Annotated in this window: 46 protein-coding genes (1 of these 46 cut by a window edge); 35 read left to right on the forward strand and 11 right to left on the reverse strand. The window is 45.0% G+C overall.

Annotated elements, in window-relative coordinates; all coding sequences use genetic code 11:
- The 5 genes from MSG38_RS09630 to MSG38_RS09650 all read left to right on the forward strand — a co-directional run.
- On the forward strand, positions 1-78 hold the 3' portion of the coding sequence (locus MSG38_RS09630) for a sodium:solute symporter family protein (RefSeq protein WP_048610233.1). It extends 1,437 nt beyond the left edge of the window; 78 of the gene's 1,515 nt are visible here — the last part of the coding sequence; its start codon lies beyond the left edge, outside the window; its stop codon occupies positions 76-78.
- Positions 79-170: 92 nt separating this feature from the next.
- A complete protein-coding gene (locus MSG38_RS09635) occupies positions 171-1,118 on the forward strand; it encodes a sugar kinase (RefSeq protein WP_248401700.1) in 948 nt (315 codons plus the stop codon).
- 20 nt (positions 1,119-1,138) lie between these two features.
- Positions 1,139-1,768, forward strand: coding sequence for a bifunctional 4-hydroxy-2-oxoglutarate aldolase/2-dehydro-3-deoxy-phosphogluconate aldolase (locus MSG38_RS09640; protein ID WP_248401701.1), 630 nt, complete (start codon positions 1,139-1,141; stop codon positions 1,766-1,768).
- A 174-nt stretch (positions 1,769-1,942) separates the two neighbouring features.
- Positions 1,943-2,638, forward strand: a complete 696-nt coding sequence (locus MSG38_RS09645) for an oligogalacturonate-specific porin KdgM family protein (protein WP_017111229.1) — start codon at positions 1,943-1,945, stop codon at positions 2,636-2,638.
- 77 nt (positions 2,639-2,715) lie between these two features.
- The gene (locus MSG38_RS09650; RefSeq protein WP_248401702.1) at positions 2,716-5,166 is read left to right on the forward strand and encodes a family 20 glycosylhydrolase; all 2,451 of its coding nucleotides are present in this window, start codon (positions 2,716-2,718) and stop codon (positions 5,164-5,166) included.
- Between the two features lie 119 nt (positions 5,167-5,285).
- Here MSG38_RS09650 and MSG38_RS09655 read toward each other — a convergent pair whose 3' ends face one another.
- On the reverse strand, positions 5,286-7,349 hold the full coding sequence (locus tag MSG38_RS09655; protein ID WP_248401703.1) for an ATP-binding protein: 2,064 nt from the start codon (positions 7,347-7,349) through the stop codon (positions 5,286-5,288).
- Positions 7,350-7,580: 231 nt separating this feature from the next.
- On the opposite strand from MSG38_RS09655, the gene MSG38_RS09660 reads away from it, so the two are divergent.
- From MSG38_RS09660 to lhgO, 4 genes are all read left to right on the forward strand, one after another.
- The gene (locus MSG38_RS09660) at positions 7,581-8,921 is read left to right on the forward strand and encodes a sigma-54 dependent transcriptional regulator (RefSeq protein WP_248401704.1); all 1,341 of its coding nucleotides are present in this window, start codon (positions 7,581-7,583) and stop codon (positions 8,919-8,921) included.
- 320 nt (positions 8,922-9,241) lie between these two features.
- The gene (locus MSG38_RS09665; RefSeq protein ID WP_050620281.1) at positions 9,242-10,255 is read left to right on the forward strand and encodes a TAXI family TRAP transporter solute-binding subunit; all 1,014 of its coding nucleotides are present in this window, start codon (positions 9,242-9,244) and stop codon (positions 10,253-10,255) included.
- Positions 10,256-10,383: 128 nt separating this feature from the next.
- Positions 10,384-12,561 (forward strand): TRAP transporter permease, encoded by a 2,178-nt coding sequence (locus MSG38_RS09670; RefSeq protein ID WP_050653067.1) that lies wholly within the window; start codon positions 10,384-10,386, stop codon positions 12,559-12,561.
- 26 nt (positions 12,562-12,587) lie between these two features.
- Entirely contained in the window at positions 12,588-13,802 is a 1,215-nt protein-coding gene (gene lhgO, locus MSG38_RS09675; protein WP_048614266.1) for an L-2-hydroxyglutarate oxidase, read from the forward strand.
- A 143-nt stretch (positions 13,803-13,945) separates the two neighbouring features.
- Here the strand turns inward: lhgO and MSG38_RS09680 are convergent, their stop codons facing one another.
- The 5 genes from MSG38_RS09680 to MSG38_RS09700 form a co-directional block, all read right to left on the reverse strand.
- Complete coding sequence (locus MSG38_RS09680) at positions 13,946-15,502, reverse strand: M28 family metallopeptidase (protein WP_248401705.1); 1,557 nt, start codon at positions 15,500-15,502, stop codon at positions 13,946-13,948.
- 160 nt (positions 15,503-15,662) lie between these two features.
- A complete protein-coding gene (locus MSG38_RS09685; protein ID WP_248401706.1) occupies positions 15,663-18,032 on the reverse strand; it encodes a M4 family metallopeptidase in 2,370 nt (789 codons plus the stop codon).
- 573 nt (positions 18,033-18,605) lie between these two features.
- On the reverse strand, positions 18,606-18,881 hold the full coding sequence (locus MSG38_RS09690; RefSeq protein ID WP_017065177.1) for a hypothetical protein: 276 nt from the start codon (positions 18,879-18,881) through the stop codon (positions 18,606-18,608).
- A gap of 99 nt (positions 18,882-18,980) precedes the next feature.
- Positions 18,981-20,300, reverse strand: coding sequence for an ATP-binding protein (locus tag MSG38_RS09695; RefSeq protein ID WP_248401707.1), 1,320 nt, complete (start codon positions 20,298-20,300; stop codon positions 18,981-18,983).
- 36 nt (positions 20,301-20,336) lie between these two features.
- Positions 20,337-21,041 (reverse strand): response regulator transcription factor, encoded by a 705-nt coding sequence (locus MSG38_RS09700; RefSeq protein ID WP_065677243.1) that lies wholly within the window; start codon positions 21,039-21,041, stop codon positions 20,337-20,339.
- A gap of 278 nt (positions 21,042-21,319) precedes the next feature.
- Between MSG38_RS09700 and MSG38_RS09705 the strand changes: the two genes are divergently transcribed.
- The 16 genes from MSG38_RS09705 (at position 21,320) to MSG38_RS09780 (ending at position 40,840) form a co-directional block, all read left to right on the forward strand.
- Positions 21,320-22,417 (forward strand): alpha/beta hydrolase, encoded by a 1,098-nt coding sequence (locus MSG38_RS09705; RefSeq protein ID WP_248401708.1) that lies wholly within the window; start codon positions 21,320-21,322, stop codon positions 22,415-22,417.
- Between the two features lie 255 nt (positions 22,418-22,672).
- Positions 22,673-24,355: an LruC domain-containing protein gene (locus MSG38_RS09710; RefSeq protein WP_248401709.1), complete on the forward strand. Its 1,683-nt coding sequence runs from the start codon at positions 22,673-22,675 to the stop codon at positions 24,353-24,355.
- A gap of 9 nt (positions 24,356-24,364) precedes the next feature.
- Positions 24,365-24,871, forward strand: coding sequence for a hypothetical protein (locus MSG38_RS09715; protein ID WP_048614283.1), 507 nt, complete (start codon positions 24,365-24,367; stop codon positions 24,869-24,871).
- 429 nt (positions 24,872-25,300) lie between these two features.
- Complete coding sequence (gene betI / locus MSG38_RS09720) at positions 25,301-25,903, forward strand: transcriptional regulator BetI (RefSeq protein WP_017078460.1); 603 nt, start codon at positions 25,301-25,303, stop codon at positions 25,901-25,903.
- A 113-nt stretch (positions 25,904-26,016) separates the two neighbouring features.
- A complete protein-coding gene (betB, locus tag MSG38_RS09725; RefSeq protein WP_248401710.1) occupies positions 26,017-27,477 on the forward strand; it encodes a betaine-aldehyde dehydrogenase in 1,461 nt (486 codons plus the stop codon).
- 72 nt (positions 27,478-27,549) lie between these two features.
- Positions 27,550-29,262, forward strand: a complete 1,713-nt coding sequence (gene betA / locus MSG38_RS09730; protein ID WP_248401711.1) for a choline dehydrogenase — start codon at positions 27,550-27,552, stop codon at positions 29,260-29,262.
- A 118-nt stretch (positions 29,263-29,380) separates the two neighbouring features.
- On the forward strand, positions 29,381-30,382 hold the full coding sequence (locus tag MSG38_RS09735) for a choline ABC transporter substrate-binding protein (protein ID WP_248401712.1): 1,002 nt from the start codon (positions 29,381-29,383) through the stop codon (positions 30,380-30,382).
- A 95-nt stretch (positions 30,383-30,477) separates the two neighbouring features.
- The gene (choW, locus tag MSG38_RS09740) at positions 30,478-31,320 is read left to right on the forward strand and encodes a choline ABC transporter permease subunit (protein WP_019824535.1); all 843 of its coding nucleotides are present in this window, start codon (positions 30,478-30,480) and stop codon (positions 31,318-31,320) included.
- A gap of 2 nt (positions 31,321-31,322) precedes the next feature.
- The gene (gene choV, locus MSG38_RS09745; RefSeq protein WP_050645956.1) at positions 31,323-32,534 is read left to right on the forward strand and encodes a choline ABC transporter ATP-binding protein; all 1,212 of its coding nucleotides are present in this window, start codon (positions 31,323-31,325) and stop codon (positions 32,532-32,534) included.
- Between the two features lie 362 nt (positions 32,535-32,896).
- Positions 32,897-33,379: a MarR family winged helix-turn-helix transcriptional regulator gene (locus tag MSG38_RS09750; protein WP_017061075.1), complete on the forward strand. Its 483-nt coding sequence runs from the start codon at positions 32,897-32,899 to the stop codon at positions 33,377-33,379.
- A gap of 275 nt (positions 33,380-33,654) precedes the next feature.
- Positions 33,655-35,070, forward strand: a complete 1,416-nt coding sequence (locus MSG38_RS09755) for a coniferyl aldehyde dehydrogenase (RefSeq protein ID WP_248401713.1) — start codon at positions 33,655-33,657, stop codon at positions 35,068-35,070.
- A gap of 72 nt (positions 35,071-35,142) precedes the next feature.
- The gene (locus MSG38_RS09760) at positions 35,143-35,586 is read left to right on the forward strand and encodes a hypothetical protein (RefSeq protein WP_017070129.1); all 444 of its coding nucleotides are present in this window, start codon (positions 35,143-35,145) and stop codon (positions 35,584-35,586) included.
- A gap of 216 nt (positions 35,587-35,802) precedes the next feature.
- Positions 35,803-37,008: an iron-containing alcohol dehydrogenase gene (locus MSG38_RS09765; RefSeq protein ID WP_248401714.1), complete on the forward strand. Its 1,206-nt coding sequence runs from the start codon at positions 35,803-35,805 to the stop codon at positions 37,006-37,008.
- 194 nt (positions 37,009-37,202) lie between these two features.
- Complete coding sequence (locus tag MSG38_RS09770; RefSeq protein WP_248401715.1) at positions 37,203-37,634, forward strand: tetratricopeptide repeat protein; 432 nt, start codon at positions 37,203-37,205, stop codon at positions 37,632-37,634.
- Positions 37,635-37,727: 93 nt separating this feature from the next.
- The gene (locus tag MSG38_RS09775; RefSeq protein WP_248401716.1) at positions 37,728-39,473 is read left to right on the forward strand and encodes an arylsulfatase; all 1,746 of its coding nucleotides are present in this window, start codon (positions 37,728-37,730) and stop codon (positions 39,471-39,473) included.
- Between the two features lie 119 nt (positions 39,474-39,592).
- The gene (locus MSG38_RS09780) at positions 39,593-40,840 is read left to right on the forward strand and encodes an anaerobic sulfatase maturase (RefSeq protein WP_248401717.1); all 1,248 of its coding nucleotides are present in this window, start codon (positions 39,593-39,595) and stop codon (positions 40,838-40,840) included.
- Positions 40,841-40,940: 100 nt separating this feature from the next.
- Here MSG38_RS09780 and MSG38_RS09785 read toward each other — a convergent pair whose 3' ends face one another.
- Complete coding sequence (locus MSG38_RS09785; protein WP_248401718.1) at positions 40,941-41,531, reverse strand: TetR/AcrR family transcriptional regulator; 591 nt, start codon at positions 41,529-41,531, stop codon at positions 40,941-40,943.
- A gap of 319 nt (positions 41,532-41,850) precedes the next feature.
- On the opposite strand from MSG38_RS09785, the gene MSG38_RS09790 reads away from it, so the two are divergent.
- From MSG38_RS09790 to MSG38_RS09825, 8 genes are all read left to right on the forward strand, one after another.
- Positions 41,851-42,507 (forward strand): QnrS family quinolone resistance pentapeptide repeat protein, encoded by a 657-nt coding sequence (locus MSG38_RS09790; RefSeq protein ID WP_017061081.1) that lies wholly within the window; start codon positions 41,851-41,853, stop codon positions 42,505-42,507.
- A gap of 119 nt (positions 42,508-42,626) precedes the next feature.
- Complete coding sequence (locus MSG38_RS09795; protein WP_248401719.1) at positions 42,627-43,058, forward strand: GNAT family N-acetyltransferase; 432 nt, start codon at positions 42,627-42,629, stop codon at positions 43,056-43,058.
- Positions 43,059-43,609: 551 nt separating this feature from the next.
- Positions 43,610-44,053 carry a PTS sugar transporter subunit IIA gene (locus tag MSG38_RS09800; RefSeq protein WP_019824525.1) on the forward strand — a complete coding sequence of 148 codons (444 nt, stop codon included), beginning with the start codon at positions 43,610-43,612 and terminating at the stop codon, positions 44,051-44,053.
- A 29-nt stretch (positions 44,054-44,082) separates the two neighbouring features.
- On the forward strand, positions 44,083-45,495 hold the full coding sequence (locus MSG38_RS09805; protein WP_348983503.1) for a PTS mannitol transporter subunit IICB: 1,413 nt from the start codon (positions 44,083-44,085) through the stop codon (positions 45,493-45,495).
- A 47-nt stretch (positions 45,496-45,542) separates the two neighbouring features.
- Entirely contained in the window at positions 45,543-46,814 is a 1,272-nt protein-coding gene (locus MSG38_RS09810) for a zinc-binding dehydrogenase (RefSeq protein ID WP_248401720.1), read from the forward strand.
- A gap of 56 nt (positions 46,815-46,870) precedes the next feature.
- A complete protein-coding gene (locus MSG38_RS09815) occupies positions 46,871-47,389 on the forward strand; it encodes an MltR family transcriptional regulator (RefSeq protein ID WP_164091097.1) in 519 nt (172 codons plus the stop codon).
- An 8-nt stretch (positions 47,390-47,397) separates the two neighbouring features.
- Positions 47,398-48,132 carry a nucleoside/nucleotide kinase family protein gene (locus MSG38_RS09820; protein ID WP_248401721.1) on the forward strand — a complete coding sequence of 245 codons (735 nt, stop codon included), beginning with the start codon at positions 47,398-47,400 and terminating at the stop codon, positions 48,130-48,132.
- 18 nt (positions 48,133-48,150) lie between these two features.
- Entirely contained in the window at positions 48,151-48,897 is a 747-nt protein-coding gene (locus MSG38_RS09825) for a phosphatase (protein WP_248365911.1), read from the forward strand.
- Between the two features lie 138 nt (positions 48,898-49,035).
- Here the strand turns inward: MSG38_RS09825 and MSG38_RS09830 are convergent, their stop codons facing one another.
- On the reverse strand, positions 49,036-49,251 hold the full coding sequence (locus tag MSG38_RS09830) for a hypothetical protein (RefSeq protein WP_017065847.1): 216 nt from the start codon (positions 49,249-49,251) through the stop codon (positions 49,036-49,038).
- A gap of 448 nt (positions 49,252-49,699) precedes the next feature.
- Here MSG38_RS09830 and MSG38_RS09835 point away from each other — a divergent pair, with 448 nt between their 5' ends.
- Complete coding sequence (locus MSG38_RS09835) at positions 49,700-49,960, forward strand: DUF5062 family protein (protein ID WP_017061084.1); 261 nt, start codon at positions 49,700-49,702, stop codon at positions 49,958-49,960.
- A gap of 126 nt (positions 49,961-50,086) precedes the next feature.
- Here MSG38_RS09835 and MSG38_RS09840 read toward each other — a convergent pair whose 3' ends face one another.
- The 3 genes from MSG38_RS09840 to MSG38_RS09850 all read right to left on the reverse strand — a co-directional run bounded on the left by MSG38_RS09840 (position 50,087) and on the right by MSG38_RS09850 (position 55,240).
- A complete protein-coding gene (locus tag MSG38_RS09840; RefSeq protein ID WP_248365910.1) occupies positions 50,087-52,297 on the reverse strand; it encodes a hypothetical protein in 2,211 nt (736 codons plus the stop codon).
- Between the two features lie 92 nt (positions 52,298-52,389).
- Positions 52,390-53,817 (reverse strand): melibiose:sodium transporter MelB, encoded by a 1,428-nt coding sequence (melB, locus tag MSG38_RS09845; protein WP_050620309.1) that lies wholly within the window; start codon positions 53,815-53,817, stop codon positions 52,390-52,392.
- Between the two features lie 70 nt (positions 53,818-53,887).
- Positions 53,888-55,240 (reverse strand): alpha-glucosidase/alpha-galactosidase, encoded by a 1,353-nt coding sequence (locus MSG38_RS09850; RefSeq protein ID WP_248401722.1) that lies wholly within the window; start codon positions 55,238-55,240, stop codon positions 53,888-53,890.
- 327 nt (positions 55,241-55,567) lie between these two features.
- On the opposite strand from MSG38_RS09850, the gene melR reads away from it, so the two are divergent.
- Positions 55,568-56,572 carry a transcriptional regulator MelR gene (gene melR, locus MSG38_RS09855; RefSeq protein ID WP_248401723.1) on the forward strand — a complete coding sequence of 335 codons (1,005 nt, stop codon included), beginning with the start codon at positions 55,568-55,570 and terminating at the stop codon, positions 56,570-56,572.
- The last annotated feature ends 117 nt before the right edge of the window (positions 56,573-56,689 follow it).

A 56,689-nucleotide genomic window follows, 5' to 3' on the forward strand; every position in this document is an offset into this window, starting at 1 on the left:
ATGGAGATGGAAATGTCTGATTCAGGTGTAATTGAAGAAGACGCGGCACCTCAACGCCCTGCTAATCAAACAAGCTAAATCTGGTCTCCACAACTGGTTTGCTTAATTCAGGCCCTGCTTAACGGTAGGGCCTTTTCTAAAGTCAATTATCTCTATTTTTAGGAGCGGCTATGTCAGCATCTTCTCTGTTCAATATTGCTTTCTTCGGCGAATGTATGGTCGAAATCAGCGGCTCTCCATTAACCAAAAAATTTGGCGGCGACACGCTCAATACCGCGCTTTACTTTTCTCGCTTAACTCAACATCAAAACTTGTCTGTTCATTACGCGACGGGTTTAGGTAGTGATGAACTGTCTCAGAACATGATTGATAGTTGGCAGCTAGAAGGTATTCAAACCAATTTCGTTGAACGTATCCCAAACAAGTTACCCGGTTTATACATGGTCGAAACCGACGAGACAGGTGAGCGACATTTCCACTACTGGCGCAACGACGCGGCAGTAAAATCTTACTTTCAAATCGATAACTTAAACAAGCTTGAAATCGCTCTGACAGAGAAGCAAGTCGACGCGATTTACATCAGCGGTATTAGTATCGCGATCTTGGATGATGCCTCTCGTGAGCGTTTATTCAAAGCCATTAGCGTGTTCTCAAACCAAGGCGGTAAGGTGATTTTCGATAACAACTATCGCCCACAGCTTTGGAGTACAGAGCAAGCTCAACACTGGTACGCCAAGTTACTGCCATTGGTAGACATCGCACTGATTACCGAAGACGACGACCTGCTGGTTTGGGGTAACTCTGAGAGCGTTCAACAACGCTGCCTTCGTTTAGGTTGCCACGAGATCGTTATTAAACGTGGTTGTGAGCCATGCAAGATTGTTCAAGTTGAACAAGACGATGTTGTTGAGAGCTATGTATCAGCGACTCGTGTTTCTAATGTGGTCGACACCTGCGCGGCGGGCGACTCATTCGCAGCGGGTTATTTGGCGGCGCGCCTTACTGGTGAGAGCGCCATCGACGCTGCTGAACTTGGCCACCAACTGGCTTCCACTGTTATCCAATACTCTGGCGCCATCATCCCCGTGAGCGCTATGAGCAAACTGATTAAAAAATAAAATTAAAAAGCGGAATTATTATGTCTCAAGAAATGATCAACAAACTTAAGCAATTCAAAGTTATCCCTGTTATCCAAATCAATAAGGTGGAACACGCGATTCCACTGGCAAAAGTGTTAGTAGAAAATGGCTTACCCGTTGCTGAAGTAACATTCCGTACTGAAGCGGCAGCAGACGCGATTCGTGCAATGCGCGATGCCTATCCAGAGATGTGTATCGGTGCCGGCACAGTATTAACGTCAGCGCAGATCGACCTTGCGAAAGAGTCGGGTAGCGAATTCATCGTGGCTCCGGGCCTGAATCCAAACACCGTAAAACGCTGCCAAGAAATCGGTATTCCAATCGTTCCGGGCATAAACAACCCAAGCCAAGTAGAGCAAGCGTCAGAGCTTGGCCTTAACTTCTTGAAGTTCTTCCCAGCAGAAGCGTCTGGTGGCATCAACATGGTGAAATCTCTGCTAGCGCCATACGTTGATGTGTCTTTGATGCCAACGGGCGGTATCGGGAAACACAACGTCAATGATTACCTAGACGTCGATCGCGTGGTGTGCTGTGGCGGTACTTGGATGGTATCTCCGAAGATGATCGAGAACGAACAGTGGGACGAGATCGCGGCATTGGTTCGTGAAGCAGTTGAAATGGTGAAATAGTTAAATTTAGCTTTTATTAAAATAAATAGTAGCTACTGAATATGAGCAGTAGCTATAAATAAACCTTGTACAATCTAAAAATTAATAAGAAATAAAACAGGTAGTCTCCGAATTTACATCTTTCTGCATGTATCAATGTGCGGTGGGTTTTTATAATCATAATATCGGTGAACTATGAAAAAATTACTTCCTTTAACACTACTAGCATTATTACCAATGACCTCAACTGCCGGAGGTTATGTCGATTTAAGGGCAGAGTATCGAAGTACGACAGATCAGTATCGAAGTCGTTTTATTGTTGGTCACCATTTTGATAATGGGTATGGTTTAGAAACACTGACGAATGTTCGACATGCAGCAGGAGCGTATGACGAAACGAAGGTGATTAATACTGAGTTTACCCATTATTACACCTATGCCATCAATGACAATTTTATGCTGAACCCTGGCGTAGTGATGAATTTTCAAGGCTCAAATACCTTCTTGATGCCTTATCTAAAGCTTAATTACAACTTTGACAATGGTCTCTTTGTCCATGGTCGTTATCGTTATGATTTTTCGACCGAAGCTTTAGTGAATGACTATGGCAATGAAGAGACAGCAAAGCGAAACCGTTATGATATTTGGACGGGATACAATACAGACAAATACATGATTTCGTATGCCTTTACGTATTTCGATCAGATTACGCATCATACGACAGAGCTTGCAACCGGCGATCTAAATGCCCGCGAGCATACCGTCAAAGCAGTCTACAAATGGAAACCAACAGTGAGGCCATACGCTGAAGTGGTTGATGCGGATACGGTGCAATCTGAAAATGATAAAACGGATTGGCGTTTCCGAGTTGGTGTTAATTTCTCATTCTAAAACAACATAGCCTAGTTATTTTTGTGAATAGGCTCTGATAAATAAAATACAATGAAAGTTATATAGGAAAATTAATAATGAAAAAAACTATATTGTCACTATTGATATCCGGTTCAGTAGTGTCCCCAATGGCGTTAGCAATGGCTCCAAATACCGATCTAAATTTAATGCCGTACCCACAAACGGTCGAGCTGCAAGCTGGGCAAGTTAAGGTCGACGGTAACTTCAAGGTTTACATCCAAGGCTTTAACTCTGACCGTGTTGAATACACGGCGAAACGCTTTATTGATCGCCTTGAGCGCCAGACGGGTGTTCCGATTCTAAACTGGCAGGTGGATAGTGCAGACCAAGCGAACCTGATCATAGATATCGACGCAGCACCAAAATCTGAAGTACAAAATATCGACTCTGTAGAGTCCTACAAAATTACCACTCAGGGTGAACAGATCACTTTGAGCTCTCCAAGCCCATACGGCACAATTCACGGCATTGAAACTCTTTTGCAGCTCGTTGAAACGACAGCGACTGGCTACCACATTCCTGCCGTAACCATTGTCGATGAGCCTCGCTTCCGCTGGCGTGGTGTTTCTTACGATACGTCACGTCACTTCATTGAATTTGATGTGCTGATTCGTCAGTTAGATGCGATGGCGTCGGCGAAGATGAACGTGTTCCATTGGCACTTCTGGGACGATCAAGGCATTCGTATTCAAACTGAATCATGGCCGCGTTTGTGGTCTGAAACCGCTGATGGTAATTACTACACCAAAGACCAAGTCCGTTACTTAGTGGAATACGCGCGTAACCTCGGTATTCGTGTGATTCCTGAAGTCTCTCTGCCGGGTCACTCTTCTGCGGTTGCTTATGCTTACCCGCGTTTGATGTCGGGCGGTGAAGGTCAAAGCTATGAGCAAGAGCGTGGTTGGGGCGTGTTTGAGCCATTGATGGATCCATTGAATCCAGAGCTCTATGAAATGCTGGGCGATGTGTTTGATGAAGTGACCGAGCTGTTCCCAGACGAGTATTTCCACATCGGTGGCGATGAGCCGAACTATGCGCAGTGGAAAAACAGCGAAAAGCACCAACAGTTCATTGAAGAGAATAATATCGATGGCGAACGCGGCTTGCAGTCTTACCTCAATGTAAAAGTTGAGAAGATGCTCGAAGAGCGCGGTAAGAAGATGACCGGTTGGGATGAGATTTGGCATAAAGATCTGCCGACTTCGATCGTGATTCAAAGCTGGCAAGGGCACGACAGCATTGGCCGTGCGGCAAAAGAGGGCTACCCAGGTATACTATCTACCGGTTACTACCTAGACCAACCTCAGCCGACTAGCTACCACTATCGCAATGATCCAATGCCAAGTGGTATCACGGTTGATGATAAGCTGCACAGTGGCGAAACGTTCGTGACGTATCAATGGCAGAAGCCACGTTCAAAAGGCGGCCCACGTAAGGGAACGCTGACTATCATTGAAGCGAAAGACGGTACTTTCCGTGCGTTCAGTGATTACAACGGTAAGTCTCGCGAAGAGATCTTCATCCTTGATTATGTGCCGGGTAAAACCTTTGTCGGTCACTTCGATAACTTCATGTCGTATACTGAATTCAACTTGAATCTGAATCCAAATGGGTTTGCTGGAGGCAGCTACCAGTTGATTGGTAACGTGCGTTGGCCAACCACAGGGGAAGTGATTGCGAGCAGTGATGTTGAAGGCAGCGTGATTCCAGAGCCAAATGGCGGTTACCCTGCAGAATTAACGGACAATGAAAAAGAACTTATCCTAGGTGGCGAGATCACTATGTGGCTAGAGAACAAAGACAGCCTCACAGTAGAAAACTATCTATGGCCGCGTAGTTACGCTATTGCAGAGCGTTTCTGGTCTGATGCAGAACTGACGGACGAGCGCAGCATGTACAAGCGCATGAAGGCAATGGACACATGGTCTGAAGTATCGGTTGGCCTACGTCATCATGCGGATGCCGACATGTTGTTAAAACGCATTGCCAAAGGCCAAGATATTCACGACCTGCGCGTGCTAGCGAAATACACTGAGCCAGCACAGTACTACGCGCGTAACTGGGAGAAGTGGAACTCAACTGAACCTAAGGGCACTTTATACAGCCAATACGAGCGCTTAAACCGCTTCGTTGATGCGCTGCCAGTCGAAAGCTACGCCGTGTATGAGATGCAAGACTTGGTCAATGAAGTCGCGACAGGCAATCAACAAGCACTAGAGCAACTTGCTGGGCATTATCAGCAAGCTAAATCGGCTGCACTTGCCGCTGAAGCAATCTTCTCTGGTAACGTGTCTTCGGTCGATACCGTGGTGGTTGCTGAGAAAACCGTCGAAGTTGCAGATTTAGCGTTAACCTTGATTGCTAAAGCACAAGCAGGCGAGAAAGTAAGAGAAGCCGACGTGAATGCCTACCAAGCGATACTGTCTGATTCGGCGAAAATCTATGATGAATCAATCATCGCGATTGTTCGTCCAACAGAGCGACTGTTGAAGCAGCTAGCTGAGTAAGTCGCTAACTGATTAGCTGATAAGTCACACGCCAATAAGTGAATCAAAACCGCCCTCGATGGGCGGTTTTTTAGTTCTGATTTCTTTGTGAGGTGTCATGTAATGCTTTTTGTTAGTGATTACTTACTATCTATATTCTTCAGCGTTAACGTGAATGTCATGCCTTGGTCTGAGTTGTTCTTCGCTATCAAGGTACCTTGCATATCGCGCACGTTGTTTGCGGTGATTGCTAACCCCAGCCCCAAACCTTCGCCCATTTTTTTGTTGGTATGAAACGGTTCGAAAATGGTGTCGAGTTGGTCTTCTGATACACCGCAGCCGTTATCTTGCACCTTGATAATCACACGTTGTTGATCGGCATGTGCACTGATAACAATGGTCGCGGGTGTTTGATTCTGAGTAGCATCGATGGCGTTTTTAAGCAGGTTACCAAGCACTTGGCGAAGTCGTGCTTCTTCTCCCATTACCATCGAAATATTGGAAGCGATACGCACACGAATATCGACGCTGTCTAGCTCGGTTTGATGAATACGCAGGGTTTCTTGCAGTGCGTCTGTCAGCGAAACTGGGTATGGCTTTTCTAGTCTTTGAAAGGCGAATGACTTCAGCTGGCTAGTCATGTTAGCCATTCGGTCGATTAGGCTCATCACGAGATCCATGTTCGCTTTCAGCATCTTAGTCTCGCCTCTTTCCATCAGTAATTGATTACTTGAAAGCAGGGTTTTTAGACCAGTAAGCGGTTGATTTAACTCATGAGTAATCGCACTCGACATCCGTCCTAGTGCTGCCAATTTGCTAGATTCGACCAGTTCTTGCTGCGCATCTTTCAGATCTTGAGTTCGCTCTTCGACTCGCAGCTGCAGCGTTTTATTGGCGTTTTGCACCGCAATTTCGGCTTTCTTACGTTTGCTGATATCGATTACGGTACACAGGTAGTAAGTCGTCGCATGCCAAGGAAAGGCGCTAATAGAGAATAAAACAGGGAAGTAACTGTCATCGCTGCGTCTTGCCATGGTTTCGACGCTGGTGATCTCGGCCAGTTCTTGGTGTTGATCTAAGTTTTTGAGCAGCTGCAAGGTGGTTGAATTCGGATTGCCCGCTTCAAATAACTGCCATGCCTTGATGTTATTGATTATGGAATCAGATAGGGAAAAGTAGTTCTTCGCCATCAGGTTGATATCGTGAATGCGTCCGTGTTTATCGATCAGTATTAACCCAACATGGGTTTTATTGATCATTCCAGACAATCGTTTCTCAGACTCTTCGATAAGCTTTTGGATTCTCAGATTGCTGAGCTTTTTCTGGCGTCTTTGGTAAAGAATCACCAACAGTAACAGAATGAAAAGACAGCCAACGGCAGCGCTCCAGCTAATCCAATTGGTGGTCTGATTGAGGTTAGTTAATGGTGTTAGATAGGTTAAACGCCAATTCAGATCGTCTAACTTGATCGACTGAATTAGGTAATCTTTACCTTGCAGTCGCCATACTCGAATATGGGTTTGATCATACAGTTCGCGCTTCGTGGTGTTTGGTTGTGAATTGAAGGTGTCATTGAACCAATCGGCACTCAATCGGTGATCGCTGGATAGAAAGAACTGATCGCGAGGGTTTTGGAACAGTATCGCTTCACCATCGGCAAACCATTGATCGGTGAGTAACGATAAGTCGATTTGCACCGCTACAATACCCACCACATCAGAGGCTCGATAAACGGGCGCGGCAATAAAGTAATCGGGCGTTACGCCTTTGTTTTTTGTTACCACTGAAATCGCACCACCTTGCTGGTGGATCTTAGACACGATTGTGCTGGCGTTCTTTTTGCTCAACTTGCTTCTTTCAACACTCGAAACCAACAACTCGCCGTTACCAGAAAGCAGATACCAGCCCTTAGTGTTGGCAGCTTTGTCCAGTTGAATCAGCTGTTTCTTGATACGTTTTTCGAGTTGTTGTTCACCATCAATGAAACGGACACTGGTCTCATCGTTGGTCACCAGATAGGGCAAATAATAGAAACGTTTAAGCGTGCGCCTTGCTTCGGCAATGTATCCAAGAAAGCGTTGTTCCGCATAACGTTGCGCTTGTTCAAGCTTCCATTGGCTGATTCCATTCTTCGTGGCTACCTGCACTAAACCAATCAATAAACAAGCACACAGGAATAACCAATATCGATTGTTACTAACCATTCTTGATTAAATCCTTTTAAAATTAGTGGCTTGTCTCTTTTAAATCAGCGAGATGCGAAGCTTCGCTACTTCACGACTTGGAAGGTGAAGTGTGGGACAAATCGAAGCTAACAAACATTATAAAACTGTTAAAGGAGTGTTATTCAAAGTGGGAGCTAGCTCCTTTTCGTCTGCGGTTTTTTTACATACCGTGGACGATATTAATCAGATGTAGAGTGGCGGAACCAAACTATGCAGCGTATTGCTTTAATTGAAGATGACGCGATTGTGCGTCAAGCAACCAGCCAATGGTTGCAGCTGGCGGGCTTCGATGTCACCGCATTTGAATTAGGACAAGATGCGTTAAACGCCGTAGAGCAGGGCGATTTTCAAACCATTATCACTGATGTTCGTTTACCTGATATTGATGGTGTTGAACTGCTAGGGCGTTTCAAAAGTCTTGTGCCAGAGGTGCCTGTTATTTTGATTACTGGGCATGGCGATGTAGACATGGCCGTCAAGGCCTTACAGCAAGGTGCCTATGACTTCATTGAGAAGCCATTCGATCCAGAGCGTTTGTCTCAAACGGTATCTGAAGCGGTCGACAAACATCAAAGTGGCCAAGACAGAATCAGTCGCCAAAGCTATCTAGATAATTTGAAAGGCATTGAACAGGTGCTGATCGGTCGCAGTAAAGTGATGTGTGAACTGCGAGAACAAATCCAGAAAGTGGCTTCAATAGACACCAACGTGATTATCTATGGTGAAACCGGCTGTGGTAAGGAGCTAGTCGCCTCTTGCTTACATGAATTCAGCCAACGTAAAACCCATCCGTTTGTGCCGCTCAACTGTGGTGCGATTCCTGAAAACTTGTTCGAAAGCGAGCTGTTTGGTCACGAAGCTGGGGCATTTACTGGCGCTGCTAAGAGGCGTATTGGTAAGCTTGAGTTTGCTGACAAAGGCACCGTGTTCCTTGATGAAATTGAAAGCATGCCGCTGTCGATGCAAGTCAAAGTGCTGCGTAGTCTGCAAGATAATATCGTTGAACGCGTCGGCGGTAATCAGCAACAAAACGTCGACCTGCGAGTTGTGTCTGCCTCGAAAAGCGATCTACTGAATCACCCCGACTTTCGCCAAGATCTTTTCTATCGTTTGAACGTTGCACAGCTGCATTTACCTCCACTCAATGAGCGTGAAGAAGACGCCTTACTTTTGTTTGAACACTTCACCCAGGAAGCCAATCCCGAAACACGAATAGCCAGTGAGGCTGATCGCTATGCCTTGTTGTCTTATGCGTGGCCGGGCAATGTGCGTGAATTGCGTAACGTGGCGATTCGTTTTGCCTTGGATGAAAGCCTGACTGTTGGCGATATTTTAGCGTGTCGACCTAACTCTGTCACAGAGTCCACAACGGCAGGCATTCCATTGGCGGTTCAGGTACAAAGCTTTGAAAGGAAGGTCATTCACGATGCGCTAGTGCGTTATCAAGGGCGCATCAATGATGTGATGCTAGACTTGGATTTACCCCGACGAACATTGAATCAAAAAATGGTGCGCTATGCGTTGAACCGAAGCGATTATGTCGATTCGTAAGTGATGACGAGATGAGAGGAACTGTCTAAATCAATGAGCAAAAAATGGCTCACCTCATATTTGTTACTTTATAAATATTGATCACATAAATATGACGCAGTGTGACTCAGCTACCTTTAAATAGATGTTAAAGCTTGCTTCGGATAAGCAAAAAACAGCTCATCCAATAGCGACTAAATAAGCAAGAAATAGCTCACTTTAAGTGGTTGTTAAAATAAAGTTTAATTAAAACAAATGGTTAAAGATTGGCATTGCGCTTGCTATCTAGCAATTGTTGTTAACAAAAATATAACGTGAATAACTCTACATGGAGAGTAACAATGAAATACAACAAGCTAGTTAAAACTTTAGCAATCGCAATGGCCTCTATTGGCCTTATCAGTAACGCCTCAGCTCAAGAAGATCGCAGCTACATTTTAGCGACGGCTTCAACGGGCGGTACTTACTATCCAGTGGGTGTGGCTTTAGCGACATTGAGCAAAGTTAAGCTTGCGCCAAAGCAGCACTTTTCTTTGGCGGCGATCAGTTCTGCAGGATCGGGCGAGAACGTGAAACTTCTCAATGAGAACGAGGCACAGTTTGCCATTCTACAAGGTCTGTATGGTGCATGGGCGTGGCAAGGGCTTGGTCCATATGAGAAGTCAGGCAGTCAAAAACAACTGCGTTCAGTCTCAATGCTATGGCAAAACGTTGAACACTTTATTGTGCGCTCTGATCTGACAGAAACGGGCACCATGAGTGATTTAGAAAATCTAAATGGCAAAAAATTCTCTATCGGTAAGAAGAACTCAGGTACAGAAAATTCAGGACGCCAGATCATGCAAGGCCTGTCGGTGAACCCAGAACAATTTAAACTTGCCTTTATGGGTTACGGCGGCAGTGCCAGCGCACTACAGAATGGCACGATTGATGGCATGAATACGCCTGCTGGCGTGCCTGTTGGCGCAGTAACTCAAGCATTTGCAGCCTTGGGTGAAGACATTCAAATCCTGTCGTTTACTGATGCACAGATCAAACAAGCGAACGGTGATTACAATATCTGGACCAAGTATGAGATCCCAGCCAACACTTACCCAGGTGTTGATAAGCCGATCACGACTATCGCACAACCTAACTTCCTAGCCGTTCGTGAAGACATCTCTGAAGAAGATGTGTATGAGCTCACCAAAGCGATCTATGAAAACCTACCTTTCCTACAAGGTATCCACAAAGCAACTAAAGCAATGGCACTCGAGAAAGGGATCGCAGGTCTGCCTGTTCCGCTTCACCCGGGCGCAGCACGTTACTACCAAGAAGTGGGCATCGATATCCCTTCTGAGTTGATCGTCAACTAGCTGTTTGCCATCAACTAACCCCTTCGTGACTTAATTGCTTGGTGCACGCTCGCTCAAGAATGTGTTCGTGCACCACCTCACTTTATGGATTTTCTCTGCGCGTTTGCTGTGGAGAGCAGGAGTTTTCTATGAGCGATTCGCTGCAGCAGGAACTGAAAAAATTTGAACTGCCGACCCGAACGGATTTTCCGTGGGTCGGCAAAGCGATAACAACAATGGGAGTGATACTCTCTCTACTACACATTTGGTTTAATACCTTATCGACCTTGCCAGAGCTTTGGATCTCTGCGACTCACTTCGCGGGCTTTGCGATCATTTGTGCGCTTTGGTATCCGGCACATATCTCATTGAAAAGAAGCAAAATTGCTTTGGCAGTGGACATCGGGATCGCCTTGGCGGCTCTGGCTTGTCTTATCTATATCCCCTTTGCAGAAGATGCCTTGTATGAGCGAGGCGTGAAGTTTGTCGCCAGTGATTGGTTCTTCTCTATATTGGCGATAGCTATCGTTATTGAGCTGATTCGTCGCACCATGGGTTGGTTTATTCCGGTGCTTATTTTGGTGTGTTTGAGCTATGTGGTGCTGTGGGGGCAATGGACTAGCGGCATCTTCCACTTCCCAGGTTTGAGCCTTGAAACACTGCTTTATCGAAGCTTTTACTCATCGGAAGGGATGTTCGGTTCTATTTCTAGAATCAGTTGGACGTTCGTGTTCATGTTCATCCTATTTGGCGCTTTCTTAGTGCGTTCGGGTGTTGGTGATTACATCATTGATGTGTCTCGCGCAGCGGCAGGCAAAGTGATAGGTGGCCCCGGCTTCATCGCGGTAATAGGCTCTGGCTTGATGGGCTCAGTGTCTGGTTCGAGCGTAGCAAACACCGTATCGACGGGCGTGATCAGTATTCCTTTGATGCAAAAGGCGGGCTTCCCTTCGCGCTTTGCTGCGGGGGTTGAAGCGGCTGCGTCGACGGGCGGGCAGTTGATGCCACCAGTGATGGGTGCGGGTGCGTTTATCATGGCATCATACACGCAGATCCCTTATGTCGACATTATTGCTGTTTCCTTCTTACCGGCGCTTATCTACTTTTTGTCTGTGGCATTCTTCGTGCGCATCGAAGCAAAACGCAGTGGTGTGCAAAAGGTGACTTCTGGCTGTGAACCTCTATTGAAAGTATTGCTGTCGGGTTGGCATAACCTGATCCCGTTAGCGGTGCTGGTGACTCTGTTGGTGAAGGGTTTCACGCCGACTTACGCAGCGGGTATCTCGATCCTGTCTGTTGTGGTGGCCTCATGGTTCTCTAAAAATCACAAAATGGGTCCAAAGGCGATCATCGAAGCACTGTCTCAAGGTGCGAAAAACATGGCGACCACGGCGGTATTGTTGGTCGGCATTGGCCTCGTTATCAACGTGATCAGCACGACGGGGATTGGTAACACCTTCTCGTTGATGATCAACAGCTGGGCGAATGGCGACTTGCTAGTCATGATTGCCTTGATTGCACTGGCGTCTTTGATTCTGGGTATGGGCTTACCAGTAACCGCGGCTTATATTGTGTTGGGTACTCTGTCTGCACCAGCTTTGTATAAACTGATTGCTGAAAGTCAGTTGCTCGACCTGTTGGTTTCGGGACAGTTGCCTGAACAGGCGAAAGCTATCTTCATGTTGGCTGCGCCAGATAAGCTTGATTTGCTGAACGCGCCAATGGCACTTGAAACAGCCAAAGAGATGATTGCGTTAGTCCCTGCTGATTTTGTGGAAACCCTGCTTGAGCAAAGTCTGGGCTTGGAAGCGATCAGCCTTGCACTGCTTTCTGCCCACTTGATTATTTTCTGGCTATCGCAAGACAGCAACGTGACGCCACCTGTTTGTTTAACTGCATTTGCAGCTGCGACCATTGCGAAAACCCCACCGATGAGAACCGGTTTAATGGCATGGAAAATAGCCAAAGGCTTGTATTTGGTGCCATTGCTGATTGCTTACACCAACTTGGTAAGTTGGGATGTGACCTCCGTTTTGGTTACGGGGGGCTTTGCTATTATCGGTACGTATGCGTTTATAGCAGCGATTGAAGGTTACTTAGAAAGTGAAATCAATCTCGCTCTTCGAGTCGTGTTGATTGCACTGGGTGTCGCTTTGGTTTGGCCTGATGTGTCAATTGTGATTCGCTTGGTTTGTGTGGCTCTATTTGTGAGCATCTTCATCTACAGCGGTCGTAAATACGACATCAACCAAGTGAAAAAGGAATCGGAAGACGAGCAAGTATCTTTGCCTCAAACCGAGTCTGACACTGTCGCGTCTTCCCTATAATTAAAAGGATTGAATGTAGGAATATTATGAACTCAATATACGACTATATTATCGTTGGTGGCGGCATTGTTGGCGTGTCGACGGCATGGCAATTACAGCAAGCTCACCCTGATAAAAGTATCCTTTTAGTCGAGAAGGAACGTGGCTTTGCGCAGCACCAAACAGGCCATAACAGTGGTGTGATTCACGCTGGCGTTTACTATGCTCCGGGCAGTTTAAAGGCCGATTTTTGTAAGCGTGGCGTCGAGCGCACCGTAGCCTTTTGTAGTCAACACGATATCCCCGTCGAAAACTGTGGCAAGTTGTTGGTCGCGACCAATGAGCAAGAAGTCGAGCGCATGAACGCGCTCTATCAGCGTTGCCACGATAACGACATTGATGTCGATCTGTTGGATCAAGCGCAGCTCAAACTTGCCGAGCCAAACATCACGGGTTTGGGTGCGATTTATGTCAAAACCACCAGTATCGTCGACTACAAAAAAGTCACCGAAGTGATGGCTCAAGAGTTTGTTGAGGCGGGTGGCAAGCTTAGCCTTGGTACGGAAGTGATCATGGCCGATGAGCAGGAAGATGAGGTGCAGTTGACGTGCAAAGTCGATGGTCAGACTCTTCAACTCAATAGCCGATTCTTGATCACGTGTTCTGGCTTGATGGCCGATAGAATGACCAAGATGTTAGACATCGAAACCGACTTCCAAATCGTGCCTTATCGCGGTGAGTATTATCGGTTGGACGCCAAACACAACCAAGTGGTGAATCATCTTATCTACCCGATCCCTGACCCTGAACTGCCATTCTTGGGCGTGCATTTAACACGTATGATTGATGGCTCGGTGACGGTAGGGCCAAATGCGGTTCAAGGTTGGAAGCGAGAAGGTTATGGCAAGCTTAACTTTAGCTTCAAAGACACTTGGCAGATGCTGAGCTTTGCGGGTTTTTGGAAGGTGACTGCGAATCACCTGAAAACCGGTTTGGTCGAGTTTAAAAACTCGTGGTGGAAGCCGGGATATCTAAAGCTAGTGAACAAATATTGCCCGAGTATTACGGTTGATGATTTTAAGCCTTATCCTGCTGGAATTCGTGCTCAAGCGGTGTTGAAAGATGGCACCTTGGTCCATGATTTCCTGTTTGCCGAAAGCCCAAGAAGCTTACATGTATGTAACGCGCCATCGCCTGCAGCGACTTCGGCAATGCCGATTGGTGAGTACATTTGTGGCAAGGTAATGAAAAAGACGGCTTGATGATAATTGAAGATCATTAAGTTGAGATGCTCTCCGAAGACAATAAAAAATCTGCAAGCTCCAATCTGTTTATGATCGTGGGCTTGCGGATTTTTAGTTTTTACCGTGTTTGCTTGGCTTAATTGTTAGTCAATTAACCAACCTTACAGCCAATCAGGAACGAAGTTAGCGACGATAGTGACATCGCTAAAGTTACGGTAACCGCGCACCATGATGCTGAATTCACCCGCAGGCATGTCTAACACACACTGTTCGTTGCTGCTGTTCTGGTATGGACGGCAGTCGTAGTTTGCTTTCGATACGGTGCCGTTGTGTTTCACGTAAAGGTCGGCATCGCCACTACGAGGGCCGGTCAAGGTTACGGTTAACTGACCTGCACTTTCCGTCGTAAATGTGAAAAATTGCTCTTCACCATATCCTGCAGTAAGTCCTTCAACGGGGACGTCATTTTGCAGCTCTTTAGGGCCTGCAACCGGTGAATCAAGGCTGGTTTCGACAAGATAAGCAATGGCCAGTTTGGCGAACTTGGTCGCGTGTGTCGCCGTTGGATCGGAGTTCTCAAGCGTGTCGTGCTCTGTATGGATACTTGGGTTGTAATCATTGAACATGCTCTCGAATGGCATGGCTGCTGGGTAGCCAACATTGTGCCAAGAGGCGTGATCAGAACAGGCATAGCCGCAATCATCAAAACCGTAACTGATGTCGCTCGCGTAAGTGTCGATCAGCTCGCTTAAGTAGGCGGTGAGGTTGCTGTCGGTGTAGTCCGTGATGAAGGTGATATCGTGCGCTGAACCGTTGTAGTTGGTCATGTCTAATTGCAGTACCGATACAACGTTTGCTTGCTCGTCTCGTAATGCGTTGGCGACATCTTGTGAGCCGCGCAGCCCTACTTCTTCCGCCGCATAACCATAGAACTTAATGGTTTTGTCTGGCTGAATACCGCTGGCTATCATCAGGCGAAGCGACTCTGTTACCGTTGCAATGCCCGAAGCATCATCATCGGCGCCCGGTGAGATGGTGCCTTCGCTTGTCCAAGATCCAACGGTCGAATCAAGGTGTCCGCCAACAACGACGATCTCTTCAGGATATTTAGCGCCAAGCAGTGTCACTTCAACAGATTTTTGCGGATACTCAGCATGCGTGATCTGGCGTGCCGACGCATACGGCACATCTTTAATTTCTGTTTCCCAACGTTCTAAAAGCCAATCTGAAGCAGCGACACCAGTAGAAGTAGTATAAAAACGGTTGGTGAAGTTGGTTAGATTTTCAATGGTCGTGACCATGTTGTTTGGCTCGACCTGAGCGAGTAGGTCGTTCACTGTGTCTTGATGGCTGATCACCGGCTTTTCGAAGCTGCTCATTGTCAGTGGCATCGCTGCGGCTTTGAGTGCGCTTGCCTTATCTTCATGCACCATATAGCCACCGCAGCGGTGGGTTTCTTCGTGCATGTGGCTGGATAGTTTAGCGAGCTCTTTCTGGTTGATTTTCGCGATGATGGAATGCTTGTTTCCTGTCACGCCTGGGTAAACCGTTGCGCCATGCTGAGTCATTATATGCTGCGCGTCCGCATCGGTGGTGATCCAAACCTCTTGGTTCGCTGGTGGTGTGATGCCTAGGGATGCGTAAGCCGAAGTGCTATTGATTAGGGTTAAAGATCCCCCGAGTACAGCCAAAGCTAGCATGCTTTTTTGAATAGCCATTTGTCGTCCTTTTTATGGTGAATATTGTTGTGTTGATGGGTTTGATTTTTGTGTAATGCGTGGGTTTTTCATGTAGGCGTTTCATTCGCTCATTAGCTCATAAGCCAAATAGCTCAATAGCGAAAAGGGCTCCCATAAGGAGCCCTGAATCTACTTTCGATTATTGAGTTTTAATGAAACGATAATGCTTGGTTTCTGAACAGATATCGCTTGAGGTACACACTTGGTACTCCACATCTACTGTGCCGTTATGACGGAACTTGTCGACGTATGAATTGAAGTCTGTTGCACCAACATTCTTGCCATTGCGCTTAATCACGAAGTAGTCGTTGGTATCGTAATCCCATGCCAGCTTAACGCGCGCCTTGCCTTTCGGGTTTTTGTTACCAAATTTCAGTTTTAGTGGGAAGCCTTCCGCTGAGTCACCTTCAATCGTGATCGACTTGCTGGTTGATGTTGTAACGCCTGCATCGTCAGTCACGGTTAGCGTTACCACGTAGTCGCCAGCTTCAGCGTAGGTATAACGAGTCACTTCACCTGTTTGCGTGTTGCCATCGCCTAGGTTCCATTGGTAAGAGACGATTTGACCATCGCTGTCTGAACTTGTGCTGCGTAGCTCGACTTCTTTGCCGTCAATGGTGTGTTCGAAAGAAGAGACGGGTGGCACGTTAGCGCTGCCAGATTCGTACGATGCTGTTAGGTTTGCACCTGCGTAATCTGAGTAACCTAAAACGTTAACGGTGTAACGACCTGCGGTTGGGTTTTCAATTACACACACTTCATCGGTCACGGTTTCGCTCTTACAGATATTCTCTTGAGAGCTTGGCGCATAATCTAGGCCGACATAAATATCTGGGTCACCCGTAGACACAGCAAGATCAATCGTCAGCTTCTCTTGGCCAGCTGGTACTTCGATATCAAAGTAAGTTTTCGAACCTGTTTCACCAGCAACTGCGGCTTCAACACCGTTTTCAAGGCGTTGGTATTCCGGTTCTGGTGGAAGTGGCGGCTCGCCACACGGTGACACGCCCACTAAGTTGAACGCAGAAACAACATCATCGGCACTGTAGCCAAGGTCGGTTGCAGAGTTTTTCACACCACAAGCACCCTGCCAAAAGTCACTGTTTTCAGACCAGTAGATCTGGTTGGCCAGCACGAACAGTTCGAACGCTTTTTTGGTGTCCCAACCTTGTGTGGTTGCAAGATGGTAGAACGCCTTGTTGAATACGCCAGAGCTGTAGTGCACGTTTAAGCCATCGTAGTACTCGGATGCATTGTTGATTGAAGAGCCATCGCGTGATGGATCGTCCATGTAACGTAGAGCGCCTTCGCCTTTGAAGATATTGCGTCCGACCATCCAGTCGTTGGTGCCTTTCATGTAGTATTCAGCGGCCTCACCTGCCATGTCAGAAAAGGCTTCGTTCATACCGCCTGATTGGTTTGCGTATATCAAACCTGAGTTTTGCTCAGTGAAACCGTGGCTCACTTCATGGGCTGATACATCTAGGCTAACAAGCGGGTAAAAGAAGCTTTCACCATCACCAAAGGTCATGGCTCTGCCGTCCCAAAATGCATTCTCGTAGTTTTCACCGTAGTGAACACGCATCATGAGCTTGAAGGAGAGTGGTGCTGTGTCGAACCAGTTTTTATACATGTCGAACACGATGTTACCGAAGTAATGAGCATCGTTGAGTGGTGAGAATGCACCGTTCACGGCTTTATATTCGTTACGAGGACATTCATAGCTGTAAGTGGTGTCGCCGTCGGTCGCACCATTCAGGTTAACGGTAACGACATTTTCAGACTCCATCACACACTCTGTGCCCACTTCTTGAACATCAAGGTAGTGGTAGTCGGTGCCGTATTCGTACATGCCTGTTTTTTCGTTGCCGCCAGGGCCAGTGCCGATCTGAGCATGGGCAATACCTTCCCAGCGGTCGATGACTTCGCCTGTGTGCGCGTCTAGCATGGTGAACGGTCGAGTCGGCTGTTCACTGCCTTCTACTAGGTAAGAGACAACGTACACTAGTCGTGTTTTATCTACGCTTTGTTGTCCGATGTCTTGCTTTACAGAGCCTTGATAGATAAATAGCTGATGTTGAACGTTGTCTAGAGATTTGCTGGTTAAGCCTTGAGTCTTTAGATCTTTACTTGCGAGTTCAACCGCTTGAGCGCTGTTGATTGATGGCTTAACAAAAGATCGTTCTAAGGTCGTTGTTTTAAGGTAGCGACCTTGAACGGACTTAAGTGCGCCACCTTGGACACTTTGGGTGGCATTTAGGTAGTGCCCCCATACAGGGGTACCCCAGATGTTCTGTTGGATCTTAACTTTATAGATACCACGCTTTTTGAGGTTTACTTCTTTGACCATCTTGAAGCTAGAAGCATTACTTACACCTAACTGAGCGTTTAACCCAGAGAAGTTAGTAAAGTTGATCGGCTGATCGATTTGAACGGATTCACTTGCATGCACTGACAAAGACATAGCACTGGCTATAGCAACGGCAACTAAACGCTTTCTTATTTTCATTGTTGTTTTCTCTTTCCATGTAAAATCCTAGAAAACGTAACAAATTAATCACAGTGAATTTACATCATTCGATCTGATTAATTAGTAGCATGGCAATGATCTCTTTTATTCATGAAACTTATATTTCTCGTATTTACAGATAGTTATCGTTTCTGTTTATTTTTGAACGCACCCATATGTTTTATTTATAAAATTGTGACACTTTTATTAAGTGTTAATTTCTATTGGAAATTAAGATTTTCGAGGAAATTGATCTGTGCCTCAATTAACGGATTCTGGGTTGATAGAAGGATCAACGATTTGAAAGTGTCACTTTAAGCAGAAGGGCATTTAGCGAATTTAGGTGCAATTTTGATAAGAAACCGAAGAATTTTCGGCTTATTTTTCGAATTGTTAGTTAAAAGAGGGAAGGGAAATCGGGCACTTGTTTGGCACAGAGCACAAAATCTGCTGGATGAAAAAAGCCAGCGACGGGTCACTGGCTTAGGTTAACTTAGTTTGTACAGGCTACTGAATATAGGTAGGTAACGGCGACACTTAATTATGGTACGTGGCTAACGTCACTATAGCGAATTACTGCTTTTTACCACCAACTTGAACGTAGTCGATACCGATAATACGGTTGATGATACCCAGAACAGAGCTCGTATCAGAGTTTGTTGAACGAATCGTATCAACCGTTGCGCCTTCCGGTACTAATTCCATTGCGCGGTCTTGAGTGTTACCTGGAACTTGGAAACCGACAATGTTGAAGCTTTCCGCGTGCGCTGTGTAAACTTCTTCGTTGTGGCTAATACCAGAACAACCCGCTAGAGAAACAATGCCTAAAACAACTAATAACTTTTTCATACAAACACCTTAAGAAAGATTGGAATTTAGATTTAATAGGTTCATGGGAGACAGTATCTCCCGACCGATGTTGGACATTATTCCAGAGGTGTTTTGTAGTTACTGTATGGGTTTGTCAGCTGAATCATTACATAGCTGAATGGTTATGGTGAATACCGCCCCCTTTAAGGTTTGGCTCTGACCAACCTCCACAGTCGCGCTATGTTGAGCACAGATCTTTTCGACGATAGAAAGCCCTAAACCATGGCCGCTCTTGGCTTTGTTACGCGCTTTGTCGCCAACGTAAAACGGTTCAAACAGGCGAGCTTGATGCTCCTTTGCCACGCCATCACCATCATCATGTACCGCGATATGTAGCTTATCTTGATGCACGCTTGCTTCAATCGACACCTGCGAACGTGCGAATTTCATTGCGTTACGTACTAGGTTATCTAGTGCTCGGTTGAGTAGCGTTTCATCCGCCATTATCGAGCTAGGTTGCTCTGGCAGTGATAGGTCGATTCTGAGCTGAGTGTCTTTATTCCAACGCGTCATTGCGTGGTCGAGAAAGTCTCGAATCTCTAATGGTTGTTGTAGGTTTTCTAGGTCAGTGCTATCGAGTTTGGCGTAATACAATAGTTCATCGACCATCTTTTCCATTTCTTCTGTGTCTTCGACAATACTCTCAATCGTGCTCTCTTGCTCTGCGCTTAGCTGGGTGTCTTTCAACATTTCAGCTTGCCATTGAATACGGAATATTGGCGTGCGCAGTTCATGAGCGACAGCATTAGTGAGTGAGCGATTACTTTCTACTAAGCGATGAATTCGATCGGCCATTAGATTGAAGGATTTGTTCAGTGAACCAATCGCAATGCCACTTGAAGTCTCGGCTCGTGTCGAGAGGTCCCCTTCAGCAAAACGCAGAGTGGCAGCCTCAAGCTTTTTAACTCGGCGGAAGATAATAAATAGATGACATAACCCATATAAGATAAAGCTCGCTAAAAAGAACAACCAAATGAGGTCATCCTCCAACTCTATTTTTTGCCTAACGAACGCTTCACTGTTGGGGAGGTAATGATAGGTATTGTCACTGCTTGCTAAGCGAAACCATAGGTCACGTTCATCATCGTGAAAAACAAAGGTATTCGGGTTAGTGCTGAAGAACTCTGAAACGGGACCAGGTATTTCATCGTCAGGGCTGAATGTAACCAATTTATTTCGTGTGGTTTCTACAAACTGGTTTATCGCTTGATGAGCCGCTTCAAGACCTTGGTTCTTAGCGATATTCTCGATCAATTGCTGGTGGGCAGCCGCTTCGTAATCTTCCAGTACGTATTCGTAGTCGGTATTGAGCTGATAGACGCTAATCTCGTAGGCGACAAGGCCGGCCATAAAGCAAACTAACAGCCCTATTAAGGACTCCAAAAAGATACGTCGCATAATCGCTCTCTTTTATTACGCTCGTATTGAGCGAGGTTAACGCCAGGCGGTCGAAACAAATAAGTAACCCTTCCCGCGAATGGTCTGAATTTTCTCTGCTGGTGTGTGGTCGTCGCCAAGAATCTTTCTTAGGCGCACTATTTTATTATCAATCGTTCGATCGATTCCGTCGTACTCAATACCACGTAGCGTTTGTGTCAAATAGTCACGTGATAGCGGAGTATCAGGGTTACTCGCTAATAACCACAACAGGTCAAATTCGCTGTCAGTTAGTGATAAAACGGCACCTGAAAGTTCACACTTCTTATAGGTGTTTTTCAGAACCAGTTGATCAAACTGAAGGTTGTCTGAGTCATCGACTGAAGCTGTATTGGTGTCTTGGCGGCGTAATAGTGAACGAACTCTGGCCAGCAGAACTCTTGGTTTGATTGGCTTGGTGACATAGTCATCAGCGCCTGTCTCTAAGCCTGCAACGTGGTCGAAATCATCATCGCTGGCGGTGAGCATTAAAATCTTACCTTTAAAGAGGGTGCGCGTCTGTCGGCATATTGTCAGTCCATCGGTTACAGGGAGCATTAAATCCAACAACACGATATCAGGCTGTTCGGCAAGGATGGTTTGCGCGGCATCACTGCCATCATCGAGTGTGGAAACATCAAAGTCCTGCGTAACAAAGTAATCCTTTAGCATTCGCTGAAGTTTCAAATCGTCTTCTACGATGATCATTTTAGGTTTTGTCATTCCATTCTCAGCCTTATCGTGTGTTTCATTTATTGAGATTACGTGAAGGAGCCTTTTTGAGTATCTAATTATTGTGGCATACCCAATTTACAGGCCTTACGTAAAATACCTGACATGAATGATTAAACACTTTGCACGCTAGTTCAATGATGTTTTTGGATTTGTGTGAAAATAAAAAACAATGTTCAAAACGATATACATTCTCATACATTCGCACGACAGATGTTTTGATCTTTAAATAATAGAATTTTCCCATCAAATATTTTGGGAATAACTGTATGAACGACTATAGAAATGCATTACTGGCGTTACCTTTGATTCTGTTAGCGGGTTGTAACTCAAGCTCTAATTCAGGTAAAGCGGCGACTAAAGCGCAAGTAAAACCTCAAGCGGATTACGTATTTTCATCAGCGAAACTGGGTGAGTTGTATAAAGAGCGACAAGAGGTTCAAGAAGCCATAAAACTTGATTACAACGGTGTGCAGTATGAAACCGTTCTGTTTGCGGAAGATATTAGTGATAAGCAAAAAGTGGTTAGGCTTGCGGATAGTTTAGGTCAAAGTGTGGATCTGTACCTCCCTGATGCAGGGGCTGACGATTGTGCGATTTACAGTGAGGGTAAGTTTTTTGATTCATTTGATTGTGGTGTTGCTCAACGCTCAATTGGCAATGACACCACGTTAGTTAACACGACAACGAATACTCATAAACCCGTCGAGCTTGAGTATCACAATGAACTGGTTCAATACGTGACTAGCCTTGGGTCTACCATTCTGAGTAGAACTAAGAGTGGCAACAAGGTAACCATCACTACATCGTTTGCTTTCAAAGCTTTTTACCGTGATGTGCTCAACGAGACTGGCGCTGTTGATCGAATTCGGTCGACTCTGGGTGCATCAACCTATTCTCAGCTTTTTGATATCGTGAAATTGTATCAAGGCAGCGAGATGACATTGAAGTTTACCAACCATATCGGTGGCAGCGCTGACGATGATATCAATATGTACACCGGGCGCATGATCCACAGTAACAACATGACGACGATCGTAACACCTACGGGTTCGGTGTTCTCTGGCGGCACGGATCTTTTCGCTGCGGGTAACCCACGAGTTTTGCAACGAGCAGATACCACTAAAGCCATTGAGCTTAATAAACAGGTTGGTGTGCACAGTTGGGCTGAGGATGATAAAACAGCCAAAGATTTCCCATACACGAACGAAAGCCATCGCAAGCAAGCGACCTACTTTAAAAAGGTCATGGGAGATACAGGAATCGACTTCTATATATTCACTTTAGATTCTGCTCCGGCTTCTGGCGAACACTGGGTGACAAAGGCCGACTCAGATAAATACGACTTCATCACTCGCATTGAGTAGCTTAGGCTTGCAATAACATTAGAAACGACTGAGAAGGTTGGTGATGACGCTGTTGTCGCCAATCTTTTTGTGTCTGCTTGACTGAGATTTTTCGCGGTGACTTTAGACGTCCTCGATTCACGTCAACTTCATTCTCAAAATGAGAAAATTCAACTCTATAATCATAACCTTCTGTTAAATATAGTTTTATTTTTCGGCACTATACTTGCTTGATTCCTCTCTACACGTTTATGGCTAGTTGAAAGAGGGGACATAATGAGAAATTGGAATTCAGTCATACTGCCCAGTTGTTTAATGCCGTGTTTTGCGATGGCGCTGACAACTGCAGATCTTACCTTTGAATCTGGAGCAGATGCGTCAAACTATTCTGCAAAAGGTAAACCCAACAATACCTACTCGATAGCCGATTCACTCCCACAAGATGTCTTAACTAATGTCTATTCGATGCTCCCTGAAGGCAGTACGGTGAACAGTGCGTTTATTGCGCCCGAGCGTTATTCGAGCATCGATATTGACGACGAGTTGAACGGTGCTGAGTACGCAACGGCGAAAATCACGTTCTTGAATGAAGGGGCGGGTTATCGAAATTCCCTCGGTTATTTTGTGTTTGACACTAACAACCCACCGGCGACCAAAGATGACATTAATGCGCATGTGATTGTGTTTCCCAATACGTCCGTTGCTAGTGTTGGTGAGATGCAGGAAGGCGACACGATTGATCTAAGTGTCCAACTTACCGCTGGCCAAACATTGGCTTTCTTCATTATCTCCAATGGTTGGGGTTGGGAGGGTTCTTATAACAATATCCCGTGGCTTGGCGGTTGGGGAACACCTTTTTACAGCTACCCATCGCTCAACCCAGAGGCGACCGCTGAATATCGAAGACACAATGTTGCCTTCCTCGATACAGAAAATGAGTTCCTAGTACTTGGCTTTGAGGATATTTATCGCCCGACCGGAGACAACGACTTTAATGATTTGATCTTCACTGTTGAAGTGACGCCATTTGCGGCTGTTGATGGAGTCAATGAAGATGGCACGACAGATTCCAAATACGAAGTGCTTGTGCAAGAGAATAATGAGGATGTGACAGTCACGTCGGTCTACCCAAGCTCGAACAGCTACGCAACGATCGCATTTGAAGATAATTGGCCCTTGAAAGGGGATTATGATTTCAATGATGTGGTGTGGCGTTACCGAGTGACTGAGCAGCTCAATGGACAGCGAGAGCTTAAAAACTTAACCATAGATTACACACTTCAGGCGATGGGGGCTGGTTACTCCAATGGCTATGCATTGAAACTGCCGAACGTTCTGCCTGCTAACGTGGCATCTACAACGTTGACTCGAAATGGTGTTGCCGTTGGCCATACCATTCTCAAAGAGGGGAGCAGCGAAACGATTCTGATGGTGTCTGAAGATCTGAGAGTGGAGCTAGAAAACCTAGGTGAATTCACCGAAAGCTGTGTCTTCTACCGAACACAAAGCGCATGCTCTGAACAGCAAAATGCTGATGCTCTCAACTATCAATTGTACGTCGAGTTTACGTCTCCAGTATCGCGTGATGATATCGGCTATCCACCTTATGACTCATTCATTTTTGCGGCTGAAGATATGTACCACGGTGACTTTGTTGGAACGCCACCGGGCATGACATGGCAAACTCACCTCAAAGCGTTTTCTGGCACCAGTGACATGAATAATGCCTTATTCAATAGTCACGATGACCGCTCTTCGGGTTCTGAATCGTTTAAGACTAGCAACAACATGCCTTGGGTGCTTAACATCCGTGACGAATGGGACCACCCTGTTGAGTACATAGACATCAGTGAAGCTTATACGTCGTTCCCTACATGGGTAACCAGTAGTGGTGAGACAGATGGCGAGTGGTACAAGGCATCGACCACCAATAAAGTTATTTCAGCGACGGACGAGTAGGAGAGCACCATGAATTATACAATCAAACTATTCACCATCAGTTCTCTGCCTTTGTTAGTCGCAGCCTGTGGCGGCGGAGGTGGTGGGGGAAGCTCAAGTGCTGCGCCAGCTCAGACACCATCGGCCACGCCAACACCGGTTCAGACGCCCGCTTCTCCTGCTCAGCCAGCCGTTGCAGCGATAACCGACACTTCGGAGATTGTTGCACAAGCAGGGTTTTCGTTTGATGTCGGTGAGAAGATCAGTTTGTCGATGGATTACACGGGAACCACTCCGGGAGCGCTGCACTTGTATTCCGAGTCGGCATTTGTGATGAGTAACGGTGATGTTGTCGCTGACCCATTGTCTAGAATCACAACGGTATACCCAACTCAAATCGATGTGGTGGAATTAGAAGTGAATGGGAACTGGGATCAAATCTACGCTCGTTGGGTGCCGATGAGCAGCAGTGAACAAGAGCAAAGTTGGGTAATTTCACTGGATCAATCGAGCAATAGTTACCACTTGGCTTTTTAGTTGAACCAACCACGCTTTATTATCTCAATATTGGCGATAAAAATGAGAGCACCGAACTCGTTTATGGTGCTCTCGTTATAACTGATTTTCATTTTTAGTCTTCATCAATCGCATCATCGACTTTCCCTCCCAATACACAAATAACGATGCCTATTCGCTGTGTCTCGCCCTGTTTCGGCACAGAAGATAAGCGGTTGAAGTTTGTTCAGAACAAGCAAAAACATTTGACCAATAACTATCACACCTCAAATCTTTAATTGTTTTCGTTAGTGCTCTAAATGATATTTAATTTATTGTTTTATAATGATTTTTGTTGTTTTGAATGCTGTATTGTTACGAGTTTGTTTTAAATAATCATTTGAACCCTAACTAAATTTCTGTCATTTTATATTTAACTGAACGTTCAATATAAAATAAAAGGACTGAGAAATGCCGAAGGTTGGGATGCCTGATATACGTAAACCACAGCTTGTTCAAGCCACCATGACGGTGATTGATCGAGTGGGTTTGCATGCCGCGAGTATTGCGTTGATCAGCAAAGAAGCGGGAGTCTCCACTGGCATTATTAATCACTATTTTGGCGGGAAGCATGGGCTGCTCGAGGAGACCATGCGTGAAATCCTTCGCCAACTTTCCAATACCATCACGACTTCACTAAAAGCGCTTCCTGTTGATGCTCACCAACAGAGAATAAACGCGATCATCGATGGTAACTTCGAAGGTTACCAAGCAGAAAATAAGGTCGCGAAGGCGTGGTTGGCATTTTGGTCATATTCAATGCATGACGAGCAGCTGAAAAGACTGCAGCGTGTGAATGAAAAACGTTTGATTTCGCACTTACGTCTTGAGTTGAAAGGTATTTTGAATCATGAACAAGCGGATCTCGTTGCTCACGGGATTGCGTCTCTGATTGATGGTTTGTGGCTGAGAGGCACACTAAACCCAGATGGTATCGATGCTCAAAAGGCGCGTGCCATCATCAATGATTATCTAGATAAACAACTTACGTTCTACTCGTGTCACAGCCAATAGATCGCAGTGGCAGCGCTAGACCTAGAGCAAGAGCTAGAACGACCACTATTTACACCCAATACTCACATATAGACCAGTAGAGTCTAATAACAATAATTAAGTCAGAATCTCAAATGGAAATGAACTCGTTATACATCGATGGCGCAGCGGTTAAAGCAACCTCTGGTGAAACCTTTGATAGCATTAACCCTGCCAACGGTGAACCTATCGCGACTCTAGGCCAAGCATCTTCAGCAGACGTCGACAATGCTATTGAATCTGCGAAACGCGGGTTTGCGGTATGGTCTGCAATGACCGCTGTGGAACGCAGCCGTATTCTTTTGAAGGCAGTGGAAATACTTAGAGCTCGAAATTATGACCTTGCAAATCTTGAGGTTGTTGATACGGGCAAGCCGTTGCAAGAAGCAATTGAAGTGGACGTGGCGTCTGGCGCTGATGTTATTGAATACTTTGCTGGCTTGGCTCCAACGCTACAAGGTGACCAACAGCCGCTGAGCGAATCTCAATTTTTCTACACTCGCCGTGAACCGCTAGGTATCTGTGCGGGCATTGGTGCGTGGAACTACCCTATCCAAATCGCGATGTGGAAGTCAGCTCCGGCATTGGCCGCGGGTAACGCGATGATTTTCAAACCTTCAGAAGAAACGCCGCTTACAGCGCTCAAGCTTGCTGAGATCTTTACCGAAGCTGGTCTTCCTGATGGCGTGTTCAACGTGGTTCAGGGCGATTACCGTGTTGGTCAGATGCTAACGGCGCACCCAGACATCGCGAAAGTGTCGTTCACGGGCGAAACCGGTACCGGTAAAGCGGTAATGTCGGATAGCGCTAAGACGCTGAAATCAGTCACCATGGAACTTGGCGGCAAGTCACCAATGCTCGTGTTTGATGATGCGAAATTGGATGATGCGGTTTCCGCTTCGATGGTTGCCAACTTCTACACCCAAGGCGAAGTGTGTACTAACGGTACTCGTGTTTATGTACATGAAAACATCTACAACGCATTCATCGACCAACTTAAGACTCGCACTGAGAAGCTGATCATTGGTAACCCAATGGATATGGAGACTCAGATCGGCGCGTTGATTTCTAAAGAACACCTTTCAAAAGTCCTTGAAGCAATTGAGCTAGCTAAGCAGTCGGGTGCAACCTTGCTGACGGGCGGCTATCAAGTGACAGATAACGGCCTCGAAAACGGCAACTTTGTTATCCCAACCGTGTTTGTGGATTGCGAAGACAACATGCCTCACGTTCAGCAAGAGATCTTCGGCCCTGTGATGTCAGTGTTGAAGTTTACCGACGAAGACGATGTGATCCGCCGTGCAAACGACACCAAATACGGCCTTGCGGCTGGTGTGTTCACGCAAAACCTTTCTCGTGCGCACCGTGTTATTCATCAAATGCAGGCAGGTATTTGTTGGGTGAACACGTGGGGCGACTCACCAGCAGAAATGCCGGTTGGTGGTTACAAGCTTTCGGGTGTTGGCCGTGAAAATGGACCAGAAACTCTACTTCACTATACGCAGACTAAGAGCATTCTTATTGAACTTGGCGACTACGCCAGCCCTTATGCCTAACGCGTAACATTCAATTTTATGGGTTAGCTTAACAGAGCTAGCCCTACTGACTCATCTCAGGGAAATCAAAACATGGAACAACGCTACGATTATATTATCGTCGGCGCGGGTTCGGCCGGCTGTGTGTTAGCGGATAGGCTAACGGAAAGCGGTGAACATAGCGTTTTATTACTGGAAGCTGGTGGTACGGATAAGAGTATTTTTATTCAGATGCCAACCGCACTTTCTTACCCAATGAATACTGAAAAGTACGCTTGGCAATTTGAAACAGAGCAAGAGCCGGGTCTTGATGGACGCGAACTGCACTGCCCACGTGGCAAAGTGTTAGGCGGCAGCTCATCGATCAACGGCATGGTTTATGTTCGTGGTCACGCGTGTGATTTTGACCAATGGGAAGAAGAGGGCGCTGCGGGTTGGAACTACCAAGCATGCTTGCCTTATTTCCGCCGTGCTGAATCATGGAACAAAGGCGGTGATGAATACCGTGGCGACAATGGCCCTGTCGGCACTTGTAACGGTAACGATATGGAGCTTAACCCGCTTTACCAAGCGTTCATCGATGCAGGTAAAGACGCCGGTTACCCAGAAACACAGGACTACAACGGCTACCAGCAAGAAGGCTTCGGCACTATGCATATGACGGTAGACAAGGGTGTTAGAGCCTCAACCTCTAACGCTTATCTACGTCGAGCATTGAAGCGTTCAAACCTAACCTTAAAGAAAGGCATCGTGGCGCGTCGTTTCCTACTTGAAGCACAAGACTCAAATGGTCAATCGGGCTTGAAAGCGGTTGGTGTCGAGTTTGAAAAGTCAGGCAATACCCAAGTGGCAGTGGCAAATAAAGAAGTGATCTCTTCTGCGGGTTCTATCGGTTCTGTTCAACTGCTTCAGCTTTCTGGTATCGGCCCGAAAGCCGTGCTTGAAAAGGCTGGCGTTGAGCTGAAACACGAACTAAGTGGTGTCGGTGAAAACCTTCAAGACCACCTAGAAGTTTACTTCCAATATCACTGTAACGAACCGATCACGCTCAACAGCAAGCTTGGCTTAGTCAGCAAGGGCATGATTGGTGCGGAATGGATTCTGACTCGTAAAGGCCTTGGTGCCACTAACCATTTTGAATCGTGCGCGTTCATTCGCTCTCGCAAAGGATTGAAGTGGCCAAACATTCAATATCACTTCCTGCCAGCAGCGATGCGTTACGACGGGCAAGCCGCCTTTGATGGTCACGGTTTCCAAGTACACGTTGGGCCTAATAAGCCAGAAAGTCGCGGTACGGTTGCGATCACTTCTGCTGATCCGCATGCCAAGCCAGAGATCATTTTCAACTACATCTCGACTGAGCAAGACCGCCAAGATTGGCGCGATTGTATTCGTCTGACACGTGAGATTTTGTCGCAACCTGCGATGGATGTGTACCGAGGCGAAGAGATTCAGCCGGGTCTAAGTGTTACTTCTGATGAAGCAATCGACGAATGGGTTAAGCAGAACGTGGAAAGTGCGTACCACCCTTCATGTGGCTGCAAAATGGGCGCTGATGATGATCCAATGGCAGTGCTTGATGAAGAGTGTCGCGTTCGCGGTGTCGATAATTTACGTGTTGTCGACTCATCGGTTTTCCCAACCATTCCAAACGGTAATTTGAACGCCCCGACCATTATGGTTGCTGAGCGTGCTTCCGATTTGATTTTAGGTAAGCCAATGCTCAAAGCGCAGGACGTTCCAGTGTGGATTGCACCTGAATGGCAAGAGAAGCAAAGAATTAATAAACCAGTAAGAGAAGCGTAAGCCTCTGTTATTGAGATAAAAATAATAAAAGTAATAACCAAAATTAGTCAAAAGTCAGCAAAACTGCCCTGATTAGTATGAGTTAGGGCAGAAAAAGGAAAGATAAAAAGGAATCATTATGACGACTCAACATAAACAAACCGCTACAAAAAAGCCTTTAGCAAGCAATGCGTTAAAAACCAAGGCGCTCGCAACATTAGCCATCAGTTCATTTGCATTTGGTGCTAACGCTTCTATTGAACCACAGCAATGTGAAAACGTCCGCTTCGCTGATGTAGGCTGGACTGACATTACCGCAACAACTGCCGTTACTTCTGAACTATTAAAAGGCCTTGGTTACAAAACCAAAACCGACCTACTTTCAGTACCGGTGGCATACTCTTCAATGGCGAACGGCGATATTGACGTATTCCTAGGCAACTGGATGCCAACCATGGAAGCCGATATTGCTAAGTACCGTGAAGAGGGCACGGTTGAAACCGTTCGTGCCAACCTTGAAGGCGCAAAATACACGCTAGCCGTACCAAAATACGTGTACGACTCTGGCGTGAAAAGTTTCGCAGACCTAGCAAAATATGCCGACAAATTTAAAGACCGCATCTACGGCATCGAGCCGGGTAACGACGGTAACCGCCTAATCCAATCAATGATTGATTCTGACGCGTTTGGCTTGAAAGATTTCAGCCTAGTGGAATCAAGTGAAGCGGGCATGGTGTCTCAAGTATCTCGTGCAGCACGTCGTAGCCAATGGATTGTTTACCTTGGTTGGGCTCCGCACCCGATGAACAGCAATGTTGAGATGGAATACCTTTCAGGCGGTGACGACTTCTTCGGCCCTAACTACGGTGGCGCGAATGTTTACACCAACGTTCGTTCAAACTACCTGTCTGAGTGTGCAAACGTCGGTCAACTTCTACAAAACCTAGAATTCACTCTTGAGATGGAAAACCAGTTAATGGAAGAGATTCTTAACCAAAAAGTGAAGCCAGAAAAAGCGGCTCAACAATGGTTGAACAACAACCCTCAACAAGTTGAAGCTTGGTTAGACAACGTAAAAACGCATAAAGGTGAATCAGCGACTCAAGCCGTTACTGAATACCTAAAGCAAGTAAAAGCTTAGCTCTACCTATCTCAACAGCTACATAAATAATAAAGGTGGGCTTGCCAATTTATCGATTGGTTTGAAGTAGCCCACCCATAATAAAAGGCAATATTGTGAATTTTATTACGGAAAACAAAATCCCTGTCGGACAATGGATGGAAGCGGGTGTTGATTGGCTAACAATCAATGCAGCAGGATTCTTTGACGCTATTTCGATTTTTCTAGAAACCGTCATTATGTTTTTAGTCGATGTATTTAAGTGGATGCCGCCTGCACTGCCAATCGTGATTACTGCTGCGATTGCATGGTACTTACACCGTAAACCTTCGCTAGTGATCTTTGTGGTCGCGGCACTGCTGACTATTCTTAACCTCGGCTACTGGCAAGAAATGCTGGAAACCTTTGTTCTCGTCTTTGCGGCGACAACGATTTCCGTATTAATTGGCGTACCGGTTGGCATCATGGCTGCTCACCGTCCTTGGCTCTATACGATGTTGCGCCCAATTCTCGATTTAATGCAGACCGTTCCGACGTTTGTGTATTTGATTCCAACTCTGGTTCTATTCGGCTTGGGCATCGTGCCTGGCTTAATCTCGACCATTATTTTCGCGATAGCTGCACCGATTCGTTTGACCTACTTAGGGGTAACGAAAGTCCCTGAAGAGTTAATTGAAGCGGGTAAAGCCTTTGGTGCAAGTCGCATGAAGTTACTGCTCAAAGTTGAATTACCTGCGGCTCTGCCAAGCATCATGGCGGGTGTCACCCAATGTATTATGTTGTCGCTTTCGATGGTGGTTATCGCCGCTCTTGTTGGTGCTGACGGGCTTGGTAAACCTGTTGTTCGTGCATTGAACACAGTGAACATCTCACAAGGTTTTGAAGCCGGATTAGCGATTGTTTTAGTCGCAATCATCCTTGACCGCTTGTGCAAAACACCAAACCAGAAGGAAGCTTAATCATGTCTATCTCTCAGGAACAAAAGGCAATGGACGCGATTACCATTAAAAACCTTGACGTTGTGTTTGGTAACAAAGCCAATCAAGCGCTGGAACTACTCGACCAGGGTAAAACTCGCCAAGAGATCATCGATGAAACTGGTCAAGTTGTCGGCGTAGACAATGTGTCGCTGACGGTTGAAGAAGGCGAGATCTGTGTATTGATGGGTTTGTCTGGTTCTGGTAAATCATCTTTGCTTCGCGCAGTTAACGGCTTGAATGAGATCAGCCGTGGTTCACTGACAATCAAAGACGGTGACCAACAAGTCGATTTAGCACAGTGTGATGAAGCGACTCTGCGTCACCTTCGTACTCACCGCGTATCCATGGTTTTCCAAAAGTTTGCTTTGATGCCATGGCTTAACGTATTAGACAACGTGGCGTTTGGTCTTGAGATGCAGGGAGTAGCAAAAGATGTTCGTCGTGCAAAAGCGCGTGAACAATTGGAAATGGTTGGTCTAGCGGAATGGGAAACTAAATTCCCTCATGAGCTTTCTGGCGGTATGCAGCAGCGTGTTGGTTTGGCGCGTGCGTTTGCAATGGATACTGACATTCTATTGATGGATGAACCGTTCTCGGCGCTTGACCCATTGATTCGTGCTCAACTACAAGATGAACTGATCACGCTGCAAAATAAACTCAACAAAACGATTCTGTTCGTGAGTCACGACCTAGATGAAGCACTGAAGATTGGTAACAACATCGCGATCATGGAGTCAGGAAAGCTGATTCAACACGGTAAGCCTGAAGAGATCGTATTGACGCCAAAAACAGAATACGTAAAAGACTTCGTTGCTCACACCAATCCATTGAATGTGCTTAAAGGTCGCTCTTTGATGCAGCCTCTTGATTCACTGACGCAAGAGAATGAAAGCTGGAAGATCTGCGATTCTAAAGATCTCTGGATTGAACAGAATGAAGGTGCTTTATCAGTAAAAGGTGAATCTACTTTGGCGCTTGTCGAGTGGAGCGAATCTGACGACCTAACCGCGATCAGCGCGTCGAGTGTGGTCGTGGCAAGTCCGGAAATTGGCATGCGTGATGCGATTAAGCTCAAGCAGATCAGTAACCACCCAATTCTTCTGGTTGAAGACAACCAATTGGTGGGTATTTTGGATAACAGCGAGTTTTACAACGCACTAACGGGTAATTTTCAACTCAATAATGCCGCTTAGTGGTTTGAACTGAAATAATTCGTTCTCTAACGAATAAAATAGGTAGTGAGGTGTTCAAATCTCGCTACCTATATGACCTAACAGACTTTTTATTTACCATCAACTTCTCGCTTTTTCTTACCTTATTCGCCACTTTAAGGCTGAATATCGCTGCTCATTGTACAAAAGTGTTGCCATGCGCAAATTCAGAGGCATATAAAAGATTGAGAATAGTATGAACATCAGTACAATGCGGAAAAATCAATGAAGTAATTTATCAATTTACAGTGTAATTCGAGCTCACCTGACGTAAATAATCAGGACATATCATCGCTTCGACGCTGTAAAACCATTCACAGTATATTAGTACAAAGGTCTGCATCTTGGACAAACATGACGAAATCCTGGTCGCTATTCGCCAAATTATTCGCGCTATCGATTTACACTCGAAAAAGCTGAGTAAAGAGTATGGTTTGACTGGCCCTCAATTAATCTTAATGAGAGCAATCCAAGAAATGGGTAATGTGACGATCAAAGAATTGTCTAATCACACCAATGTAAGCCAAGCCACCACAACCACGATCATCGATCGCTTGGAACTGAATGGCTATGTACAACGTGTTCGCAGCTCGTCAGATCGCCGCAAAGTACACGCAAACCTGACTGAAAAAGGTCAAGAGTTGCTAAACAATGCGCCACCACCGCTGCAAGATAACTTCGTTAAAAAATTCCAAAACCTAGAGCCGTGGGAGCAAAGCTTACTGCTTTCTTCAATGCAGCGAGTATCATCAATGATGAACGCAGAAGACATTGACGCCGCTCCAGTACTTCAGCTTGAAGGCATTGCAAACGTAGCCAAGAGCTAACGTTAATTTTTAAATTGTTTTTTAGAACAATAACTTAAGTAATTATCAAATGGTCGCATTAAGCGGCCATTTTTGATCCTGCCATTTAAAATCTCTATTTGCCTTGCGTGTTAGTTACGCCTTCTTATTTTAAATTCCCCTGACTTTTTGCCCCGTTTGTAGCCGCCTCATTGGATTGTAATCAAAACTCCATTGACGATTCTCTGACAATAAAACACTAGACCGACCGGTCTGTTTTGTATTATTGTGTGCTCATCTTAACCACGAGGTGATGTATGAAACACGAATTGACGCCAACACAAATGACCATGACGTTGAACAGCATGCAGGGAGCTTTTGCACAGAAACCGATGCCAGCGATATCGGAGAGAATTGAGCAGCTGCTCGCACTTAAATCTGCGCTTATCGATTACACAGATCGTTTGTGTGTAGCCGTGAGTGAGGACTATGGTCACCGTAGCCGACAAGACACTTTGATGGCTGACATATTGCCTTGTATCGGAAATATTGATCACAGCATTGAATGTTTGCCTCATTGGTCAACATCTTCAATTCGTCATTCCGGACCATTACTTTCAACCTCTCGTGTTGAGGTGGTTTATCAACCCAAAGGCGTCGTCGGGATTATTGCCCCGTGGAATTTCCCGATCATGCTATCCGTCGGCCCGCTTATTTCGGCTCTGGCTGCAGGCAATCGCGCCATGATCAAGATGAGCGAATTTACCCCAGCGACAAACCAAGTATTACGATCGCTATTGGCGGAAGTATTCCATGCCGATGAGGTGTGCTTGATTGAAGGTGAGGTCGAAATCGCAGCCGCATTTTCGGCATTGCCGTTTGATCATCTTCTGTTTACAGGGTCAACCCAAGTGGGTCGCCAAGTGATGAAGTCAGCGGCTGATACGCTAACCCCAGTCACGCTAGAGCTGGGTGGAAAGTCGCCGGTTATCGTGGCAGAAGACATGCCGATTGATATTGCGGTAGAGCGAATCATTTATGGCAAGAGCCTAAACAATGGCCAAGTATGTGTCGCTCCAGATTATGTGCTACTCCCTGAAGATAAGCTTGAAGCCTTCATTCTGGAGTATAAAAAACAGTACCAATTATTGTTCGATGAAGGGATCTACTCTGAGAGTTTAACCTCCCTCATTAACCCTCGCCAATGTGATCGTATTGCTGGTTTATTGAATGAAGAGCAGCAAGCAGGGACACGAATCGTTGCTTGCCATGACGAAGCGATGGACTTAGACACTCATCGCTTGGTGACACATTTGATCGTTGAACCAAGCCTGTCATCCAAGGTGATGAACGAAGAAATTTTCGGCCCATTATTACCTTTGATTACGTATCGCAATGTCGAAGAGGCGTTTCAAGTCGTCAATAGCAAACCAAGGCCGTTAGCACTCTACCTGATGAGCTTTGATTTGAGTTTACAGGCTCAGGTGAAGCACCAAGTTCACTCCGGTGGCATGTGTATTAATGATTGTGTTTTCCATTTAGCGGTTGATGATGCGCCGTTTGGTGGCATTGGCGAATCAGGTCAGGGCAACTATCACGGTAAAGAAGGTTTCCTTACTTTCTCTCACGCCAAAACAGTCTTGGAAACAGGTTTAGATCATCGAGTTAAGCATCTGTTTTCAAAAGAAGACAACGAATTAAAAACAGCAATGATGGGCATGCTTGGCCAGTAAATCATTGTTGGTATGACATTGTTTATTTTTCAAAAAGTTATTTTCACGAAATTATTTTAAGAGGTTACTTTTATGTTGGAACGTTTTTTTGAACGTACGATCAAATCGTACTTGATGATTACCGGTTTCTTAACCGCTACGGCTTTTTCCACTTTCCTAGCGCCAGATTGGAGTATGCAGACGCTGTTCTCGTACAACGATACCATGATGGAAAACAAAGAGTACTTGCTGGGTACTTATCAACACTGGGGTGTGATGGTTGGCTGTATTGGTGTGTTGTTGATGTTCTCGGCGAAGTACAAATCGCTGCGAACCTCGACCATGATTTACAGCGCATTTGAGAAGTCGATGTTTGTTGGCATCTTCTTATACAACGTGTGTATCAACGATTATGAGTGGTTCTATGGCTGGAGCGGCGTGTTTGCGCTCGATGGATTTGTGACCGTTTATTCTTTGGTTTATCTGTACTACTACCTCACTAGAGATAAGAGTAAGGTCCCAGCTCACCTTCGTTAATCGTTAACCGTTTGTGAGTTGCTCAGGGTGAGCCAATGACACTCCTTTAATGATCAATAGCTTACTTATGATTACAGCCCGCACTTGCGGGCTTTTTTCGTTTTGGGGCAATGATCCATAAAGATCTTAATTGACATATCTTTGACATTCACACCCTAGACCGACCGGTTTGTTTTGGTTATTGTTTAGTCATCAACTAGAAATGAGGTAAACACCATGACAACCAAAAATTTTAACTTTCAACTTAAAACCATTGTTCATGCTCAAGAGAACGGCATTGAAAATATCCCTTCTCTGTTTGGTCGCTTAGGTGCGCAAAGAGTCGTGCTCTTTTCTGATAAAGGTTTGGAGTCTCTTGGCTTTGTTGAGCAGTTCTCGGCGTTGTTTGTAAACCAGAATGCGAATCAGGAAGCGACCCAACAAACTGTCCAGCTTGTTGGTGTGTACACCGATATCGCACCAGACGCGACTTGCGACAACATCAACGCAGCCATTGAGTTTGCAAACAGCGTCAATGCTGATGCGATCTTGTCTGTTGGTGGCGGCAGCGTGATTGATGCCTCTAAAGGTGTGAAATACGCATTTCATAAGAAGATAGATGACATTCGCACCGTGATTGCGGGTGGCGGTCATATGGATGTGTGGCCAAACAATGAAGATATTCGAGTGCCCCATATTGCTGTTCCGACAACGGCTGGTACGGGCGCAGAAGCTTCTCCGATTGCTGTTTTTTACAACGAACATGATAACATTAAGGCAAGCCTAGTCGCATCGGGATTGGAAGCTGATATCGCGATTCTTGATCCAACGGTGACCACTAAACTGCCTGCCCACCTGACTCGTTCTACCGCGATGGATGCACTAACACACGCTGTTGAAGCGATTGTCTCGCCAATGAGTAATGCATTCACTGACGCTTACGGCATTCAGGCTGCAAAACTGATTGTTGAAAACTTACCCTTGGCACTTAAAGAGCCAGAAAACCTAACAGCACGCGGCAATCTTCTTCAAGCGAGCACTATGGCGATCTCTGCTTTCTATTCGTCTTTGGGCGGCATTCCGATTCATAACTGTGCTCACGCCTTTGGTGCGATTAGCCACATTCCTCATGGCGATGCCAACACGGTACTGATGCCGGTTGTGATTGAAGCGCTGCCTGAATTCTATATGCCGAATGCGGCGAAGTTAGCTCAAGCGTTCTCGGTCGACACGACGGGAACCGATGAGATGGTTTACCAGAGAGTGCTGGATTTCTTAAACAACTTCCAAACCAGTGTCGGTGCGATGAAGCGTTTCAGCAGCTGGGACTTTGATGAGCAAGAGAAGAGCAACATTGCGGAAGCGATTGAAAAAGACATCTGTTTTCAGTTCTACCCAATCTCGAAACAGACGATTGAAACCATCATTGAGAAAGCGATTTAAGTCTCTGTCTTAATCGACTGAATTTTATGACCATTTAGTTCAGCCCCTGATTCACTCACAACTATTACTCGAGAGCCAATTATGAAAATTGAAAACGTATTGCTATCAAGCTTGTGCATCATCGCGCCATTCCTACTTTTCACCTAACTCACTCAACAGGGACGTTGTGACCTTTATTCCCGAGGAGGAAATAAATGATCAATAAACGTTTAACTACCGTGATTCTGACTGGTGTTTTGGCTGCTCTGTTTTTTGCCAAAGCAAGCGTTGGAAGAGAAAGCTCTAAGAACGCAGTCACCATGGATCAATCGCAGCAGCATCAAGATGTCGTGCAATTGTTGGATGAGGCTTACCAAGGGCAATTGGATGCCCAGCTCTCTGTCGCTTACTTATATCTGAGCGGAGAGGGCGTAGAACATAATGATGAAAAAGCCGCGGAGTGGTTCGTCACCGCAGCCAACAACGGTAGCCCTGAAGCTCAAACGCAGCTTGGGTTGATGTATATCTCTGGAAGTGGCGTTCAAGCCAGCCAAGCGGAAGCTGTCACCTGGATCGGCATGGCAGCAGCTCAAGAGTATGACCCTGCGCTCGACTTATTACATTGGATGTCGCAAGCCGCGCACTAATTCAAATCCTAACTCAGGTTAATCACAGAAAGGTTAACCTCAGAAAAAGTTAATTACTGGAAAAAGTTAATCACAGAAATTGGAGAACGTCTTATGCAGACATTCAAGAAATCTTTAGTGTTCACGGCAATGGCGGCGGCAAGCAGTGCTGCTCTTGCGGCTGAATCAGAAAAGCCGAATATTGTTGTTATTGTTGGTGATGATGTGGGCTTTGCTGATACACAGCCTTATGGCTCAGAAGCGGATACCCCAAACCTAATGGCGCTGGCTGAAGAGGGGGTTAAGTTTACTAACTTTCACGCGTCACCAACCTCATCGGTAACGCGCTCTATGATGTTAACCGGAGCAAACAGCCACGAGGTTGGGCTAGGCACCTTCGACTATGCCGTCTATCCGGGCGCGATTGGTAAGCCGGGTTATGAAGGTTACCTCACCAAGAAAGGGGTTACGGTCGCCACGCTGCTTGAAGAGAGCGGCTATAACACTTACCTCTCTGGTAAATGGCATTTGGGACACGAGGATGGCTTCCTACCTGACGATCGAGGTTTTGGAGAGAGTTACGGTATTTTAGCGGGCGGTTCGAATCACTTTAACCGAGATATGATGTTCCCGGCCAAAAACGCAGCAACAGCGGATGCGTTGCAAAAAGGCGATATTCCCGGTGTTGAAGTTGAGCCAACTTACCGCAACGGTGAAGTGGTTGAGGATAAGTACAAAGGTGAATACTCAGACCAAGTTTACACCAACGAGATCATCAAGATGATCGACAGCAAAAAAGATGACGGCAAGCCTTTCTTCGCTTACGTCCCATTCACCGGTATTCACCTGCCATTGCAAGCGCCTGAGTCTGCCTATCAAGATAAAGTCGATTACTACGTCGAACATGGTTGGGACTCGGTTCGAGAAGACCGTTTCCAACGCATGAAAGAGATGGGCGTGATTCCTAAAGAGGCTGATATTTCAGATCGTAACGCATTAAGCCGCCCTTGGGACTCGCTCTCTGAGAAAGAACAAAAGTGGTACGGCAAGAAAATGGCTGTCGCGATGGGCATGATGGAAATGCAGGACCAACAAGTCGGTCAGATAGTCGATTATCTGAAAGAAATCGGGGAATACGATAATACCTACATCATGTATCTGGCGGATAACGGCCCAGAAGCGGCGGATATTACTGGTGAAAATATCAGTGATTTGATCCGAACCTGGACTGCTCATCACTTCGATAATTCGACCGAAAACTTGGGTAAGGCGAACTCCAGTGTGTCACTGGGTCCTGAGTGGGCAAGCGCTTCAACCGGCGGCCTATCTTGGTACAAAGCTTACACAGCAGAGGGCGGTATCCGTGTGCCGTTTATCGTTAAGCCAGCCAAAGCGCTTCTAGAAGGTGAAGATGCGTTACAACCGGGAACTCAAACAGACGACTTATCCCAAGTGAAAGACATTGCAGCCACGATTCTCGAGATTGCAGAGGTAGAGCATCCAGGAACGGAATATCAAGGTCGAGAAGTCGCACCAATGAGTGGCGTGAGCTTGTTGCCTTACTTCAAAGGTGAAACGGCAGAGGTGCACAGTGCCGATAATGCGATTCCATTTGAATTGTTTGGTAGCGGGATTCTGCTAAAAGGTGATTACAAGATCATTCGAATCTCTACCGGTATGGGCGGTGACAGTGAATGGCACTTATACAACACCAAGAAAGACCCAGCTGAGCAACATGACTTGAGAAATAAAATGCCAGATCTGTTCCTTGAAATGGTCGCTGAATATCAAGAGTACGAAAAAGCGCAAAACATCGTCCCGGTTGATGAAGCGTGGAACCCGTTTGAAAACGTGAAATAGAGGAAATGAACCACTCGGCCAATCTAATGCCATCTAGCTTGGTTGGCCGATGAACACCGTGTAAAGGAATTACGAATTGTTTTTGCTAATACAATAACTTTTACATCGAGGCACTCTTCATGACGACACTATCGCTATCAAATTTGAGTTCAATTCCGCAGTTCAATGGTAAAGCACACAGCAAGCTTCAAGCGCTAGCAAAACCGATTGGGGCGGTGTGTAATATCAGTTGCACCTACTGTTATTACCTAGAAAAACAGCAGCTGCTTGAATACCCAAAAGGCTCTCAATATACGATGGATGAAGTCCTGTTAGAGCGTTATATCAAACAGTACATAGAGGGGCAGAACACGCCTGAAATCATCTTTTCTTGGCATGGTGGAGAGCCTACCTTGTTGGGGCTTGAGTACTTTAAAAAGGTCGTCGATCTGCAGAAAAAATATTGTCCTAGTTACAGCAAGATCAGCAATGACCTTCAAACCAATGGCACGTTATTGAATGATGCGTGGTGCGAGTTCTTCAAGAACAATGACTTTATCATCGGCGTGAGTATTGATGGACCAGAGCACCTACATAATCACTACCGAACTAACCGTGCAGGCAAAGGCACTTTTTCTCAAACAATGCGTGGCATTCGCTACTTGAAACAACATAACGTCGAGTTCGCGACTCTAAGCTGCGTGAATGATGTGACAGGTAAGTATCCATTAGAGGTCTATCGCTTTCTACGCGATGAAGTGGGTTCGAAGCAATTGCAGTTTATACCTGTGGTCGATCAGCGCGAAGCTCACACCAACAATAAATGGTTGATCAATCAACAAGCGATCATTCCTGTATCAGGCGAGGTTGAACCGTGGAGTGTCGGCTCTGCGCAATGGGGACAATTCCTCACTACCGTTTTTGATGAGTGGTTTGAACACGATTTTGGTCGGGTATTAGTGCCGTACTTTGAAAATTTTGTCGGCGTATGGATGGGCAGAGAAAGCACCATGTGCACCTTGAGTGAGATCTGCGGCAAAGGTTTAGCGGTCGAGCCCAATGGCGATGTGTACTCATGTGACCATTATGTATTTCCTGAATTTCAGTTAGGTAATATTCAGGAACAAGCACTTTCAACTTTAGCCTTTTCGCCAAAGCAGCAGCGTTTTGGGTTCGCCAAACAAAAGTCTCTGCCGAAACAATGCCAAGCCTGTGAGTTTAAATTTGCATGTCATGGCGAATGCCCCAAAAACCGTATCATCACAAGCCGAGATGGTGAGGCTGGGTTAAATTATCTCTGTGAAGGTTGGCTGAGCTTCTTCAAGCATATCGACCCGGTTATTAAGGGCTTACTCAAAGCCAATAATATTGCGTCTCGTCTGGGGTAGCGGAGTAGGTGTGAATGGATTCAACCAAGATTTAAGTTAGATAGAAGGCTCGCTAAATTGTGCGAGCCTTTTGGTTTTTGGTTTTTGGTAACGGGTATATCTAGTCAGCCGATTCTTGTGCTGGGTTCATGGAAAGAATGGTTTCATCCATGGCATTGTTTAGAATCGAACGGTTACGCTGCATAGCGGCCATGAGCGTTGAGCCAAGCCATAAACCATAAAGCGTTCGAGATAGCGACTCTGGCTCTGCGATAGTGAAATCACCATCGGCATTACCTTCTTCAAACAGCTTTGCCATACGCAGGATGATCTTTTCTGCACCTTCTGCCATGGTCGATTGCAACGGGTTAGCAGACCCAGATACTTCTCCCGCCAGTTTTACGACAAGACATTGGATATTGAAGTCTTCAGTCAGTTTCGATGCACACCAAAACTCGAAATAGGCTTTAACGCGATCACGACGAGAAAGCGACTCATCACTTAAAAAGTCATCCAGCTTAGCGAGATGCTCATCAAAGTAGTTAGTAAGAAGAATCTCACCAAAGTGTTCTTTGGATTTAAAGTAGTGGTAAAAAGAACCCTTCGTGCCTTCCGCTTGGTTGATGATTTTCATCAGGCCAACACCAGCAAACCCGTGTTCATTAATAAGGCTAAACCCTGCATCGAGCATAGCTTGTCGCATGTCTTTCATTGTTCTTACTCTTTATGCTGAGAATGAGGAATAGTGTAACCAGCAACATACCAACCGTCCAGTCTAGCGCGTTAGGACGCGGTCAATAATTGACTCGTTTAGTGAAAGTGAATTTTCTCTTATTGGCACTTCTAAGCGACAAAACTTTTTTCAAGATAAGCGCATGCTATAAAACGAAAATGACAACCTTAAAGAGCTTGTTTGGTGCCTTAAAATGACCAAATTGGGGTGTTTTAAGTTGCTGTTTTTGTTGGTTTTTAATTTGATGTTTTCTTCAGGTCGCAATGGTAGTCTTAGCGTAATTTCTTTAGGGGGCTAAATGGACACTAATAACAGCACTTACCATCACCACAGTTTTGCTCAGCAAGATTTATCAGAGCTTACATTTACAGCCTGCACGTTTATCCGTTGTGATTTCAGACGTTCGAACTTACGTGACGCAACGTTTATTAACTGTAAGTTTATTGAACAAGGCGATATTGAGGGATGCCACTTTGATGTTGCCGACTTACGAGATGCAAGCTTTCAGAATTGCCAACTGGCGATGGCGAACTTTAGTAACGCGAATTGCTATGGTATTGAGCTGCGTGAATGCGACTTGAAAGGGGCTAACTTCACTCGTGCTAACTTTGCCAATCAGGTAAGCAATAGAATGTATTTTTGCTCTGCGTATATTACGGGCTGTAATCTGTCATACGCCAATTTTGAACAAGCTTGTTTAGAGAAGTGTGAGCTGTTTGAGAACCGTTGGATAGGCACTTACCTTGGCGGCGCGTCACTGAAAGAGTCTGATCTTAGCCGAGGTGTGTTCTCGGAAGATGTATGGGGGCAATTCAGTATGCAAGGTGCTAATTTATGCCATGCTGAATTAGAAGGGTTAGATCCTCGCAAGGTAGACACATCGGGGATTAAAATCGTCGCGTGGCAGCAAGAGCAACTGCTTGAAACCATGGGTATTGTGGTCATGCCTGATTAATAGAAGCAGTGAGGTAGAGTGAGTCGATAGTGAACGCTGTTGTTTTGTATTATTAATGCCTGTTACACTATAGCTTCGCGGCTGCACATGTTTATATTCAGTTTAATCTAGAGAAAATTATGACTATAGAAAATGTGCTTCCTGAAGATTATGCAGAAATGCTTAAGGTTTGGGAGAATTCGGTCCGAGCAACTCATGACTTTATTACAGAAGAAGATATTGAGTTTTTTAAACCTATTATCATGGAACATGCGTTCCCTGCGGTTTCTTTGAAATGCGTTAAAAATGAAAGTGGTTCGATTGTTGGCTTCGTGGGTGTCCATGATGCAAAAGTTGAGATGCTTTTCGTTTTAAATGAAGTTCGAGGGCAAGGCGTAGGCATGGTGTTATTGCAACATGCGATTGAGCAGTTAGCAGCCACCAAAGTTGACGTTAATGAGCAAAACCCACAAGCGGTAGGTTTCTATCAGCACATGGGGTTCAAAATTGAATCACGCTCCCCACTTGATGACATGGGAAAACCATTTCCAATTCTGCATATGACGCTGTAAGCCTCGGTTGTCGTATCACTCGGTTGTAATCAACCACAGTCGCTAGAAGAAAAGCCCAAAGCTAATAACTTTGGGCTTTTCCGTATCTGGAGTTTCGTCTGACTTTTTATGCAGGTCGTTTTCATGTCGTGAGGCTGGATGAGTGAGTTAGCAGTTTGTTATGTTGTAAAATTTCAGTCGAATGGTGTTTAGATTTCATACGCGATCTTGGTCACTGATTTTGGCGTGTTACATTCCTTATTTTACGAATATAAACATAACCATTATCACAATTAATTTATGGTCAACCGTCTAGTTTGAACTCATATCTCATTTTGTCGTTTTAAATTAATTTTAGTTATTGAGTTCGATGTCAAACTTAAACTATTGACTTGTTTTAAATTATAAATTTGTTATTTAATTACAAGTTGAATTTGAGGGGTAACGCAGAAATATTCGATTGACAGTTATTTATAGGTGACTAAAGTCACGTTTCTTTGCCATTTCTCGATTCGACAACTTCCATTGATAATAATCCCAACAACAACGAACAAGAATAACTGGGATATATTATGCTTTATGACCTTATTGACCACGACTTAATTGATGTCATTAACCACTCTGAATATAAGTGGGAAGATGCAGTTAAAGAAACGACTCGTTATTTACAAGATAAAGGTTACGTTACCGATAACTACGCAGACGCGATCATTCAGTCAACGCATGATAATGGACCTTATTATGTTCTTTGTCCAGGCATTGCTATGCCTCATGCCCGTCCAGAAGCAGGTGTACTAAAGACTGGGTTGGGTATCCATGTTTTTTCAACCCCAGTTGATTTCGGTTCAGAAATGGGCCCAGCGAATGTCTTATTAACATTAGCTGCAAAGGATTCAGATACACACATCGAGGTTATTCAAGCACTTAGTGAAATGTTAGTTGATGAAGAAAACATTGCCAAGCTGGCGGCTTCATCTTCAAAAGCTGACGTACTTGAAATTATTAAAAGCTACTAAGAATAACCTTTGAAAATAAGGAATATACCGTGTCTACAAATATAAGAGCAAAAGTGCAATCTTTTGGTGGTCATTTGACTGCGATGGTATTGCCAAATATTGGAGCCTTCATCGCATGGGGCTTTATTACTGCATTATTTATTCCAACAGGTTGGATGCCTAACGAATATTTTGGTGAATTAGTGGGTCCGATGATCACTTATTTACTTCCTTTGCTTATTGGTTATACCGGTGGACAAATTGTCGGGGATAAGCGTGGTGCAGTTGCTGGTGCGATAGGTACCATGGGTGTTATCGCTGGCGCTGAGATTCCAATGTTTGTTGGCGCAATGATCATGGGTCCATTGAGTGGCTGGGTGATCGTTCAAATCGATAAACGCTTACAAGACAAGATCCCTTCAGGTTTTGAGATGGTGGTAAACAACTTCTCGCTAGGCATCTTCGGCATGTTGATGTGTCTATTTGCTTACGCGATTGTTGGCCCTGCTGTGACTGCTGCGAACCTATTCGTTAAATCGGGTATCGAAGCGCTTGTAGCAACTGGTTTTCTACCGTTACTTGCCATTATTAATGAACCAGCAAAAGTACTGTTCCTAAACAACGCTATCGACCAAGGTATTTACTACCCATTAGGTCTGCAAGCTGCGGCGGAAACGGGCAAATCGATCTTCTTTATGGTGGCGTCAAACCCGGGGCCTGGCCTAGGTATGCTTTTGGCTTACGCGAAATTTGGTCAAGGTCTAAGTAAGAAATCAGCACCAAGTGCAATCATCATTCACTTCTTCGGTGGTATCCATGAGCTGTACTTCCCATACGTGCTAATGAAGCCAATCATGATTGTTGCGATGATTGCTGGTGCGGCGACAGGTATTGCCACGTTCAACCTACTTGATGGTGGTCTGGTTGCTGGCCCTAGTCCTGGCTCGATTTTCTCTTACTTAGCACTTACACCAAAAGGTAGCTTCTTCGCAACCATCGCAGGTGTGGCTTCAGCAACGATTGTGTCTTTCCTTGTCGCAAGTGCAATCTTGAAAGTGAGCAAGAAAGAACAATCAGAAGACGAGTTTGAACAGTCGATAACCGACATGAAAGATATGAAAGCAGAGGGTGTGGTAGCAAAAGCATCAGCTCAGGCTTCAACAGAACAGCCAAAGGAAGCAAAGAACATCAAATTTATTGCCTTTGCATGTGATGCGGGAATGGGCTCAAGCGCCATGGGAGCATCGACTTTCAAACGCAAACTAGAAAAAGCTGGCTACGATGTTCAAGTTAAAAACTTTGCCATCGAAAAAGTCCCAACTGATGCCGATGTGGTGGTGACTCACGAGAGTCTAGAGAATAGAGCGATTAAAGCAACGGGTTTACCAGTAGTGACTATCAAGAACTTCTTACATGACCCTGCATTAGACAACCTAATGAACACCATTGGTCAACAAGCTTAATTTAAATTTTGGGGCCACTCAGTGGTCCCACTTTCGGAGAGAAAATCATGACTCAAACAACTGCTGCTGTTATCCGTGGTGAAAAAGATGTTCAACTTAGAACGTTCGATCTTCCAAAAATTTCTGATGATGAACTATTAGTTAAAAATATCTCAAACAGCATCTGTCTTTCTACTTACAAAGCTGCGCTGTTAGGCAGCAACCATAAACGTGTACCGGAAAATATTGCTGAAGTTCCCGTAATGACAGGCCACGAATACGCAGGTGTGATTGTGGAAGTGGGTGCAAACTTGCAAGACCGTTTTAAGCCGGGCGAACCATTTGTACTGCAGCCAGCAATGGGCTTGCCAACAGGCTACTCGGCAGGTTATAGCTATGAAACGTTCGGCGGCAATGCGACGTACTCAATTATCCCTAAAGTAGCAATCGACTTGGACTGTGTATTGCTTTACAAGAGTTCGTACTACGCTAATGCCTCTTTAGCTGAACCTATGTCATGCATCATTGGTGCGTTCCACGCAAGCTACCATACAACGCCTTACGTATATGAACATCAAATGGGCATCAAAGAGGGCGGCTCTCTTGCATTGTTAGCATGTGCAGGCCCTATGGGAATTGGTGCAATTGACTACGCGATTAATGGTCCAGTCAAACCAAGTCGAATCGTTGTCACCGATATTGACGAAGCGCGCCTAGAGCGAGCTGAGAGCCTAATTCCTGTATCAAAAGCAGCAGAGAACGGTATCGAACTGTTCTATGTGAATACCGCTAAGTTAGAAGATCCTGTCTCACACCTTAAGCAGCTGAATGATGGCAATGGGTATGATGATGTCATGGTGTATGCCGCGGTTGCACAAGTGCTTGAGCAAGCGGATGAGTTGCTAGGCAATGATGGTTGCTTAAATTTCTTTGCTGGCCCAACGGACAAGCAGTTCAAAGTACCATTCAACTTCTATAACGTTCACTACGAAGCGACTCACATTGTTGGCACTTCTGGTGGCTCTACGGGTGATATGGTCGAGTCTATTGAGCTTTCAGAAGCGAATAAAATCAACCCTTCATTTATGCTGACACACGTTGGTGGTCTAGAAGCGGCACCGCATACAATTCTCAATCAGTTAGATATTCCGGGTGGCAAGAAGTTGATTTACCCACATATCGACTTGCCGCTGACAGCGATTGACCAATTCCATACACTGGCAGAGCAGTCTCCATTCTTCCTGGAGCTTGATGAAATCTTGAAAGCCAATAATTACGTTTGGAATGAATTGGCAGAAAAAGCGCTACTTGAATTTTATGATGTGAGCTTAACCGTTTAATATGGTTCATTATTGTGGTGGCGAGCCAACCACCACAGCTTCATGAGGTAATTGATATTTTGTTGCAAGATGAATTATTGGATGCATTGGAACAGTGTGATTCCGCGACGAGTTTGATCGAAGCGTCTAATAAGTTAATAAACCAAAAACTGAAAAAGCTATTACCGAACGTGTTTGTTCAAGATGCTTTGGTGATGGAGTACGCCGTCGTACCTCTTTTAAAAGAAGATGGGCCTCTTGTGACAACCGACGTCGCCTCTAAATTGATGTTTGCGATGGGTAAGATCTCTTTGGAAACCTACGCAGATATTGGCTTATTCGACCAAATGTATGAATACACTAGTAAGCAATCGCAAGTACTGACATTTGGCGATGACATGGTTTACGACTTCATCAGTAATCAATCAAACCTCTCGAAAGGCAAAGATAGCTTCTACTTAGATTCAATTAACCAATTAAAATTCTCGTCATTCGATTCATTCACTCAAACACGTTACGAGTCGCTGATTAAAACAGTGTTGAAACTCTGTTGCGAGAACTTGTTGGAAAGTATTGAGAAAGAGATATTAGGATAAGGTTGAACATGAAAGTTTCCTTAAATGTGAGTGGCTTTGAAACCGAAGCGACATTCCCTGATAAAGATATTGAACAGATTCATAAACCACTGGTTGAAAAATTTACGCGACTTTTTGAGCAGAAAAAAGAGCGTACGATTATCTTTTTGTGTGCCCCTCCTGGCAGTGGTAAATCGACGTTAGCCGCGTTTTGGGAGCATTTGTCCCATCAACAAACCAACGTTGAGCCACTTCAGGTATTGCCATTTGACGGTTTTCATTACCCCAATGAGATATTGGACTCAAACTACATCGTTCGTGATGAACAGAAAATTAAACTCCGTACCATTAAAGGCTCTCACGAAACGTTCAACCTAACCTCGTTGATCGATAAGTTGAAACAGCTGAAAGTAAAAAATCCTACGTGGCCGTATTACGATAGAAATCTTCATGATCCTGTGGATGACGCAATCTCGGTAGACAAGGACATTGTCGTGATTGAAGGCAACTGGTTGTTACTGAACGAGCCTGTTTGGAATGGATTGCATGAGTTGGCTGATTTCACCATCTTCATAGACACCGACGCTAAGTTCCTCGAAGAGCGCTTAGTAAACCGCAAGGTGCGAGGAGGTACCACATTAGAAGAGGCGGTCGAGTTCTATAAAAATTCAGACTCAAAAAACGTCGATAAAGTGTTAGACCATTCTATTCCAGCTGACCTAACACTCTTCATGAGTCAAGACGGTTCGTTTCAAATCAATTAAACAATTTAGGAGGTCATAATGGAGATTGTTGTCGACAGCCATACTCATACATTGGCAAGTGGCCATGCCTATAGCACCATTATCGAAAATGCACTGGCATCGAAAAATAAGGGGCTAAAACTCCTTTGTACAACGGATCATGCTCCTGAAATGCCGGGAGCCCCCCACTACTGGTTTTTCAATAACCAAAGGATTTTGCCCCGCTTTCTGCACGATGTAGGTATCTTGCGTGGTGTGGAAGCCAACACACTGAACACTGCTGGGGAGTTGGATCTTCCTCCCTCTTCTTACCAACACTTAGACTGGGTGATTGCGAGCTTACATGAGCCAGTTTTCAAGCCCTCGACGAAGCAAGAACATACACAGGCGTTAATCAACGTTATTAAGAGTGGCAAAGTTGATGTGCTAGGGCACTTAGGGAACCCAAACTACAAGTTCGATATGGAAGCGGTTCTGCTGTGCGCAAAGGAGCACAATGTTGCAATTGAAGTGAACAATACGTCACTGACAGGCAAGAGCCGAAAAGGAAGCGATGTGCGATGCTCAAAAATTGTCGAGATCGGCAAGCGAGTTGGCGTTTACTTTTCTACAGGTTCTGATGCGCATTTCTGTGAAGAGATTGCTCATCTGGGTCTTGTAAAAGCATTACTTGAAAAGCACGGTGTGGAAGAAGACAAAATAATCACGACCTCAACATCCCGATTTTTGAACTTTTTATTATTGCGCGGTAAGAGTCGTATCGAAGAATTTACACACTTATATTAAGTGTGTTGCTGAGTTAATGATTACTGGTATCAAAAAGCCCAAAGCTAATAACTTTGGGCTTTTCCGTATCTGGTAACCAGCATTTTATAATGAATTTTTAAAAAGAGAATGCTTGGTGATAGAGAACTGATTGGTTGATTAATGCATGCCTGAGCGCATTTTGTCGGCGAGCGCAAAGAAGACAAAAATCACGAAGCATACTAGAGCAACACACAGTGAAGCTATGATTGTAGTTGCGTCTTTTGATATCAATGGAACAACGATAGAAGCTAATGCAACTAACATAACCAAGATATGAACGATTCGTCCGATGATTGGGTTTTTATGACAGAATGAAGCCCAGAGGTAACGCATTTTTAACACCAGTATAATATTAGTGGGTTTATTCTATTTTCTTAATGAGTATTTTGTAAATAACATTCTGTTACAAGAACCAGTAAATATGATCTAAGTCGTTTTAGTATAAAACTGATTAAATAACAGAAGGTTATTTGTATTATATAGAATGTTTATCATCTAAATAAGAAACATAGTATTCCGTATTCTTTGGAATGCTAAGTCAAATATTATTCAACTTTTTGTTTCTTGACTTAAGATCTCATTTACTGAGTATTTTATTAAGAGATCGTTTGCGTATAACCATTGATATCGCAAATGCCAACCGAATTAGAATCAGCCTAGAGCCTGTTATTCGTTTTACGTTATTTATCAAAGCGACGCCTCAAATTGAGAACGAAGTAATCTTGTGAGTTTTTCGGTTTGATATACTCAGTATTCATTCGATAAAGATGATGGAGATGATATGTCGAAAACCGCGAAGATCATTAATGAAGATAAGCTGGTAAAAAAAGCAGTTGAAGTCGGTTTTAAGATGGCAAAGCTACAAGGTTTTGATTTGCCAAATTCATCCCAACCGATAAAGGTTAAAGCGGTGTACTTGTTCCTTGTTGAAGTCAATCAGATCACACCGTTACCGGACGACAAGCTTGATGGCGCGAACATTAAGAAGCGTTTAGCACTCTGGCTTCATAAGGCACTGCCGGATAATGACCCGCTAAAATAAAGAAGTTCTGAATACTGGTGCAGTTCACCTGATTTGAACTGATGATTGGCAACCTTTCCCCTAATCTCACTTATTGTTTTAATGTACGAAAGCCTAGCGATTACTCGCTAGGCTTTGTTTTAAGCGTTACCTTTCAATAACTCGAGTAGAATTTTTCGCTATGGGTACAATGACATAGCTGACTTGTTGCCCGTTCACTTGTTTGGTTTGACTGCGGATGGCTTGACCATCTACGATTAACGTTGGGTAATCGCCATAGAACCATGCTTCCCATTCGAGGGCATGCTCAGAACGGTTGGTAAGCGTTGACTTCGTGAGCCCATCATGACGTAGGGTTAGCTCATGCTCACCCATTGGTAACTGATCCACACTTAACCATTCTATGTCATTGGTGAGGTGAGAAGCTGTCGACACTCGGTGCTCTGCGGCGTTTGGTTTTATGCCCATTAAGCCTTCAATCGTATTTGAAATGAATGTAAAGGATATTTCTGGGTAGTCACCATTGGTTCCTTGAGTTGGACGTTCGTGTGGCTCATCTTTAGTGTCCATTATGTACTGCATCCACTTCCATGCTTCGGCATTGCGATTATATGGAAAGTAGGTTTCAGGAATGTAGGTGTAGGCTTCAATATTGTTTGGTGCCTCTGGTGTGCTACCAATGCCATCGCCTAGATTGTTAGCAATGAAATCAAGATACCTGTTGTTTCTTTCTCCTGGTTCAGTGATGAGTTTCATCGGCATGAACCAACTATTCTCCTTACCAAAATCGTTTAGGCGGAGCCCATCTTTTTGAACAATGTTAACGTAGTTCTCTAGTGGTTTATTTGGATCTACGACGCTCCAGTCTTCATTAAAATAACGCTTAAGTTCTTGGGCTTTTTCTCGCCAGAGTGTGGCGTCATTATATTCTTCTCGTGCTTCTAACATTGCTGAGTAAGCGAGAGTAGCTTGGTATTGTGAGCCAATTCCGTCACCGGCTTCGATTGGAAACTCTCCTCGTTCGTTGTACGTTGCAGAGCCTTCAAAAATACCGCCATAACCTTCAGCGATACCATTTGGATCTTGGTCATCATGTAGCTCGATGTAATCGGTGAGAACCTTGGTATAAAACTGCCAGAGATCATCATCTTCTATATAGCGTTTGTCTCCTGTCCATTGATATTGCTTCCATGCCTTTTCAACAAATTCAAACTGTGCTGGCACTTCACGAACAAACCAATTGTCGTCATCATAATCAATAGTGTGTGGCGTACCATCGAAATTAATAGCCCATAGTGTGTACCACTTTCTTGACTCTGTTGAGTGCTTGGCGAAGGTTTTGAACATTGAGAAATTTTCTGGTTCAAGCCCTGCGATTTTTGCGCCACTTGCTTGGTGTAAGAAGTCTCTTGAGTAAAAGGCTGTTCGGTCAAAATAGCCAGCCCAATAAGATGGAATGTAATCTGCGCTGCCATCACCATCGTTATTGTATTCATCCCGGTTCACGAGGTCGTGTTGACCTGTCATTACAAAGCGCTGAGTTTTCTCCATAGCCCATTCGAAAGAGTCTTGAAGCTTCGTATTCGAAGAGGTGACCACCACTTGCTTTTCTTTCTCGATAGCCGTGATCGTCCACTGCTGTTCTTTATTGTTGTCATCTATCACTGCTATTTGTACCGGCTGACTGAAGTCGATGACATCACCTGTGTTGATAGACGAATAGCTGCCTTCAGAGATTAGGAATTTTCCTATGGTTAATGTGGTTAGATCTGTGCCAAACGGGACCTGGAACTTTATATCCCTAGAAATCTTATTAACGCTAGTGACACCGACTTGTTCTTGAGTTGAGAACTGAATAATTTGGTTGAAATGTAGAGGTTTACTTTTATTACTTTTGATTAACGCAACGCTGTCGACACTGACCCCTCCTTGGTTAGAACCTGAGAACCAGACTTTTAGCTGCTCGCCCTTTTCTAGTGGGATGTGTTTTAGGTTTTTTCGTTGATATTTGGTGCTTTGTTTTATTTTGTCACTCACTAATATTTGATCGGTGAGGTTAGTCATTGCGAGGGTGGCATCGTTTGAAGGACTAATAAAATACGCGGATAAATCGTAGTAGCCTGTCTCGGGAATCGTTACGATTTGACTGATGTGGTGATTCTTGCCTTGAGCGATACGACCTCGGTATTCTCCTTCATGAGTGAAGTCATTTTTGATATTAGAAAACCAATAGCTCCATCCTAACCCTTTATTTTCAAAGCTAGGGTTAGTAAGAATGTTGTCGTTTTTTTGTGCGTGTGCCCCAGCTGATAGCATGAGGGAACAAGTGATGGCAGAAGCAAGTACTTTGAGTTTCATACGGATCTCTTTTATTGGAAGTAGAAAGGCTAGTGAGGGGGGGGGGATGAACGTCAATGTGGTCGAAACCTCCATTGACGTCGCTTTATGATTTATGTTGCTTGTGCCGGTTCTGTCGGTTTCGCGGTTTCCCCTTTGCTTGAGCCATCATTTGTAATGTGATCGTATTTCTCGGTTAAGTGATCTTGAATCTTTTGGTGGTATGCACCGTTCAACTTGTAGAAGCGGAAGTAGATGATTAACGCAATGGCAAAGAAGAAAGCAGGTAGGCCGACCATGATGCATTGCATGCCGAAGACGGTTTCAGGGCTTTGCGTTACGTTGGGCACATAGTCAACTGCAGTGAGGGCGATACCGATAAAGAAAGCGGCAAATGCTGAACCTGCTTTTACGACCAAGGTTTGCACCGAGTAAGCGATGCTTTCACAACGAGAACCCAGTTTAAACTCACCATAATCGACCGTGTCTGCCACCATAATCACGTTCAGTACCCAGAACAGAGCGGTACCGATTTGTAGGAAGACGCCTGCCGTTGATATCAGCAGAATGCTTTGTTTGTCATACATGCCGACGTAGATGAGTACCGCGCTGCCTAAGATAGGGAAAGTGGATGCGCAGGCCCATAAAACTCGGCGTGAGAACATTTTCGCAAGTTTAGGGAACAACACTAGAGTGATAAGGTTCGCGATACCTGCATACGCCATGTAGTACGGGAATAGCTCTTCATTGCCGACCACATAAGTGAAGTAGTAAACCGCGAAGGCGGTAATGATGTTGGTCGCAAGGTTGTAAGACAACGCCATACACAGAACACTGGTCAGTTGGTCGTTTTTGTAGATAAGTGACAGTAGTTTTTTCAGTGAAACCTTTTCTTCAGGTTGAGTTGTGTCTAGGTTGGCGGTTGAATAACGTTCCTTCACATTACGCAATGTAATGAAAGTTGATACCAAGAAACAAGCGATCAACAAGAGTGTAAAAATCTGGAAGCCGAACCCTTTGTCGTCACCACCTACGTAATTCACAAAAGGCATCGCGATAGCCGCAGTTACAATCCAAGCTAGGCTAGCAAAGAAGCGAGGGTATGGGACGAGCTCTTCACGTTCACGCTTATCTAAGGTGAGTGTTGGAACCAATGACCAAAAAGGAATATCCATTAATGTGTAGGTCATGCCCCAAAGAATATAGGTGACAGCAGCGTAAGCGATTAGCCAAGGGCCTTCGATATAGTGAGCACTAAACACCATCAATAGAACGACTGAATTGGCGAGCGTGCCGATTAAAATCCAAGGCTTGAATTTACCCCAACGAGTGCGGGTATTGTTGACCAGCCATCCCATAATTGGGTCATTGACCGCATCCCAGATACGCGCGACGAGGAAAATAGTGCCGACTGCAGCGGCAGAAATACCGACCACATCGGTGTAGTAAAACATTAGGTACATATAGACGATGGTGATTGCGAAGTCTTTACCAAATGCGCCAAAGCCATAACTGAGCTTGGTATTCATTGAGATACTCATTGCCACTCCTTACGCCTCCTCTTAGAGAAGGCGTTAATATTCACGTTATTGTATTTTTATTAGTATGAAATTACTTGTTAACCCACTCTGGTAACCAACCTTGATGAGCCTCAATTAAGTCATCAACCAGCGCGTATATCTCTTCTATTCCAAGTACAGCGGCAGTATGAGGATCAAGCATCGCAGCATGATAAATACGGTCGCGGTTTTCAGTGAGAATGGCTTCGGTTAATAGAGTTTGAACGTTGATGTTGGTTTGCATCAATGCCGCTAAGTGATTTGGTAGGCGACCAACTTTGATCGGTTGCACACCATTCGCATCAACTAAACAAGCGACCTCAACACAGCAACCTTGCGGTAAGTTATCGATTAAGGCTTCGTTTTTAACGTTGCCATAGATGACGCTCGGTATACCTGTCCAGATAGAGTTCATGATGGTGCTAGCGTACTCATGAGATTCTTCAACGGTGATCTTATCGGCCGTTTTGAACTCTTGAAGATCCTTTTTCCAATCGGCAATTTGTTCGACACAACGTTTAGGGTATTCATCAAGTGGCACTTTATAACGTTCGATTAAATCTGGACGATTTGGCTTGATAAAGTAGGGGGTGTATTCAGAAAAATGTTCAGAAGACTCTGTCACAAAGTAGCCAAGCTTCTTAAACATCTCATAGCGGACTAAATTGGTGCAGCGACCATTGTGATAAATACCCGGTTTCGGTGCTTGGCCACTCTCAAAGGCTTCCAGTAGGTCAGGATAAATGTCGACGTACTTGCCACTTGCTGTTTTCTTCTCGAGGGTCAGGTAGTAAGCCATGTGGTTGATGCCCGCGCAGGTGTAGCGAAGGTCTGCGTAATCTAAGTTTAGGTCTCGTGCTAGTTCTTCAGCAGTACCTTGTACTGAGTGACACAAACCGACTTGTTTAATGTGCGGATACTTCTCGTACATTGCCCATGTGTTCATTGCCATTGGGTTGACGTAGTTGAGCATGGTCGCGTTCGGGCAAACCTCCGTCATATCTTCACAGACACTCCAAAGATGCGGGACTGTGCGCAGTGAACGCATTATGCCGCCCGGACCAAGTGTGTCTGCGATTGTTTGTTCCAGACCATGGCGCTTACACACCTCGAAATCGGTGACGGTACAAGGTTCGTAACCGCCGATTTGGAAAGCGATGACGACAAAATCTGCGTCTTGTAGCGCTTCTTTCTGATTTAAGTGACATGAAATAGAGCCAGTAGCGCCTGATGATTCCATCAACTTACTGACGACAAGATGAGACTCTTCTAATCGGGTCTCATCAATATCCATCAAGGCGACATGAGCGTTTTGTAATGCCGAACGGTGGAAAACGTCACCAAGAATGTTCTTAACAAAAATGGTTGAGCCAGCACCGATGAATGTGATCTTAGGGCTTTGCATAGTGGAATCCTTTATCTCTCTGAGTTCTTTGTTGATGCAGATAAATTACACCTAGAACCCATGTCGATTCGTCTCAGATAATCTAATAGCTCTCCTGTTTTCTAATATTTTTAAATCACTAAATAGAAATCTTAGGAAATGGGACAACTTGCTGGCTTTTAAGGAGAGAGCTTATGCAATGGAGCGAGTTTTGCACTTAAGATACTGACTCTAATCACATCGTGATGATCTTATGAATTGGGGTACTACAGCTCTATGATCGCCTTCAGAGTTTTATTATCGAGGAACTGTTAAAACTCAGCTATACGATTTCCTAAGGAGCGAGATATGCCGCAATCAGCCCCAGATACGGTGAGAATTATCACTTTAGATAAGTACTCATCTGAGACCGTGTCGGTAAGTCCGCTTTCTCTCTATTCTTCCTATGAGAAAATCGATATCGAACTCAGAGCGCCTCACTCCATGCCGGGCTATCACTGGCATGGTCAAGTTGAGGTGAATATTCCCTTTGGCGATGATGTGGAGTACATCATTAACGGCAGTCCGGTTGTGGTTAAAAGCGGATCGATTGGCTTGTTTTGGGCATCGGTACCGCATCGACTTACCAATCCAGGTCAATGCCATAATATGGGGATCATTAACATACCGATTCACCATTTTATGTCGTGGGCTCTCAGTCGGGATTTTATCAATCAGATAACTCACGGCAGTGTATTGCAATCGAATTCCTGTTCGTTGATCAGTGAGTTTGAAATCTCCCGTTGGGCACAAGAGATAAAGCATTCATCCGAAAGTCGTCAGCAGTTGGCTATGGATGAAATTGGCTTAATGCTTAAACGAATCTGCCTTGATGGTTGGCAACAGCTACTGGTAAATCGACAGGATAAGTCGACCAAGAAAGGGGTATCAAAACACTCCCAATTCTATGTCAGCCAGATGTTGGAATACATTGCGACTCACCATAATCAGCCATTAACCGTTAAAGGTATCGCTGAACATATCGGATTACATAGCAACTATGCGATGAACGTATTTCAGCGAACGATGCAGATGACCATTAAGCGGTACATTACTGCGATGCGCATCAACCACGCTCGTGCTTTGCTGAGTGATACGGATAGAACCATTCTCGATATATCACTCACGGTGGGCTTTAATTCGAGCAGCCGATTCTATGAAACCTTTCAAACGTACATTGGCGTCACGCCGACTCAATATAGAAAATTAGCTAGAGAAGATCACCGATGGAGCAGTCATGGGGCCAGCCCGCTATACGACCTTGAGAAAGGTGCGTGTGATGGGAAAAGGCCGTTAACGACGACGGACAGTTAGCGGTATTGATACAACTCGATAAAAGAAAAGCCACAGCGTTTGAAGTGACCCCATAAAGTTGGACATTTCTGTTAAGCGGCTTTCAAGGCCTGAGTTCGATATTCTATCGGAGTCAGG

Source organism: Vibrio sp. 1CM24A (genome assembly GCF_023161725.1).
In the GTDB taxonomy this organism is placed as follows: domain Bacteria; phylum Pseudomonadota; class Gammaproteobacteria; order Enterobacterales; family Vibrionaceae; genus Vibrio; species Vibrio coralliirubri.

What these genes read in the sequence shown, in the direction of transcription:
- MSG38_RS09635 (WP_248401700.1), top strand. Translation starts at nt 171, where the DNA reads ATGTCAGCATCTTCTCTGTTCAATATTGCTTTCTTCGGCGAATGTATG.
- MSG38_RS09640 (WP_248401701.1), top strand. Translation starts at nt 1,139, where the DNA reads ATGTCTCAAGAAATGATCAACAAACTTAAGCAATTCAAAGTTATCCCT.
- MSG38_RS09645 (WP_017111229.1), top strand. Translation starts at nt 1,943, where the DNA reads ATGAAAAAATTACTTCCTTTAACACTACTAGCATTATTACCAATGACC.
- MSG38_RS09650 (WP_248401702.1), top strand. Translation starts at nt 2,716, where the DNA reads ATGAAAAAAACTATATTGTCACTATTGATATCCGGTTCAGTAGTGTCC.
- MSG38_RS09655 (WP_248401703.1), bottom strand. Translation starts at nt 7,349, where the DNA reads ATGGTTAGTAACAATCGATATTGGTTATTCCTGTGTGCTTGTTTATTG.
- MSG38_RS09660 (WP_248401704.1), top strand. Translation starts at nt 7,581, where the DNA reads ATGCAGCGTATTGCTTTAATTGAAGATGACGCGATTGTGCGTCAAGCA.
- MSG38_RS09665 (WP_050620281.1), top strand. Translation starts at nt 9,242, where the DNA reads ATGAAATACAACAAGCTAGTTAAAACTTTAGCAATCGCAATGGCCTCT.
- MSG38_RS09670 (WP_050653067.1), top strand. Translation starts at nt 10,384, where the DNA reads ATGAGCGATTCGCTGCAGCAGGAACTGAAAAAATTTGAACTGCCGACC.
- lhgO (WP_048614266.1), top strand. Translation starts at nt 12,588, where the DNA reads ATGAACTCAATATACGACTATATTATCGTTGGTGGCGGCATTGTTGGC.
- MSG38_RS09680 (WP_248401705.1), bottom strand. Translation starts at nt 15,502, where the DNA reads ATGGCTATTCAAAAAAGCATGCTAGCTTTGGCTGTACTCGGGGGATCT.
- MSG38_RS09685 (WP_248401706.1), bottom strand. Translation starts at nt 18,032, where the DNA reads ATGAAAATAAGAAAGCGTTTAGTTGCCGTTGCTATAGCCAGTGCTATG.
- MSG38_RS09690 (WP_017065177.1), bottom strand. Translation starts at nt 18,881, where the DNA reads ATGAAAAAGTTATTAGTTGTTTTAGGCATTGTTTCTCTAGCGGGTTGT.
- MSG38_RS09695 (WP_248401707.1), bottom strand. Translation starts at nt 20,300, where the DNA reads ATGCGACGTATCTTTTTGGAGTCCTTAATAGGGCTGTTAGTTTGCTTT.
- MSG38_RS09700 (WP_065677243.1), bottom strand. Translation starts at nt 21,041, where the DNA reads ATGACAAAACCTAAAATGATCATCGTAGAAGACGATTTGAAACTTCAG.
- MSG38_RS09705 (WP_248401708.1), top strand. Translation starts at nt 21,320, where the DNA reads ATGAACGACTATAGAAATGCATTACTGGCGTTACCTTTGATTCTGTTA.
- MSG38_RS09710 (WP_248401709.1), top strand. Translation starts at nt 22,673, where the DNA reads ATGAGAAATTGGAATTCAGTCATACTGCCCAGTTGTTTAATGCCGTGT.
- MSG38_RS09715 (WP_048614283.1), top strand. Translation starts at nt 24,365, where the DNA reads ATGAATTATACAATCAAACTATTCACCATCAGTTCTCTGCCTTTGTTA.
- betI (WP_017078460.1), top strand. Translation starts at nt 25,301, where the DNA reads ATGCCGAAGGTTGGGATGCCTGATATACGTAAACCACAGCTTGTTCAA.
- betB (WP_248401710.1), top strand. Translation starts at nt 26,017, where the DNA reads ATGGAAATGAACTCGTTATACATCGATGGCGCAGCGGTTAAAGCAACC.
- betA (WP_248401711.1), top strand. Translation starts at nt 27,550, where the DNA reads ATGGAACAACGCTACGATTATATTATCGTCGGCGCGGGTTCGGCCGGC.
- MSG38_RS09735 (WP_248401712.1), top strand. Translation starts at nt 29,381, where the DNA reads ATGACGACTCAACATAAACAAACCGCTACAAAAAAGCCTTTAGCAAGC.
- choV (WP_050645956.1), top strand. Translation starts at nt 31,323, where the DNA reads ATGTCTATCTCTCAGGAACAAAAGGCAATGGACGCGATTACCATTAAA.
- MSG38_RS09755 (WP_248401713.1), top strand. Translation starts at nt 33,655, where the DNA reads ATGAAACACGAATTGACGCCAACACAAATGACCATGACGTTGAACAGC.
- MSG38_RS09760 (WP_017070129.1), top strand. Translation starts at nt 35,143, where the DNA reads ATGTTGGAACGTTTTTTTGAACGTACGATCAAATCGTACTTGATGATT.
- MSG38_RS09765 (WP_248401714.1), top strand. Translation starts at nt 35,803, where the DNA reads ATGACAACCAAAAATTTTAACTTTCAACTTAAAACCATTGTTCATGCT.
- MSG38_RS09770 (WP_248401715.1), top strand. Translation starts at nt 37,203, where the DNA reads ATGATCAATAAACGTTTAACTACCGTGATTCTGACTGGTGTTTTGGCT.
- MSG38_RS09775 (WP_248401716.1), top strand. Translation starts at nt 37,728, where the DNA reads ATGCAGACATTCAAGAAATCTTTAGTGTTCACGGCAATGGCGGCGGCA.
- MSG38_RS09780 (WP_248401717.1), top strand. Translation starts at nt 39,593, where the DNA reads ATGACGACACTATCGCTATCAAATTTGAGTTCAATTCCGCAGTTCAAT.
- MSG38_RS09785 (WP_248401718.1), bottom strand. Translation starts at nt 41,531, where the DNA reads ATGAAAGACATGCGACAAGCTATGCTCGATGCAGGGTTTAGCCTTATT.
- MSG38_RS09790 (WP_017061081.1), top strand. Translation starts at nt 41,851, where the DNA reads ATGGACACTAATAACAGCACTTACCATCACCACAGTTTTGCTCAGCAA.
- MSG38_RS09795 (WP_248401719.1), top strand. Translation starts at nt 42,627, where the DNA reads ATGACTATAGAAAATGTGCTTCCTGAAGATTATGCAGAAATGCTTAAG.
- MSG38_RS09800 (WP_019824525.1), top strand. Translation starts at nt 43,610, where the DNA reads ATGCTTTATGACCTTATTGACCACGACTTAATTGATGTCATTAACCAC.
- MSG38_RS09810 (WP_248401720.1), top strand. Translation starts at nt 45,543, where the DNA reads ATGACTCAAACAACTGCTGCTGTTATCCGTGGTGAAAAAGATGTTCAA.
- MSG38_RS09820 (WP_248401721.1), top strand. Translation starts at nt 47,398, where the DNA reads ATGAAAGTTTCCTTAAATGTGAGTGGCTTTGAAACCGAAGCGACATTC.
- MSG38_RS09825 (WP_248365911.1), top strand. Translation starts at nt 48,151, where the DNA reads ATGGAGATTGTTGTCGACAGCCATACTCATACATTGGCAAGTGGCCAT.
- MSG38_RS09830 (WP_017065847.1), bottom strand. Translation starts at nt 49,251, where the DNA reads ATGCGTTACCTCTGGGCTTCATTCTGTCATAAAAACCCAATCATCGGA.
- MSG38_RS09835 (WP_017061084.1), top strand. Translation starts at nt 49,700, where the DNA reads ATGTCGAAAACCGCGAAGATCATTAATGAAGATAAGCTGGTAAAAAAA.
- MSG38_RS09840 (WP_248365910.1), bottom strand. Translation starts at nt 52,297, where the DNA reads ATGAAACTCAAAGTACTTGCTTCTGCCATCACTTGTTCCCTCATGCTA.
- melB (WP_050620309.1), bottom strand. Translation starts at nt 53,817, where the DNA reads ATGAGTATCTCAATGAATACCAAGCTCAGTTATGGCTTTGGCGCATTT.
- MSG38_RS09850 (WP_248401722.1), bottom strand. Translation starts at nt 55,240, where the DNA reads ATGCAAAGCCCTAAGATCACATTCATCGGTGCTGGCTCAACCATTTTT.
- melR (WP_248401723.1), top strand. Translation starts at nt 55,568, where the DNA reads ATGCCGCAATCAGCCCCAGATACGGTGAGAATTATCACTTTAGATAAG.